Annotated in this window: 51 protein-coding genes and 1 pseudogene; 15 read left to right on the plus strand and 37 right to left on the minus strand. The window is 63.8% G+C overall.

What is annotated here, in order from left to right:
* Positions 1 to 192: 192 nt before the first annotated feature.
* The 5 genes from QTI66_RS31965 to QTI66_RS31985 all read right to left on the minus strand — a co-directional run bounded on the left by QTI66_RS31965 (position 193) and on the right by QTI66_RS31985 (position 6335).
* Complete coding sequence (locus QTI66_RS31965; RefSeq protein ID WP_286564395.1) at positions 193 to 1524, minus strand: hypothetical protein; 1332 nt, start codon at positions 1522 to 1524, stop codon at positions 193 to 195.
* Positions 1525 to 2184: 660 nt separating this feature from the next.
* Positions 2185 to 2973, minus strand: a complete 789-nt coding sequence (locus QTI66_RS31970; protein WP_286564396.1) for a hypothetical protein — start codon at positions 2971 to 2973, stop codon at positions 2185 to 2187.
* 201 nt (positions 2974 to 3174) lie between these two features.
* A complete protein-coding gene (locus QTI66_RS31975; RefSeq protein ID WP_286564397.1) occupies positions 3175 to 4236 on the minus strand; it encodes a competence protein CoiA family protein in 1062 nt (353 codons plus the stop codon).
* Positions 4237 to 4634: 398 nt separating this feature from the next.
* Positions 4635 to 4985: a hypothetical protein gene (locus QTI66_RS31980; RefSeq protein ID WP_286564398.1), complete on the minus strand. Its 351-nt coding sequence runs from the start codon at positions 4983 to 4985 to the stop codon at positions 4635 to 4637.
* A 1047-nt stretch (positions 4986 to 6032) separates the two neighbouring features.
* Complete coding sequence (locus QTI66_RS31985) at positions 6033 to 6335, minus strand: hypothetical protein (protein WP_286564399.1); 303 nt, start codon at positions 6333 to 6335, stop codon at positions 6033 to 6035.
* A 294-nt stretch (positions 6336 to 6629) separates the two neighbouring features.
* Between QTI66_RS31985 and QTI66_RS31990 the strand changes: the two genes are divergently transcribed.
* A complete protein-coding gene (locus QTI66_RS31990) occupies positions 6630 to 7313 on the plus strand; it encodes a hypothetical protein (RefSeq protein ID WP_286564400.1) in 684 nt (227 codons plus the stop codon).
* Between the two features lie 285 nt (positions 7314 to 7598).
* Here QTI66_RS31990 and QTI66_RS31995 read toward each other — a convergent pair whose 3' ends face one another.
* Positions 7599 to 8630: a hypothetical protein gene (locus tag QTI66_RS31995; protein WP_286564401.1), complete on the minus strand. Its 1032-nt coding sequence runs from the start codon at positions 8628 to 8630 to the stop codon at positions 7599 to 7601.
* Between the two features lie 556 nt (positions 8631 to 9186).
* Here QTI66_RS31995 and QTI66_RS32000 point away from each other — a divergent pair.
* Positions 9187 to 9549 (plus strand): hypothetical protein, encoded by a 363-nt coding sequence (locus QTI66_RS32000; RefSeq protein WP_286564402.1) that lies wholly within the window; start codon positions 9187 to 9189, stop codon positions 9547 to 9549.
* Between the two features lie 622 nt (positions 9550 to 10171).
* On the opposite strand, the gene QTI66_RS32005 is transcribed toward QTI66_RS32000, so the two are convergent.
* Positions 10172 to 11401, minus strand: coding sequence for an IS110 family RNA-guided transposase (locus QTI66_RS32005; protein WP_286564403.1), 1230 nt, complete (start codon positions 11399 to 11401; stop codon positions 10172 to 10174).
* Between the two features lie 606 nt (positions 11402 to 12007).
* Here QTI66_RS32005 and QTI66_RS32010 point away from each other — a divergent pair.
* Entirely contained in the window at positions 12008 to 13042 is a 1035-nt protein-coding gene (locus tag QTI66_RS32010) for a tyrosine-type recombinase/integrase (protein ID WP_286564404.1), read from the plus strand.
* A 103-nt stretch (positions 13043 to 13145) separates the two neighbouring features.
* Here QTI66_RS32010 and QTI66_RS32015 read toward each other — a convergent pair whose 3' ends face one another.
* The 12 genes from QTI66_RS32015 to QTI66_RS32070 all read right to left on the minus strand — a co-directional run bounded on the left by QTI66_RS32015 (position 13146) and on the right by QTI66_RS32070 (position 23760).
* Positions 13146 to 13676, minus strand: coding sequence for a single-stranded DNA-binding protein (locus tag QTI66_RS32015; RefSeq protein ID WP_286564405.1), 531 nt, complete (start codon positions 13674 to 13676; stop codon positions 13146 to 13148).
* Positions 13677 to 13750: 74 nt separating this feature from the next.
* Positions 13751 to 14818 carry a P-type DNA transfer ATPase VirB11 gene (virB11, locus tag QTI66_RS32020; protein ID WP_286564406.1) on the minus strand — a complete coding sequence of 356 codons (1068 nt, stop codon included), beginning with the start codon at positions 14816 to 14818 and terminating at the stop codon, positions 13751 to 13753.
* 9 nt (positions 14819 to 14827) lie between these two features.
* On the minus strand, positions 14828 to 16072 hold the full coding sequence (locus QTI66_RS32025; RefSeq protein WP_286564407.1) for a TrbI/VirB10 family protein: 1245 nt from the start codon (positions 16070 to 16072) through the stop codon (positions 14828 to 14830).
* Entirely contained in the window at positions 16072 to 16902 is an 831-nt protein-coding gene (locus QTI66_RS32030) for a TrbG/VirB9 family P-type conjugative transfer protein (RefSeq protein ID WP_353506248.1), read from the minus strand. Before QTI66_RS32030 ends, QTI66_RS32025 begins: the two co-directional genes overlap by 1 nt.
* Positions 16899 to 17723, minus strand: a complete 825-nt coding sequence (locus tag QTI66_RS32035) for a VirB8 family type IV secretion system protein (protein ID WP_286564408.1) — start codon at positions 17721 to 17723, stop codon at positions 16899 to 16901. Before QTI66_RS32035 ends, QTI66_RS32030 begins: the two co-directional genes overlap by 4 nt.
* 150 nt (positions 17724 to 17873) lie before the next feature.
* The gene (locus QTI66_RS32040; RefSeq protein WP_286564409.1) at positions 17874 to 18827 is read right to left on the minus strand and encodes a TrbL/VirB6 family protein; all 954 of its coding nucleotides are present in this window, start codon (positions 18825 to 18827) and stop codon (positions 17874 to 17876) included.
* A gap of 28 nt (positions 18828 to 18855) precedes the next feature.
* Positions 18856 to 19116 (minus strand): hypothetical protein, encoded by a 261-nt coding sequence (locus QTI66_RS32045; protein ID WP_286564410.1) that lies wholly within the window; start codon positions 19114 to 19116, stop codon positions 18856 to 18858.
* A 4-nt stretch (positions 19117 to 19120) separates the two neighbouring features.
* Positions 19121 to 19858, minus strand: coding sequence for a P-type DNA transfer protein VirB5 (virB5, locus tag QTI66_RS32050; RefSeq protein WP_286564489.1), 738 nt, complete (start codon positions 19856 to 19858; stop codon positions 19121 to 19123).
* Entirely contained in the window at positions 19858 to 22380 is a 2523-nt protein-coding gene (locus QTI66_RS32055) for a VirB4 family type IV secretion/conjugal transfer ATPase (protein WP_286564412.1), read from the minus strand. The genes virB5 and QTI66_RS32055 overlap by 1 nt, the downstream gene beginning before the upstream one ends.
* Positions 22380 to 22715 (minus strand): hypothetical protein, encoded by a 336-nt coding sequence (locus QTI66_RS32060; RefSeq protein WP_286564413.1) that lies wholly within the window; start codon positions 22713 to 22715, stop codon positions 22380 to 22382. Before QTI66_RS32060 ends, QTI66_RS32055 begins: the two co-directional genes overlap by 1 nt.
* 7 nt (positions 22716 to 22722) lie before the next feature.
* A complete protein-coding gene (locus QTI66_RS32065; RefSeq protein WP_286564415.1) occupies positions 22723 to 23097 on the minus strand; it encodes a hypothetical protein in 375 nt (124 codons plus the stop codon).
* Positions 23098 to 23139: 42 nt separating this feature from the next.
* The gene (locus QTI66_RS32070; protein WP_286564417.1) at positions 23140 to 23760 is read right to left on the minus strand and encodes a lytic transglycosylase domain-containing protein; all 621 of its coding nucleotides are present in this window, start codon (positions 23758 to 23760) and stop codon (positions 23140 to 23142) included.
* Between the two features lie 201 nt (positions 23761 to 23961).
* On the opposite strand from QTI66_RS32070, the gene QTI66_RS32075 reads away from it, so the two are divergent.
* A complete protein-coding gene (locus QTI66_RS32075; protein ID WP_286564418.1) occupies positions 23962 to 24852 on the plus strand; it encodes a helix-turn-helix domain-containing protein in 891 nt (296 codons plus the stop codon).
* A gap of 7 nt (positions 24853 to 24859) precedes the next feature.
* Here QTI66_RS32075 and QTI66_RS32080 read toward each other — a convergent pair whose 3' ends face one another.
* The 9 genes from QTI66_RS32080 to QTI66_RS32120 form a co-directional block, all read right to left on the minus strand.
* A complete protein-coding gene (locus QTI66_RS32080; RefSeq protein ID WP_286564420.1) occupies positions 24860 to 25564 on the minus strand; it encodes an SDR family oxidoreductase in 705 nt (234 codons plus the stop codon).
* Complete coding sequence (locus tag QTI66_RS32085) at positions 25561 to 25905, minus strand: dihydroneopterin aldolase (protein ID WP_286564421.1); 345 nt, start codon at positions 25903 to 25905, stop codon at positions 25561 to 25563. Before QTI66_RS32085 ends, QTI66_RS32080 begins: the two co-directional genes overlap by 4 nt.
* Positions 25906 to 25967: 62 nt before the next feature.
* Complete coding sequence (locus tag QTI66_RS32090; protein ID WP_286564423.1) at positions 25968 to 27434, minus strand: sensor histidine kinase; 1467 nt, start codon at positions 27432 to 27434, stop codon at positions 25968 to 25970.
* A complete protein-coding gene (locus QTI66_RS32095; RefSeq protein ID WP_286564424.1) occupies positions 27431 to 27964 on the minus strand; it encodes a putative pterin-binding protein in 534 nt (177 codons plus the stop codon). The genes QTI66_RS32090 and QTI66_RS32095 overlap by 4 nt, the downstream gene beginning before the upstream one ends.
* Positions 27961 to 28317 (minus strand): response regulator, encoded by a 357-nt coding sequence (locus tag QTI66_RS32100; RefSeq protein ID WP_286564425.1) that lies wholly within the window; start codon positions 28315 to 28317, stop codon positions 27961 to 27963. Before QTI66_RS32100 ends, QTI66_RS32095 begins: the two co-directional genes overlap by 4 nt.
* Positions 28318 to 28421: 104 nt before the next feature.
* On the minus strand, positions 28422 to 29159 hold the full coding sequence (locus QTI66_RS32105; RefSeq protein ID WP_286564427.1) for a histidine kinase: 738 nt from the start codon (positions 29157 to 29159) through the stop codon (positions 28422 to 28424).
* Positions 29149 to 32154, minus strand: a complete 3006-nt coding sequence (gene mobF / locus QTI66_RS32110) for a MobF family relaxase (RefSeq protein ID WP_286564429.1) — start codon at positions 32152 to 32154, stop codon at positions 29149 to 29151. The genes QTI66_RS32105 and mobF overlap by 11 nt, the downstream gene beginning before the upstream one ends.
* 14 nt (positions 32155 to 32168) lie before the next feature.
* On the minus strand, positions 32169 to 33764 hold the full coding sequence (locus tag QTI66_RS32115; RefSeq protein ID WP_286564430.1) for a type IV secretion system DNA-binding domain-containing protein: 1596 nt from the start codon (positions 33762 to 33764) through the stop codon (positions 32169 to 32171).
* Positions 33765 to 33852: 88 nt separating this feature from the next.
* Positions 33853 to 34179: a hypothetical protein gene (locus tag QTI66_RS32120; RefSeq protein WP_286564431.1), complete on the minus strand. Its 327-nt coding sequence runs from the start codon at positions 34177 to 34179 to the stop codon at positions 33853 to 33855.
* Positions 34180 to 34606: 427 nt separating this feature from the next.
* Between QTI66_RS32120 and QTI66_RS32125 the strand changes: the two genes are divergently transcribed.
* The 3 genes from QTI66_RS32125 to QTI66_RS32135 are packed head-to-tail and all read left to right on the plus strand — an operon-like array spanning position 34607 to position 36470.
* Positions 34607 to 35188 carry a hypothetical protein gene (locus QTI66_RS32125; RefSeq protein ID WP_286564432.1) on the plus strand — a complete coding sequence of 194 codons (582 nt, stop codon included), beginning with the start codon at positions 34607 to 34609 and terminating at the stop codon, positions 35186 to 35188.
* Positions 35185 to 35991, plus strand: a complete 807-nt coding sequence (gene stbB, locus QTI66_RS32130; protein WP_286564433.1) for a StbB family protein — start codon at positions 35185 to 35187, stop codon at positions 35989 to 35991. The genes QTI66_RS32125 and stbB overlap by 4 nt, the downstream gene beginning before the upstream one ends.
* Complete coding sequence (locus tag QTI66_RS32135) at positions 35988 to 36470, plus strand: hypothetical protein (protein ID WP_286564434.1); 483 nt, start codon at positions 35988 to 35990, stop codon at positions 36468 to 36470. Before stbB ends, QTI66_RS32135 begins: the two co-directional genes overlap by 4 nt.
* 1024 nt (positions 36471 to 37494) lie before the next feature.
* Here QTI66_RS32135 and QTI66_RS32140 read toward each other — a convergent pair.
* The 3 genes from QTI66_RS32140 to QTI66_RS32150 all read right to left on the minus strand — a co-directional run bounded on the left by QTI66_RS32140 (position 37495) and on the right by QTI66_RS32150 (position 41024).
* A complete protein-coding gene (locus tag QTI66_RS32140; protein WP_286564435.1) occupies positions 37495 to 37884 on the minus strand; it encodes a DUF2958 domain-containing protein in 390 nt (129 codons plus the stop codon).
* A gap of 301 nt (positions 37885 to 38185) precedes the next feature.
* Positions 38186 to 38710 carry an adenine nucleotide alpha hydrolase family protein gene (locus QTI66_RS32145; protein WP_286564437.1) on the minus strand — a complete coding sequence of 175 codons (525 nt, stop codon included), beginning with the start codon at positions 38708 to 38710 and terminating at the stop codon, positions 38186 to 38188.
* A 130-nt stretch (positions 38711 to 38840) separates the two neighbouring features.
* Positions 38841 to 41024 carry a ParB/RepB/Spo0J family partition protein gene (locus QTI66_RS32150; protein WP_286564438.1) on the minus strand — a complete coding sequence of 728 codons (2184 nt, stop codon included), beginning with the start codon at positions 41022 to 41024 and terminating at the stop codon, positions 38841 to 38843.
* A 629-nt stretch (positions 41025 to 41653) separates the two neighbouring features.
* Between QTI66_RS32150 and QTI66_RS32155 the strand changes: the two genes are divergently transcribed.
* Entirely contained in the window at positions 41654 to 43246 is a 1593-nt protein-coding gene (locus QTI66_RS32155; RefSeq protein WP_286564439.1) for a zeta toxin family protein, read from the plus strand.
* Positions 43247 to 43339: 93 nt separating this feature from the next.
* On the opposite strand, the gene QTI66_RS32160 is transcribed toward QTI66_RS32155, so the two are convergent.
* Entirely contained in the window at positions 43340 to 44308 is a 969-nt protein-coding gene (locus QTI66_RS32160; protein WP_444815077.1) for an ArdC family protein, read from the minus strand.
* 854 nt (positions 44309 to 45162) lie between these two features.
* Here QTI66_RS32160 and QTI66_RS32165 point away from each other — a divergent pair.
* Entirely contained in the window at positions 45163 to 45372 is a 210-nt protein-coding gene (locus QTI66_RS32165) for a hypothetical protein (protein WP_286564440.1), read from the plus strand.
* 186 nt (positions 45373 to 45558) lie between these two features.
* On the opposite strand, the gene QTI66_RS32170 is transcribed toward QTI66_RS32165, so the two are convergent.
* Positions 45559 to 46368 (minus strand): DUF932 domain-containing protein, encoded by an 810-nt coding sequence (locus QTI66_RS32170; protein ID WP_286564441.1) that lies wholly within the window; start codon positions 46366 to 46368, stop codon positions 45559 to 45561.
* Between QTI66_RS32170 and QTI66_RS32175 the strand changes: the two genes are divergently transcribed.
* On the plus strand, positions 46367 to 46522 hold the full coding sequence (locus QTI66_RS32175) for a hypothetical protein (protein ID WP_286564442.1): 156 nt from the start codon (positions 46367 to 46369) through the stop codon (positions 46520 to 46522). The two genes, QTI66_RS32170 and QTI66_RS32175, sit on opposite strands and share 2 nt — an antisense overlap.
* A 613-nt stretch (positions 46523 to 47135) precedes the next feature.
* On the opposite strand, the gene QTI66_RS32180 is transcribed toward QTI66_RS32175, so the two are convergent.
* Together QTI66_RS32180 and radC are read right to left on the minus strand one after the other, a co-directional pair.
* On the minus strand, positions 47136 to 47501 hold the full coding sequence (locus QTI66_RS32180) for a DUF2958 domain-containing protein (RefSeq protein WP_286564443.1): 366 nt from the start codon (positions 47499 to 47501) through the stop codon (positions 47136 to 47138).
* 302 nt (positions 47502 to 47803) lie between these two features.
* Positions 47804 to 48235, minus strand: a pseudogene (gene radC, locus QTI66_RS32185) (RadC family protein); the annotation flags it as partial.
* A 618-nt stretch (positions 48236 to 48853) separates the two neighbouring features.
* Here radC and QTI66_RS32190 point away from each other — a divergent pair.
* Both QTI66_RS32190 and dinG read left to right on the plus strand, forming a co-directional pair.
* Positions 48854 to 49099 carry a hypothetical protein gene (locus QTI66_RS32190; RefSeq protein ID WP_286564444.1) on the plus strand — a complete coding sequence of 82 codons (246 nt, stop codon included), beginning with the start codon at positions 48854 to 48856 and terminating at the stop codon, positions 49097 to 49099.
* A 385-nt stretch (positions 49100 to 49484) separates the two neighbouring features.
* Complete coding sequence (dinG, locus tag QTI66_RS32195; RefSeq protein ID WP_286564445.1) at positions 49485 to 51752, plus strand: ATP-dependent DNA helicase DinG; 2268 nt, start codon at positions 49485 to 49487, stop codon at positions 51750 to 51752.
* Between the two features lie 141 nt (positions 51753 to 51893).
* Here the strand turns inward: dinG and QTI66_RS32200 are convergent, their stop codons facing one another.
* On the minus strand, positions 51894 to 52394 hold the full coding sequence (locus QTI66_RS32200; protein WP_353506249.1) for a helix-turn-helix domain-containing protein: 501 nt from the start codon (positions 52392 to 52394) through the stop codon (positions 51894 to 51896).
* Positions 52395 to 52709: 315 nt separating this feature from the next.
* On the opposite strand from QTI66_RS32200, the gene QTI66_RS32205 reads away from it, so the two are divergent.
* The 3 genes from QTI66_RS32205 to QTI66_RS32215 all read left to right on the plus strand — a co-directional run bounded on the left by QTI66_RS32205 (position 52710) and on the right by QTI66_RS32215 (position 55098).
* A complete protein-coding gene (locus QTI66_RS32205; RefSeq protein WP_286564446.1) occupies positions 52710 to 53612 on the plus strand; it encodes a hypothetical protein in 903 nt (300 codons plus the stop codon).
* Positions 53613 to 54092: 480 nt separating this feature from the next.
* Positions 54093 to 54767, plus strand: coding sequence for a hypothetical protein (locus QTI66_RS32210; protein ID WP_286564447.1), 675 nt, complete (start codon positions 54093 to 54095; stop codon positions 54765 to 54767).
* 37 nt (positions 54768 to 54804) lie between these two features.
* Complete coding sequence (locus QTI66_RS32215; RefSeq protein ID WP_286564448.1) at positions 54805 to 55098, plus strand: hypothetical protein; 294 nt, start codon at positions 54805 to 54807, stop codon at positions 55096 to 55098.
* 959 nt (positions 55099 to 56057) lie between these two features.
* Here the strand turns inward: QTI66_RS32215 and QTI66_RS32220 are convergent.
* The gene (locus tag QTI66_RS32220; RefSeq protein WP_286564449.1) at positions 56058 to 56489 is read right to left on the minus strand and encodes a hypothetical protein; all 432 of its coding nucleotides are present in this window, start codon (positions 56487 to 56489) and stop codon (positions 56058 to 56060) included.
* Positions 56490 to 56732 lie beyond the last annotated feature (243 nt).

Raw genomic sequence — 56732 nt, forward strand, 5'->3', positions numbered from 1 at the left:
ACTGTTCACTGCGTGCATCGCTGCCTTGGGTTGATGGTTGATCGTCATACCTACCTCGTTGCTCACTGATCTCTCGGGGGTAGGTGTAGCAGGTCATATTGGCACAGGGGGCCCAGTGGGGCAGCATTGGGCAAGCCTGCATGCCCCGATGAGTACGGCTGCAATATGTGCAATCGCACTCGCAGCTACTTTTTATAGAGGACGACTAACTAAGCCGGCGATGATGACGAACAAGGTCCACGCGCAAAACTTCGCGAACTGCCGAAACTCAGTGCGCAAGTTGGCAAGGTCCTTAGCAAGCAACTCCACGGCAGAGGCATCCGCAGGTCCGGTTTTCCGATCCAGGTCGTCGAAACTGTCGGTAAGCGGCGTTGGATCGAACGAGGGATAAATGGCTTGCATGAACTGGCAGCGCGCGCGGTAAAGCGCAAATTGATGACCGACCAGCATTCCTTCCAGTTCTTCTCGACTGTCCTTCTTGGACAGCACACTCGCGTTAAATAGGGCAGCAAAAGCGAATCGTGGACACCCGAGGTCGTGTGGCTGCCTTTCCCTTGCTTTGGCTGCCAACATCTGCTTTGGATCCATGTTGCCATGGGCATAGTGGGAGCATCGTATCGCGAGGTCTGGGTCATCAACCGGTCCAATGAAGTGCTGCTTTCCGTTCTCATACACCTTCCCGAAAAGTGCGCCGATGATGCAGCGATACTCTTCAACGAAGGTCAGATCGGTGTAGATCCCCTCTTGGTCCTCTCCTTCTTTGGAAAACATTCGGGTCACTCGTACCGACTTGAGCCGGTTGAGCAGGTCGCGAACCCTTTGTTCTTCGGCATACGCGTAGAACCTGAACGGATTTACCGCAACGAGCAACTGGTGCATCACATGAATCCACTCTGAATTCAAGGGAGTGGTCGCAGCGAGCTCAAAAACTCCTTTTTGAACATCCATGCGGATCATGTCTGGGCCGTCCATGCTGTCGTTGTCGAGGCTCAGGTTCGGATTCGTCGCTGAGTAATGGACGAGCCTAAGCAACCGGTCGTAGGGGATGTCCTCGAAGGGGGGGGTGCGAAGGTAGACGTCCCCCAGCAACGCTCGTCGACCCGGATTTCTCATCAATGTCGAAATCTCGTCGTCATCCCCCTCAAGCGCCAGGCGCCTTGCCTCTCGTGCATCGAGCCCTGCAAGTTTGCCGAAATAGCTTGCTTCGCTTGCTGCGGTGTTGGCGATGACCGAAAGCCGCAGCGCCTTGTCATACTCCGTGTCGTCGGAACCGGCTTTACCCTTTGCATATAGGTCTTCAAGGAGCTTTCCAGAACAAGCGTTCTTTGCCAAGGCCAGATTGATCAGGCGGTCCTGACGGGCAGCAAGAGCCTGTTCAAGCTCCTCGTGCCCCCCAATCAAGCCCGGACGGTTTGTGGTGAAAAACGTTCCGTATTCGTCCAACGCTTGAGCCACAACATCACACGACGCAAAGCGAAGCCGAGCAACGGTAAGTGGCGAATGAGTACTGAAGTCCCAGCTCATGTTCTCGTACTCCATTTCGCAAGCACTTCGGCTTCTGCACGAGTATTGCGGTGTTGGGGATCAGAAAGCGGGGGGCGAGCCTGCATAGTCAATCTCCAAAGGCCCAGCATAGGCCGGCCCCGCCTTCGAGCGCAATCCCGAACAATGACAGTGCCGGCGGGGGCTCGCGGCGATAGCCTCACAGCGCATCGGTGAAGATCGTATTGAGCACGCGGGGATTCACATCTAGATAGTCGTCCGTGTGGATCGGCATGCTCTGGGAGCCGCTGGACCAATTCGATGCCGTGCCCTTGCGCAACCAGACGCGTGGCGAAAGTGCGGCGGACCGAATGGCTTGAGCAATCGCTGAGTCCGGCATCGTGATACAGCCGCGATATGTGGGCCTGCAAGCTGTCGCACGCCAAGTAGGTTCCTCCTGTCCATCTGCCATGTGTCGGCGCTTGCCAGACAACTCGAACGCGGAGCCCTTGTGCGTGAGGATCAGGGCGGTTTCGGGACTTAGGCGATACCGCCTCCGATCCAACTCCGTGCCATGACCCTTCGCCCATCCATACTCGAAGTAGCGGTCAAGAGCTTCCAGCATCCGCTTGTGCGTGAGGGACACGCAGCGCTGGCCGTTGCCTTGCGCGCGATGGGCAAACGGCTGGAGCTAAGGCTGGCCTAGCGCGCTTGCTCCCCGCGTCTCCTTGGGAAAAGGCTATCCAGCAACTCGTCTGGATCTTCGTCGTCACCCACTATAGGCGGCAGGATGATCGTGTCGCGGCTCGGTGAGTAGCGCGCACCCCGCGCGATGAGGACTTCCAGGACGTGCCTGTCGGCGCCACGCGCGACAAACCTCTCAAGGACCTCCGGCGTGACATCGACCCCATCTGGTTGGCTGAAGACCTGCGCCGCCTTTTGGTCGGGCGTCATGGTTTTGTCCATGAAGTCCCGAAGCAGGTCGAGCGGGTAGCCTGCAATGGCCCTGTGGCCGATGCCCGTCGTCCTTGTCTGGACTTCAAAGAACGGGCCCCTCAGGTCGAATGGGCCATCCCAGTCGATGTGGAAGTGTGTTGGGGTCTCCCTGATGCCGGGCTCAAATGCCTCCCGGTGCCATGACAAGCACAGGGCCATCCGGCTGTTCAGCTCGAGTAGCCAAGCGTCGCCATCGGTCGTCGAAAAGATCACCAGCGGAACGCCCTTTAGGGCGTTCGTGTTGGCCAAGAACACCGACCGCCCGGATTGGGCGTGCTGGACCACCTTGGCGCACTGTTCCAGCAGTTCTTCGCGCAACGATTTGCGGGATGCGGCTGCTGCGCAGAGCGTGACGTGGTGCCAGTGCTCGTACCCGGCTTGCCGGGCAACGAGATTGAGCAGGTCGGCATGCTTGCCGCCGCCCTTGCGTTGGAGCTTCTTGGCTTGTTTCTTGAGCGCCTCGATTTTTTGAGGCGACGTGGGGATATAGCGCATGGCAGATTCCTGTTCTGCATGCGAACGCATGGTGCTCACTGCCACGGTCCGCACGCAAACGGGAACCTGGTGGATGGGGGTTCTACAGCCGTCCCGCGAGGGTTTGCTTCAAGTGAGCAGCAGGCGTCGGTGTTGCGCCGCCGTAAAGGATACAACAAGAAACATTCGTGGTTGAACTGGAACACCTCAAACTTTGGCCGATCATGCCGGCCAGCGGATGGCCAATAGTTCCGTCCAGTTGCTGGCCGATCTGACGGAGCGGGATAGGGGGCTCAGATACCCCATCGCTTGGTTCAAATCAGCCAGCACGTACACGCCCAACTCCAGATCGGCCTGGCCGATGCGGGCAGGAATGGATTCGTCCCAGCCGTCCTCCAAGATGGGCCACGGCGCCATCACATGGCGCCCGTCCTTGTGCATGAACAACACCCACGCCGAGCCGTCCATGAGGCCGTAGAACATGAAAGCGCGGCGAGGCTTGCGCCACTGCGCCCACGGCGACTCGTCGAATTCAACAGGCGGCGGCGGTGGCGGTGGGGGCGTCGGCGCCGGCGGTGGCAGCCAACCGCCCATGCGGCGCAGCGCCGCCACTTCTGCTTGCACGCGCGCTTGAGCTTGGGCGGACTGGGTGAGCAACTGCAGCACCTCGGCCCGCTTGGCTTCCACATCGGGCAGCCGCAGCCACTGGAAAGTCCCCGCGTGCGCGATGTAGTGCTTGGCGGCCGCGAGATCGCGCAGGTGCGACGTATCTGGGGGCAGGGGCACCTGAACGACGAGACCGCCTTGCAAAGGCTCGATGGCATCCAGCGATGCGCGGCTCAGCCCTCCCACTTCGACGAAGACCCGTACATGGGTGCCGGACGCCAAGGCCAGCAGGCCGGCCGGCGCATGCTGTGCGGGCTTGGCTTCCCAGCGCTGCGCCGTGGCGGTGCCGGGGTCATGTTCAAAGGTCTCCTGCAGCACCGGCAGCGGGGGCCGTGTCGAAACGCGCACGCGCATCGTTGGCAGTCGCAACTGCGGCATGTCCTGCAGCACCTCGATGGCGAGGCGGCGCAACAGGTTCACGGCCCCGGCGAAGCAGTCGGGGCGCTCTTGGCTGGCCTCGTGCGCGAAATGCGGCCGCCTGACATCGCCGCGCCGGGCGACCAAGGGCGCCCCGCACGCTTCGCAGAAGCAGCCGCATGCTGCGCCTCGCGGCACATCGCCCACGAATCGGATCACGCCGTTCGCATCGACGCCGGCGAAGATTGAGAGTGAATCCATGGCCGTCGATTCTGCTTGCGCTCGGGCTCAGGCGCCCACGCGCCCACGCCCGGCGAACCAACCTCTTTGAATGCCAGTCGGCGGCAGTACCAATGCCGACGAGCCATGCGTATCGGCCAAGGCTATCGACGCAACTCCGCGCATGGACAAGATGAACGGCCAGTCGCGCGAGGGAAAAGACGTACAGACCGCGGAGGTGAACGCCAGGAAGGGGCAGAACGCCAAAAGTGATTTCTGGGGGTGCGCCCAATATCCTGGATGCAGGGGGAGACGCCCGATTGCATTGTCCTTCTTGGCAAGTTGTCGTGGTCCCCAACCCTCTGCCATGGCGCGCGTTCCAAAGCGAAGCGTCTGCGCCCGCGCTTGCTTGCGAAGCGAGATCGCAGGCCTGCGATCTCCTAGATCGACGTGAAAACCGCCCCATTGGCCGCCGGTTGCGCCTCGGCGTTTTCGTAAGCACGAATGACACCCCGGAGCCACTCGCACTCGCGCTCGAGCGATGAGACCCAAGCGCGCGCCTGCCGGGCTTCGTTGAAGGCCTGCTCGTGCAGGGCCGACATGCCCCAGCGGCTCTCGAACCACAGCGCGAACTGGACCGCGCGCGGCGCGTGGCCGACGGCGATGTAGCGCTGCAGGGTGCGCAGGCTCACGCCCAGGTGGCGCGCGATGTTCTTGCGCGGCTCGACCTGGTCGGCCAACAAAAAGGCCAGCGGCGGCAGCCGCGCCCCCGACGGACAAAGTAATCCCATGGCAACCTCCTGAGGCAGAACTTCCTGATGCAGCGGTGGCCACCGCGCCGCGGCCGCACGCGGCGGTGTCAACTTGTCGCGCGGCTGGGGAGCCCTGCCCTCCCCTCGCCCTGAAGGGCCTGGCTTTTTCAGGCGGGAGGGGATGAAATGAACATAACCCCCAACCATTCGACAGACAGGAAATCGACAACCAAGGCACCAAGGTCAGTCGTTTGTGAAAGGCTGCATCCGCGCGTCGCGTTCTGGTGGTCAGGGCCCGGTGCGGACTTCTCCAAGCCCACCGGGAACGGCAGGTCTCCCGCATCAAGCGGACGCAGCCTCGATGTCGGCATTCGCTGCAGTCCCGCGGCTCGATCCGGGCCAGGAGCGGCCTCTCGGCCGCGTCGCGCGATTCGCACCGCGAGCAGCCGTTCTCAAGGGCTGCGTGGCCGCTAAGACCTTCGCGCGGTCGACACGCTGATCAGTTTCTCGGATTGAAGCGAAGTTTGCGGAACCTCGACGCCTACGCGGCGTTCGCGGGAAGCCTGAGATGATTCTTGAGTTCGACAAAGTCGCCATCCACCTTGGCGGCCGAGAGATATTGTCTCCAACGAACCTGACGCGTCTGGCCTGCACGTACTTTGGTTTCGTGGATGAGCCGAGGCCTGTCCGCCGGGACGAACGCCGTCGGCAGACGCATGTCGGGGCGCACGTCAGCTATCAGGACGCACAATATCGACATCGAAGAGCCACCCCCTGACCGATTGCGTGAAACGATCGAGTCGTGGGATGTGCTGACCCGGCTATTACCAGGCCCGTCTGGGCGACTGGACATTTCCTTCTCGCAACTGCGCGCCGTGGGCATCACGGTTCATGGCACGCCGCTGACGCTCCGGGCGCTGGAGCTCATGGCTGCGGACGGAAACGACCACCAACATGCTTGCGTTCCCCAAGAGCGAGCAAGCAGCAGTACGGCCGCCGAGCACCTGGCGCAGGTTCCTGCGCTGGCTCATCGTGCAAGAAACGGCGGGACCCGCTGCTGCCGACCTTCCGCGAGGTGTGACACCCCTACTCGTCTTCGCCCACTTCCCGGAAGCTGCAGCGCGTCGGCGTGAGGCTCAGGATGAGGCGCTGCATAGAAGCCATGGAAGCGATCTTCTGGCCAACCTGCATTGCCTCCTCTCGCGACGAGAGGTTCTTGATGTGGGCTTGCTCGTAGACCACCCGTCTCTCGCCATCTGGTGAGCGCAGGCCGCCCACCCAGTGGATGCCGCCTACCTCGCCAACCTGGATCTCCACCCACTCGTGCAGCTCGTGTGGGAGCTCGAAGGACAGGTCATAGGGGAAGGTGGATGCGGTGGGGTCTTGCATGCGCGGGATTATGGATGGCTAGCCTGCCTCTCCCCAGGAAGTTGATTGCTTCTTCCGTCTGGGCCCTTCAGCACGAGCCGGTCGCGCACTCCTTCCTGGAGCTTGGGAGGCAAGAATTCAGTAACCAGCAAGAACGGCGGCAATCCGTCTGTCTGGTTTTTGACATTCCTGGGGTGCGAGCCCGTGATTCTGTCCCTTCCCGGGATTTTTGAGCGACTGGACGGCCGGTGACGAACGGCCGGTGGCGCGCTACGCTTGGAACTGTTGGCAACCTGGCCGCAATAGGAGGGACTCATGTCCGTCAAAGCGTTCCGTGCGTTGGTGGCAGCGCTCCTTCTGGCTCATAGTACTCAGGGCGGTGCTGCGGAGCCAGCTGCAGGTGGGGCGCCCGCTGACGCAACCGCCTCGGCGGCAGGCCAGCCCAACAGGCACACGGTGATGTGTGTTGCCGAGGGGGCCAAGCCACCGGACGGTTTTGCGCCGGTGCTCGTCATGTCGACCGCGGGCGGACCCGCGCCGAACTTGTGTCAATGCAAGAGCGACTCTCCCTTCGTCAACATGACGCTGAGCACCATCACTGGGATGGGAGCCTACAAGGTGCTGAAGTTCACCCACGAGACAACAACGGCCGACATCAAGAGGATCATGGCGATGTACGAGGTGCCACCCAGAACAATCGCAAAGACAGCGCCGCGCATCAAGACCTTTTTGACGAGCAAGGCAGTGAGGCGGCTATCTGTGGGTGGCGTTGCTCTCAGTGCGGTCGTTTTTGTCGAAGAGGCGACGATGGGTTACGTGAAATCTCAGATCGAACAGACGCGAGCCAACCTGCATTGGGCCCCGACCATGCCGCCTGAGCTGGCTGTCAAAGAGGCGCGCGGTTGCGGCGCCCTGGATCGGTTCATCGAGCTCGAGTTTCCCCGGACCATCGAGGTCGAAATGGTGCCAGCCGCGCCGGAACCGTCGCCAAGGAGATGAAGGTGCGGTTGGCGCGCAAAGAAGTCGACATCTGGTTGCGCTGAACCCTCCTGCCATTCAATCCTTTGGGGATGCCATTTCCCCGTGTCGCGAGCAGAATCCACCGACCACGGCTGCTGCTGCGCGTGCTCCATTGCAGCCCGCGGAGTTCTTCCACAGGCATTTCAGGGCGCCCGCGCGCCAGGTCGGGCAGGCAGAAGGCCGGAGCGCCAAGTTTCAGACGACTTTTGGAACGTTGCTCATGGTGGCTCCTAGGTGCACTCTACTGCTCTGGTAAGCCCGTGGCTAGCTCCCGGCCGCGCTCGCGGAAGGGTCGATCCGGCGAAAGAAGGGCAAGTCGGGGTCGTCATCCACGGAGTACACGCAGCCTGGGAGCGGGACTGATCGATCGACGGTCGTTGCGCGCGTGAGCCTGGAGTAAAAGGCCTTGCACAGATCCTCCAGCTGGGGGACGGTGATCTTCCATCGTTCATCACCCGTGTTGCAAAGGTATTGGCCGATGACGCTCGCAGTGACCAAGCCTTGGTAGTGCACGCTCCAGCTGCCCCTGTTGCTCTCGCGCTCGCTCAGCGTCTGCAGCGCCTCGAGGTGCTTGGATTCTCGAAGCGTGCTCAACAGGGGTTCGCTGGAAATTCGCGTCCCGTCCGGGTATTGATTGAAGACCGCGCCGAGTTCATTGATCTTTATCTTCTGCAGGTCATTGTCCAGGTGTGCGGAGGTGTATTTCTGAGGGAGTTTGTCGCGGTGCCTTTCCAGGGCATCGTGCGCCCGAGCGAACAGCGATTCAGCTCTCTCGTAGGCCTTCGTGGACTTTCCGCCTGGAGTTTCGGCTTCCTCCATGTTGCGGATCTTCTTCCACTCTTGCGCTTGGCCCTCGTAAATGCCGCCTGCGTCAAGCGCAATCCACCCGCGTACGTTCAATACGAGCGCCGAATCGAAAGAGCCGATGGGAATCAGTCCGCTCACAGCCTCCAGTGCGGTCCCCAATGCATCGAGTGCTAAGAGTTTGGGCTCTTCGGTGAGGGCTTCCAGTTTGAAAAGGGCGCCAGCCAGGCGTCGCGGGAGCTCTGGCCAGTGCGCGTAGCGAGCCGCGTAGATGAAGCCCCGGATTTGCTGAGCCTTGAAGGTGCTGATCGGCTCTATCAGCGCCTTCTTCAGTGTCACCACACTCGCGCCGAACAGATCTGCGAGTTTCGGGAGGCTCACGTCCTCCGGATTGCCTTCGCCGGGGTCGTCATGCTCGCTCAGCGACCAAAGGTATTCGCGGAAATCGGCACTGATGTCCGTCGTCCTTTCCTTTTTCTCGTTCCCTTCCATCGGACCGCCCCTCCGTTTTTGAGGAACCCGCGATGGTCCTCCAAACAGGGATCGTGTGCAAACAATCTCGCCGTCATTTGATGCGTCAAATGACGAACTCATCGGCGGACGTGCTTTTTCGACCAATCGGATCCAGCTCCTTTCAATAACGGGAAGCCTGCGGCAGCGCGGGCGAAGCCGCCCAACCCGGGCAATTCAACCCTCACTGAAAGCAAGCATGAAACACTTCATCGCCCTGTCTTTTGCGGTCAGCATTGGGACCGCCTTCGCAGCCCAGTCAATGAACGGCCCGATCGGCACCGGAGCCGGACGTGCTCCAATGGAGCGCTCTGCGCCGACGCGCGTTGCGCCGATCGTCCGGCCTGCACCACCGCCAGCGATGGCCGCGCCCCGGGCAGCCGCACCGCCTGTGGCGCCCCGCCCGCCTGCGCCCGTTCAGATGTCGCGCCCACCCATCGTGAGCGCTATCCCGCCTGCTCCGCGCTTGGAGCCGGCGCGCAAGGAGCCGAGCCCGGCCAAGTCGGCCAGCCCCGCCCCGGCCTTGGCGGCCAAGCCCTTGGAATTACCCGCGGCCCCACCGCCGGCAACCGCCCAGCAGCCGGGCGCCACCTTCAAGGCAGAAGCCGAACTCAAGCAGGGCAAACTGTCCACGACGGGCGACTACAGCGACGCCAAGCGCGGGGTCCGAGTGAACGTGGTCACCGACAACGATCAGCGCATGACGCACCTCGAGGCGGATGTGTCGGTGGCCAGGAAGGACCGCACAGTGATCGATGCCGGGATCACGCAGGACAACGGGAAGACATCTCGGGCGAGCGCTGGCGTGCGCCGTCCGAACGGCGACCAGGGTGGCGTCGTGGTGTACCCGCAGTCCAACGGGGGCACCGATTTCGGAGCCTGGTGGCTCTGGCAGTTCTGAGCATTCCCTGGCAGCACCAGCGGCCGGCAAGAAAAGCCTTGCTGGCCGCTGAGCAGATGATCGGCCGCACTGCGCGGCGTGGCCATCCGCTTCGAGCGAGCTGGGGTAACTCGCTATGTTTGGGGCTGTGGTTGACCGGCCTCAAATCGCTCCAGGAAGTCCCCTGCGATCTTTGGGGTAACGGGCTGGGCATTGGCCACATTCGGCTGAAATTCCATTGAGGCGCCAGCAACAACGTACAGAGCAACTACGGCCATCCGTGGGCTCCGAACACCTGGCGATGGACCTGGGCCTCAGGACTTGAGTGACGGCTCAGGGCACGGAGCCGACGGACAGGTGCACGCCTCATGACTGCTTAACGTGGAAGACACCCTGCCTCGGACGCACCAAACCCTAGCCTGATGCCGGCCAGGGCTGTCCGTCTGCGCGGTCGAAGTTCAGGTCGCGGCGGCGGGATGTGGCATAAATCCGTGCTTGCGGAGCATCTTGAGCCATCGCGGCGCATTGCGAGCCACGCTCAGCGCCTCGTAGTCCACGCTCTTAACGTGGAAGACACCCTGCCTCGGACGCACCAAACCCTAGCCTGATGCCGGCCAGGGCTGTCCGTCTGCGCGGTCGAAGTTCAGGTCGCGGCGGCGGGATGTGGCATAAATCCGTGCTTGCGGAGCATCTTGAGCCATCGCGGCGCATTGCGAGCCACGCTCAGCGCCTCGTAGTCCACGCTCTTGTCTTGGTAGTGAGTGCCGCTGGCGAGCATGGCGTAGACGATCCGCAGCATCTTGTGCGCCAGGGCGATGACGGATTTCTTGTGCCCCTTGCGGATGTTCAATGCGTCGAACTTGGCCTTGAGCGCGCAGCGCGTTCGCGCCGCCGCCTGCGCAAACTCGCACAGCAGCCGACGCACCCAGGCATTGCCTTTGCGGATGCGCCCACTCTTGCGCTTGCCCGCACTCTCGTTGTTGCCCGGACAGATACCCACCCAGGAGGCCAGCCTCTCGGCGCTGCCGAACATCTCCATGTCCGAGCCGATCTCCACCAGCAGCATCGCCGCCCCGATGCGGTCGATGCCCGGGATGGTTTGCAGCAAGTTCAGCTGCGCCGTCCACGGCTGCAGGCCTTGCAGCAGGTAGGCATCCATGCGCGCGATGCGCGCCTCAATCTGTTCAAGGTGCTGCATGATCTCGTCCAACACGAAGCAGTGCGCACCGCTCAGACATTCCGGACTCAGCGCCTCGAACAACTCCTCCCGGCTGGCCCGCAGTCGCCCCTTGCGGTCCAGGATCTCGTGCATGGGCTTGCCCTGGATCAGCAGCTTGACCATCGCCCGCGCAGACTGGCCGTGGATGTCTTGCACCAGCACGCTCAGGCGAACCCCAGCATCCACCAGCACCTTGTGCAAGCGGTTCTTCTCCGCCGCCAGCATGCCCACGAGCTTCTGGCGTTGGCGGGCCACCAGGCGCAGTTGGCGCAACTCGGCACAGGGGATGAACGACGCGCGCAGCAGGCCCGAGCGTGCCAATGTGGCCAACCACTGCGCGTCGCACAGATCGGTCTTGCGACCCGGTACCGTTTTGACATGCCGGGCGTTGACGACCCAGGCGACGATGCCCACCTTCTCCAGCGCTGCGAACGGGCTCTTCCAGTACACGCCCGTGCTCTCCATGACCAGCACTTCTGGCGCCATCTCCAGCGCCCACTGCGCCAAGGCCCGGCGATCCCGCTTGAAGGCCCCGAACTCGGTCTTGCTGACCTGCGCTGTGCCGTCGTCCTGTTCAACGATGGCGCACGCGGTGATCTTGCCTTGGTGAACGTCCAGCGCGATCACGCGCTTGTGCATCGGGGTGAGATCCATACTGGCCTCCTGCTGCGGTTTGAGTCACACTCGACAACGTGCGAGCCAGGGCAGGTGCCACCGACCAACGGCCTGCCGGGCAAGCCCGGCGGCTCTCTTTAACGTGGGCTGTCAGGCATGAACCTCGCGTCATTGACGCCAAGCCACGCCCGCAGGCAATCAGGGGTACGAGTGGTCAGCAGCGGGTCAACTTAGCGATCGCGGTTGGAGCCATCAAAAATTTGACCGACCTCTACCTGTTCTGGCCCGCACGCCTCACAGTGTCTTCCATCATCCGGGGTGCGCCTCGGATTCATCAAACTTAGCGACCGGTTCCGGACGAGGATTGCTCTACCCCTCAACTTCCGTTCCTGGCCGCGAGTACCAGTTCGCGGCCGTGCCTGGCAGCTGACCTTCGGCGTGACCGCCCCGTCAGCCCAAACTCTATCGGCGAGTATGGTGAACTGGAAAGAGCATTGCGTGTCGCGCGGTAGAGGCGTCACCGGGCGAATACATAGGGCGTCATTGCCGGAGGCAAACTATTACGCTAACGGCGCACGCATTACTTCTTAAACTCACTGGAGCCGGTGCTTGCCAAAATAGCGTCTCGCCGTTAGCGTATTCGCAATGCCACCTCTCTCGCTCTCCCTTTTCGACGATGCCCCCACGGCCGAGCGCCACCGCCACGCTTTTGAGTGCTGGCTCGATGACCAGCGTGCGACAGGGTCCTTGCGCCAACCCGCGTCCGTCCAGGTCTACCGGGACATGTGGGGTGCGTTCACGGCCTGGTGCCTCGGGCAGTCGCCAGTCGTCACCCTGGCATCGCTCGACCTGCGGGATCTGCAGGCCTTTCAAGCCGCGCGCTTTGGCCGCAAGAGTTTGGATCTTTCCCTTTCGCCGCGGCACGCTCTGAAGCTGGTGCGCCTGATCGATCGGGTCCTGCGCCACCACGCCGCAGACGCGAATGAGCCGCCGAACACGGCTGCCTTCGACTGGCTCGCATCACATCCCGAAGTGCGCTATGCGGAGTCCGCGAACGCCGACCCCCTGCCCGAGTTTCTGTCGGTGGCCGAAGCCAGGCAGCTGATCACCTTTGTGTCGAATGCGCGACCTCGCCCCGGCCTTTCCGCTGCGAAGAGAGACCGCCATGCCGCATTGAGCTGGCAGGAACTTCGCAATCGCACGGCGGTGGCGTTGCAACTGGGTGGAGGGTTGACGCCGGGGGACGTGCGCGCCCTGACATTGGCCTCGCCCGTTTCTCGCGGCGGCCGTTTGAAGGACAGGCCGTGGAAGGTCGTCGTGCCCGGCGATGGCAATTCGCTGGCCCGGGAGTCGCCGATCGCGCCTTGGGCTGGTGAGCTGCTTCAGCACTGGCTGCAGGTGCGTGCAAGTGCACGGATCGCCGGGGACTTCCTGTTTCCATCCACCCGGACTGGAAAGCCTTGGGGCAAGGAGTCACAGTACAAGTGTGCCAAGGCGGTGCTGGAAGATGCGGGCTTGGACAGCCGCGAAGGCGGTTCGTTCCGCCTGCGTCACACCTTTGCGCTGCGCCAGCTGCGCCGTGGCTTCGAGCCGCAAGAGGTGGCGCGCTGGCTGGGCGTGGAGCCGGAGGTGATGGACAGGTACACGCGCATCGTGGCCACCCCTGTCGACGTCATTTAAGAAGAAGTTTTGCGTTGGGGTCGCCAGCTTCGCCAACTCCGGTGCTCTCGAGTTGACCCCCACGGACAAACGAACGACTGGACGACTTCGGATTGCAGCCTGTTCAGGCGGCGACGCGGTGGCGCGTGGTGCGTTCGTCCAGCTTTCCCTTGGGCTCGTCATCATCACCTGCCAAGCCAGTTCGCACAACATTCAGCATCTCGGCCAGATCGTCCATTGAGACATCGCTAATCAGGCCAAGTGCCACATCCTTCATCAGGCGCTCGATGGAAGCCATGCTCTTTGTGGCGATCAGAACCGGATCCATTCGAGGCGCCTTGCGCAGCATCTTCATTTCGTCGATGCGCACCTCGCTGCGGCTTTGGTCCATGCCATCCTTGTCGGTCCACCACGTCGTCCGCTGTCGACCTTCGACATACACCTCGCTGCCCTTCGTCAGGAACTCCATGGCAATCTCCGCGAGGCGGTCATAGCAAACGAGATGGTGCCATTCGGTATGCTCGATCAACTCGCCTGAGGCCTTGTCGGTCCAATACTCATTGGTGGCCAGGCTGAAATTCGCATAGGTGCCCTTGCCGCTTTGACCCCCAACAGGATCACGGCCCAGCCGGCCGATCAGTTGAGTTCTATTCATTGCTGTTCTCCTTCGCCGAATTGAGGGCCCAGTTACGCAGTCCTCACACTTGCGCTGATGAAGAGCTCCGCCTATCAAACGACCGACAGCGCATACATCGGGTCGTAGTAGATCGCCGGAACGTGCCGGCCCAGTTCCCTGTCGAACACCAGCTGGACAACCACATGTACGAGCGTGTGCAGCAACCGCATGATTTCGTCGAGCGCCAGGCTGCGACCTTCGTCCGACGCCTTGATCAGCAATGCGATGCGGATGAAGGCTTCTTGCGACGAATTCGCGTGGACGGTCGTGATGCCACCCGGGTGGCCCGAGTTGAGGACGTTCTGGATGTAGTAGAAGGTCTCGTCGCCGCGCAGTTCGGCCAGCAGCACCCGGTTGGGGGTCTTGCGCATCACCGCTTGCAGCACCTGCTTGGCCGTCGCGCCGACGACGCGCTCGCCGGCGTGAGAGTCACGCCGGTAGAAAAGCGCCTGGGAGTTCGGATGGTGTGGCAGCGGCATCTCCGGCGTGTCCTCCACCGTGATCAGTCGCTCCCAGTGCGGAATCAATTCGATCAATGCGCGAACGAACGAAGTCTTGCCGCTGCCCGTCGCGCCCGACACGATGAAGTTCTGATGCCTTTGCACCGCGCGTTCGAGAAAGGCTGGCCATTCCCCGGCCTGCGCCAACTCCCACAGCTCGACGTGCACAGGCTCGAGCCGGGCGAGAAGCCTGTGGCGCTCGTCCGCAGAGATTGCTGGCGAATAGACGTGTCGGGTGCGCTGGAAATACCGCTGCGCCACGAAATGGCCGAGCTCGAAGGACTGGCTCGTGTGCTTGCGCAGGTTCAGATAGATCATGCCGCGCGGCGCGGTCGGCGGCATTGTCATCTCGATGCGCTCGCCGCCGGGCAAGTAGGCTGACAGGATCGGGTCCGCCTCATCGAAGGGCTTTTGCGAGATATTTGCCAAAAAGTTGCCCAAGGCTTGCAGGTATTCGAAGCTGACTGCGGGGGCCTCTGCGCGCTCCCACACGCCACCCTTCCACAGCTGCACGGCGCCCGGCGCGTTCACCGCGATTTCGCCCACACAGGGATCGGCCAGCCAACCTTCGAAGGCGCGCAGATGGGCCAGGATCGAAACGTACTTGTCAGGTGCACCCATGGTAAGGCCTCAGTTGATCGCCCCGGCTGGGCGCAGTTCGTAGACCGTCGAGAAGTCCACGTCGCGGGCCACGAAAATCTTGATGATTTCCCCCTGATTCTTGTAAAGGCTCGGCTTCAGCTGGCTGCCCTGCTTGAGCATTTCCTCGACGATCGAGTTCGTCGCGTTGTCCGTGTTGCTGAGCTGGGAGAGCATGCTCTGCGTTCCGATGTTGTACGTCGTGCCGTAAGGGCTCCTGCTGGCTCTCTGCGCGCGAGCATCGTCACGGGCGATGTAGATCTGCTTGGCGTCCTGGAGCAAGGAGAAGAAGATGGCCCCGGCAAAGCGTTCGACCCACTTGTTGTCGACGTACCCCGATGTGCCAGCCCGGCCGATCGCGTCGGTGCCGGGCGAATTGAGTTGGACCGACACGAAGTTTGGCGTCACGGCCCGCGACCAGAGCGTGAAGATCGTCTTTTGCCCCGCCTGCAAGCCTTGGGTGTATTCGCCTTCCATGGTGGTGCCGGCCTCCATGAGCACGACCTTGCCGTCCATCGACATGACCGGGGCGCTCAGGATGCACTTCAGGAATCCAGGCTGATCTGTGAGGATGGCCGTCAGCAAGGTGCAATCTGGCAGCGTCCCCTTGGCAAGCGTCATCGATGGATTCCGGTTGACCGTTGCGCTGGTGCCCGGCGTGTTCGTGGCGCCAAGGGAACTGGTCAGTGCATTGGTGCCAGCCTGCGGCGTCGAGACGCCGGGCAGACCGACGTTTGCCACCGCCGCGCCGAGTTGCGCCGTGGCCGGCGCGTTCTGCTGCGCCCCTGCCAGATTGACAGCGCTCTTGCGGCGACGCTCACGAACGCGCTCTTCCTCCGACATGCCAGTCTGCCCGGCGGGCTGCGCGGCCTCGGTCTTCTTTTCCGGTTCGGGGCAATTCAGGCCAACGGGCAAGCGCAAACCGCCCGGGCACTCGACATAGGACGGCGAGGCTGGAACCGAAGTCGGCGGACCGAGCGCCAAGGGCACCTTGACCTCGGGCGCCGACAGCGGGCGCGTGTCGCTTGGCGGCTCCGTCCTGGACGGCGCCAGTGTTCCGAAGAGCCCGAAGTAGTTGTTTCTGCTCGCGATTCCGAACAGGATCAGCAACGCCGCCACGCTGGCGGTCGCAACCAGGATCAGTTTCTGGCCAGGTGCCACAGCGCGCTTGCGCTCGACCAGGCCCTCACGCTCCACCTCCGCCACGGGCGCTTCCTGCTTCTGTTCGAACATCATCACTCTCCCGGTTCACGGATGGCCCGCTGCACCTTGCCGCTTGCCGTCCCTGTTGGTGCCGACTGGATCGGCAGGGTCGGCGAACGGTTGGTGATGCCGGCAACGAGCGCGCCGCGGCGCAGGAGCACGCGCGAGACAACGCGATGCAAGACCATGGTGTCGTCCTCGACGTGATAGTCGACCAGGGTCTCGGTGCCGTCTGGCTCGATGATGAAAGCTGCTGGCATCGGGTGGGCCGCCGAGAACAGCATGAAGGTCTGCCGGCCGTTGTCGTGCATGGAAAGGGGCTGCAGTTCCAGCGGCCCGACGATCCAGTAGTCGTAGTTCAAAGCACCCTCAATTGCCGACGCCTTGAGGTCCGCCTTCATCCGAATGCGCTCGGCCTCCTTCCTTGCAAGCGCGCGCGCTTCGGGGGTCGAAGCATCGCCCTCCGGGTACTGCAGGCGGACCCAGTAGGCGACGTTGCGGGCGGTCCTGCTCGTTGTCTTGAGCTGGAAAAGGTAGCTGCGCCGGTTTGTGAAGAGTGTCAGGTTGGTGTCGGCCTTGACGTCCTTGGGCTTGAGCACGAACAGGTTGCCGTTGATCGCCGCATGCCACGCATCGCGGTCGCCCATTGCAAAGTCCTTGATCTCTTCGCTCTTGCTGAGCTCAATGGTGGTCACCACGCCTTCGGCCGCCGCGATCCGGATGACGTTGTCGCCTGTGTAGCGAACCGTCTGAATTCGAGCGTCGTTGGCTGAAGGGACGGTGCCAACCTCGGCATGGCCTACGGTTGCGCTTGCTGCAAGGGCAATGCGCATAACCCAGGACAAGGACCCCCGGGATTTCATCGCACCACTGCCTGCGGCACTCCGACATTGGCTGGAGTGATCGCCGTCGCCGGCACGGGGGTGGGTATAGGCGCGGGGATGGAATCCCCCTGCCCCGCTGAGCCCATTGCTGGGCTGCCCAGCACCTGCGGTACGCCCTCCTGGTCCCGCCGATAGTTCACGGCGCAGAACCCGAACGCATTGACGTGCAGGTCGCGGATCTGAGACGGAACGTTGGCCTGCTCGTAGCGCACCGTGAGCGTCGAGATGTACTTGGTGCGCACCGGTGGCGCGACCCCGCGTGTCACGGTCTTGTCGAAGCGCACTTGCGCGACGCGCAGGTCGTCTTGGTCGGTCGGCAGGAACGTGATGCTCTGGATCTCGACGCGTTCCGAATCGGTCGGGCTCATGGTCTTCACCGGTGACTGCGCATTGATCTCCGGGTTGAAGTAGCTTTCCCAGTCGGTGCGTACCGGCCCGCAAGACATCAGGTACGCCGTCTTGTAGTTCGCCTCGGCCTCGCCGCGTGTGAAGCCCTCGCGTGCGAGCACATAGCGCGCCACATCCGAGAGAATGATCTTCTGATCGCGGTCCCGTCCGATATTCACGATCTCGCCGGGCGCTTGCACGTCGTAGGCGCCGGTGGCGTTGTCGACGCGAATGATGGCCGGCACAAACTGCTTCAAAGGCAAGAGGACAGTCACGCTCAGCACGCAAAGCCCGCACAGGATGCCGCACGCCCAGGCGATCAGAGCGTTGCGTGATGCGCGCCGCTCGAGATCCAGACGCGATTGGGTGTCCCAATCAAGCGCCTTGGCGAAGTAGGTCTCCTTCCCGGTCACCTGGCTGCCGCCTTTGTGAGGTGGGAGGGATTGATGGGCCGCTCTTCGCCGGCGGGCCAGCCGGGTGGTGGTTTGGGGCCACTGCAGGCGACAACGGCAAACGCCAGCAAAGAGATCAAGGCTCGAAGCATTGAAGTCATCACTCGCCCCCTACTTTCCTCTCGACCTACTGAAGAGCGACTTGGCATGCGTGAGGTTCGTCAACCCTGCGCCAAAAGATCCTCCGCTGCCTCCCGTCATGGAAGCGCTGATAACCGGAATCTGCAGGAACATGAAAAACATGGCCATCGCGATCAAGATGATTGGGATGCAGACTGCAGCAACGTTCAGACCGGCGCCTCCGACACCGATCAGGTTTGAAACCATTGCGAGCACCCCGCCACCGCTGCCAGTGCTTCCGAGCTGGGTGTTCAACTTGCCAACATAGGAGTTGATGATCCCGATGAACATGAAGATGAACAGGGTGGTGAACACGTGATAGAAGACGAAGTAGAGAGCGGTGTTCAGCCAGGAATGGAAGTAATTCCTTGTCTGCGGCAGCACAAGGGCGAGCACAAAGAAGGGGCCGACAGCAAGTACAAGGCTCAGGCCAAGTTTCGAGAAGACAACCGCAAAGAGCGCGACCGCCAGAAGTAAGTAGGCGGCAACGATGACGAGCACTCCCATCAGGAACAGCGCGATCGCCGGTCCGATCGCCAAGTCCTTGACCAGTCGAGTCCCTGCCGTAAACATCGCCGAGACCAGGTCAACGATCTTTTCGTTGACCTGACCCAACAGATCCGGTGCGCTGGTCGCGGAACTGCTGAGCGCCGTTGTCAGCTCAGTTGGCAAATTGAAGATCGGTTTTGCGACCCAGCTGAGGTAACCGTTACCCATGATGTAGAGCACGACCATGAATCCGACAAACTTCAAGAGCCAGTCAGTGATCGGCACGACCACTTTGCCCTCGATGATCAGGTAGCACCAGATCAGCATGCAGATACCAAGGAGCACCCACGCAATGGGTATCACGTAACCGGAGATTCCAGCAGCGGCACCCTCGTAGAACCCGCTGAGCGCTCTGTCGAACTTGGAATAGATGTCTCCGATGATGTTGTCGGCCATGACCTACTGCCCCTTCCCCGCCGTGTGGCTAGAACCGGATACTGATGGGCTTGCGCAGGTCGCGGACATCGTCCTGCACCTTGCAAACTGCGAGACGCTGGCCGTTCTTTTCTACTTCGGCGCTGCACGCGTCGTTGAGTTCGGTCAAGGGTGCGAGGTTGCCCTTGTCGGCCTCCGCCGCAATCGTCTTCGCATCGAACTTTGGCGATGCGGCGACTTCCTGCTTTGAGCAGGCGGCGGATACAAGAACAAAAGCGCTCAGAGTGAGGACGAGTGTGAAAGGTTTCATGACATCAGAACCTGATTCCGCCAGCCGACCCGCGGGCCATGCCGGCATTGAAGTTGTCGATGGCTGATTGCTGCTGCAGACGGCGGTCGGCCTCTTCCATCGCCTGGATCGTCGACAGCTTGATCTGCTCGTTCTGCATCCGCACGGTTTCTACCTGAATACGGGCCTGAACTTCCGAAATGGCTTTCTGATCGGTCGACGCGTTGATCGAGCCCACGAACGTCTGCAAGTTGCGAATGTTTTCCGAGGCCTTGCGGTAGCCCATGTCGCCAATCTGCTTCTGCAACGCGAGTTGCCGCCACTGCTGCGTGCATGCGGACCGCATGGCGGCGTCGCTGTTCAGTTCGGCGCACGATTTCAACTGGTTCGCTCGCACGATGTCGTTCAAGGATCCCGATATTCCCGAAAACGACCCACTGCCGCTCCTGAGGCGCTGTGCGGCCTGGACATAGTCTTGCGGCAGGTACTGAGTCAACAGGTCGTTGTTCATCAAATTGCCGAGGTTGCGCGAGCCCTGAAGCGTCCCGTAGACCTGCCTCATCTGGTCGAGTTGCCTGCTCATTGCATTCAGTTGCTCGGCCCATTTGGCGATCGTCTGGATCTGGTTCATCGTTGCCGGAATGTCGCTGGTGACCGTCACTGGCACCTGCGCGTGGGCGCCACATGCGACGCCGATGAGGCCCGCAGCGACCGAGACCCCGAAATGAAACTCCGAGCGCGTCATCGTTTGAGTAAGCTTCATCACACTCTCCTTTGCAGAAAGACGGGTAACCACTGGCGGGGATCGGGGCCGCATTCATTGATCGCGGCGTGCATGACCTCCACGTTGTCGAGGCTTGCGGACAGCACAGACAGCATGTCTTCCATGCCGCTCAGGTCCATCTTCGCCATCACCGATTCGGCGCCCTTCTTGAGAAGGAACTGGCCTGAGTTCTCCGGCGTGTGCTTGATCAAATGAAACTCGCGTGGCGTCAGCTTCAGGCCATCGATGTAGTCCGCCTGCTCGGCCTCGCCGTTGGGCAGCAGCAGCTGCGTCGGAAACTGCGACAGCAGCGTACTGCCCAGCGGCGAACGGCTGATGTCGCTGGGCTCCTGCGTGTCAAGGCCGATGACCCCGTCTTCCTTGCGAATGGTCTTGCCCTTGTTCTCGATGAAGGCCTGCATCAGCGGATCCTTCAGTGCGCGCCACGCTTCGGCAATGTCGATGATGTACGGCGCGCCGGAGGCGTTCTGCGCGATCTTGTGCGTCAGGTAGCGCAGGATCGGCGTGCGGGCCTCCTCGATGTCGAGGAAGTTCGTCATGTCGAAGCCGAAGGTGTGCGCGCCGTCGAGGTCGAATCGATCTTCGGCGTTGTCGAGCACCCATGCAAAGGCGCCGCCATCGCACCAACGCCCGAGTGCTTGGTACAGGCTGTTCTCCCGATGGGTCGGCAGCGCATCGCGTACCCGCGCATACCGGCGGTGTTTTGGCTCGAGCTCGTAGACCTGACGGATGCTGCGCAGCAGATCCTCCTCGTCCTTGTGCGTCATGGCGTACTTGCCGTCGAACTGCGCGTTCCAGGACATGATGCTCAGGATCACTGAGATGTTCTCGGCCGTCGGCGCCATCGAAAACGGGTTCATCCCCGTCGGCTCGCCGCCGGCGATGCGGAAGTAGCGCCCGCCCATCGCCCGGATACAGATTTCTTCGCCGGAGTCCTTGTCGAAGCTGAAGATCTTCAGTCGCTTGCCGCTCGCCATCGACTGCTTGCGGGCGAGCAGGCGCAACGCCAGCTTCAGCACCGTCTTGCCGCCGCCCGAGCGCCCGATGATCTTGTAGTTGCCGAGTTCCTTGCGGTGGACTCTGGATGCAGGCCCTTCCGTGTGGCCGTTGGCTGCGTCGTCGTCGTCGGCCAGGTAACCCCGCGCGGGCTCCTCGTCGTAGTCCAGTCGGATGCCTTGCTCCAGCAACCTGTTGCGGCTCACGTGGAAGTTAAAAAAGTAGGGAACGCCGGCCGCCGTCTTCATGAGCGCGATCGGCGCACCCCACTGGCTGCCGCTGGCATTGCCACGGGCATGGTTGTGCATTGGAAAGAACTTGGAGAAGTTCTTGCTGCTGATCGGCATCGCGCGGATGCGCCCGTACTTGAAGTTGCCGGGAAGCGTGCTGAAGTAGGTGCATATGAGTGCTCCGCCCCGCTCGCGCGAGGTGTTCATGCTCTTCTGATCGAGCACTGTGACGGCGGCATTGACGTTCTGGTTCAGCTCCTTGATTGCGTCGCCGTAGACGACCAGGATCAGCTCGTGCTCGAACATCGAGAACTTGCCGGCCTGCAGTTGGGTACGCGCGGCGGCAACCTCCTTCAATTGCTCCTCGTTGTCGCTGGTGGACTTGATCTTGTTGTACTGGGTCTTGAGCAGCGCGTCGGCCTTGTCGAAGGCCATGACAGTCACCGACTGACTCAATACGAATTCGAATGAGGATGACAGGAGGCCGTCGAAGACCTTGGAATCCAGTTGCTCGGCGCGATACGGAGCGACGAGCGTGAGCACCGCGGCGAAGCGCGATCCCGATGCGCCCTCGATCTCAACCGTTTCCGCGCCGAAGTTCAGCGCAGAGGCCTGCAGGTTCTGGCTGAGCTCGTAGGCGCCAAGCCGGATATGCCGATCGGTGTTGTTCAGCACGCGGCAGTAGAACGCGGCAGTGCGCGAGCACAATGCCCCCTGGCTCCCATACGTGCCAAGCATCCTCGGGTGATAGCGTTTGAGGCTGGCCATCAGCTGCCCCGACAGCTTCGAAAGCTCATCGCGCGCACGCAAGCGCAGCTCCGTCATCCCCTCACTGGCCCGCTTGGATAATCGAATGCCCGCTCGGTCCGCCTTGTTAGCAGCCAAGCGATAGACCGGTGAAACGAACAGCCGATTGATGAAGTGCTGCTCGCCATCGAACTTGCGCGCGTACTGCCGGGCAAATTCAGTGCTGAGGTCGTTGTCGTAGGAGATGCTTGAAAGGTCGTAGCGAACGCGGCGCCGCTCGACATGTGCCCACAACGCCACGTTCGGACTGCGCGCGATATTGTTGATCGCGGAGAACCATTGTTGGTTGAGGTTGTCGAGTTCCTTGTGGCCGATCGTCTCGAAGGACAAGCCCTGTACCTCGATCGTCTGTGTCAGGTCACCCTCATAGGTGATGACCGTGTCCTCATCGATCTGCTGCGAATACGGCAGGCAACTGGCGACGCTGCGCTCGGCCTTGGTGTTGGGCACCTTGGGGACTGCCGACATCACTTCACCTCGCGTCGGCTCGTGTGCGGACTGAAGCTCACGACGCCATCGCCGTGCCCGTTCTTGTTCTGCGCGAACCAGCGGTGGCGATAGCTGGCCACGAGGTCGCGCACCCAGAACGGATTGTCGTTGGTCTTGAGCACGAGGACCATGTGCAGCGGCAGCAGGAACAGCGTCCAGAAGCCGAAGACGCGCACACACAGCAGCAGCACCATGCATTCGGCTCCGAAGACGGGCAGCGGCACATAGGCCTGCAGCACCGGCGCCTGAGTCCCACGGTAAATCACCGCGCGCTCCAGCGCTGGCTCCTCATGGCGGTCGTTGGTATCGCTCATCCCGCCCTCAGAGGTTTGAGATGCCCGAAGCCGAGCCGCCCACCATGTCCTTGACGAACTGGATGATCGCCACGACGCCGAAGGCCAACGCAGTGCCGACCAGCGCCTGGAAGAACATCTTCTTCGGATCGTCGCGCCCAAACCAGTTGCCAGTCACCCAGTTCAGAAGTGTGAGCACGCACGCGATGGCACCGCACACGCCGACGACGCCGTAGATAACGTTGAAGATGTTGACACCGGCTTGTCTAAGGCTTTGTGCCATCGCTGGCTGCATTGCGAACGCCAACGCGGCAAGGCCCCCTGCCAGCCGTGCCACCGTGACGGCTCTTCGAAATCGGAAGGTGTCAATGCGGGACAGTGCGGCGATGACTTGCTCTTTCATGGAACCTCCGCTGATAGGCGTGCTGTACAAACTGAAGAGCAGCTAAAGGCCGGCCTGCTTCGTCCTCTCGAAGATGTCGAGGGATTCGCCCGGGCGTTTGGCCTTGCCGTTTTCCGCCGCGCTGCCCTCTGTTGCCGCTGGCAATAGCGGCGACGCCTTCGAAGCCTTGGTGACGGGCACTCCCGTGCCAAGGTGCACTTGCTGCGGTGCGCTGCTCATGTAAACAAAGATCCTGTTCGCGTATTCGTCGCTCACCGCGCGCTCGACGCCACCCGAGTTGTAGCCCCGAAGGGCCGCCCAGATGGCCGCTACGCCGGAATAGCCGGACGCAGACGCGCGGTGATAGAAGTTCCAGAGAATCTTCTGACCCACGGCAAGGTTCTGGCATGCATCGAATGCTTGTTCCCAGGTCATGCCGTAAAGCGCGACGTTGCTTATGTGGATCTGGGCCAGGCCGACAGAAAACTTCCGACCGGCTGCGGTCAACTCCTTGGCGGTCGCGATCGCCTCGCCAAGCGTGGCAGGTTGCTTGACCGTGCCTTGACCCTTATCCATGCCGATCGCCAGCGGCCGGCCGGCGGACTCGTTGCGCACCAGCGCCTGCATCAGAACAGGCGACACTTCAGGGGCGCATCGCTCGATGAGGTCCGCTGATAGGAACATGATGACCTTTCCGTGCCTGATCACGACATGTATTGCGAAACCGAATACTTTGCGCTTATTGATTCTCTTCAGTCTAGAAACGATCTACACTTTTTATCCAAAAGACGAATGCGCAGTGTCGTTTTGTAGTGTTTTACGAGACTTTGCTCTTGAACGCGCTACGACACAATCGCACTTACAAATGGAGATAGGTTCGCGCCGATGAACACACCCCAGGCCCCCGAGGAAGAACCGCTATCGCTGGCGGCGCACATGGTTCGCGCGTTACTGGAGCGCCACGGCATCGCCAAGAACCGTCAGGCAGCGTTCGTGGGCGATTTCTTCAAGCTGTCTCGTGCGGCCGCACACCAGCGTGTCAATCGCAGCGCCGCCTGGACACTGGAGGAGTTGTCTTCCCTTGCACAGCACTTTGAAGAGACGCTTTCGGATGTGGTGGCAGCGCATGCCACAGCGCTTGCCAAGCCGGCCACTCTGCGCATGGGCGGGGCCAGCATCGCCTGCCGTATCTGGCTAGCCGAGGGATCAACCGATGACGCGAAGCGCGCGGCAGACTCCTACGTGGCACTCGAGAAGGATGGGGCGTATGTGGTGATGCCCACCACCGCGATCCCGACCCAAGCGGGGAGGCACATTGCCCGGCTAGAACTGGTGCTAGAGCATTCGGCCGGCGAGACGATGCGCATTGCCGTGCTCGACGATGAAGACGATGTGGCGCAAGCGCTATGCGATCAGTTGCGCACTGCGGGCTTGGAAGCCGTCCCGTATTCGACATCTCAGGACCTGCAAGAGGCGATATCCATCAAGCCCTACGATGGCTATGTCGTTGACTGGCTGCTTGCCGAAGGCAACGCGGCGCCGCTCCTTGCCGCTCTTCGCGCCCAATCGCGGCCCGCGGCCGTGGTGCTCCTGTCGGGCAAGATGCGCAACGGCTCCGCCGACCCTCTGGATGTGGCCTCCGCAGCCACGACCTATCGAGTTCAGGTCATCGAAAAGCCCACACACTTACCGCTTCTGCTTTCCGCTTTGGAAAACGACGGCCTGCGCAAAGTCCGCGCCTTCAAGGGCCAAGCCTCAAGGCCCCAGACAGCTTAGAGCGAGCCTAGTCACGCAGCCAGCGGCTTCGGCCGCCATCGATGGCAAGCACCTGCCCTGTCACATAGTGGGCATCCAACAGCATCCACTTCACGGCAGACGCGAGGTCTTCGAAGCGGCCAAGGTTACCCAGCGGGATGGAGCGCTTGATGGCATCGGCACGCCCTTCATCCGTCCAGGTTTCGGGTAGAGGTAACGCACCCGGTGCGACCACATTGCATCGCACGCGCGGCGCCCACTCCATTGCGAGCGTGACGATCAAAGACTGCAGGGCCGCCTTGGCCACCGTGTACCAGAGATAGCCTGTGGCCGGACGATCCACGTGGATATCCGATACAGCCACCACGGAGCATAAGCTCGGCTCTAGCACCTTCAGGATGCTAGCGTGGGCGGTCAGATGCACGGCCATGTCGTCCGCTTGCCGTTGGCTGTCCCCCAACTCGCTATGCAGGTAAACGCTGGCATTGCACACGCAGTATTCCGGCGCCAGTTCGGTGATCCACGCCGGCATCTCGACCGCTTGGCTCAGGTCGGCCTCCCAAGTGCGGACTGAACCACGTTTGCGCTCGTCAAGTTCGGCGCGCAAGGAGGCCGCCCGGGCGCTAGAGCGTGGCGAGTGATGGATTACTACATCCAATCCGGCACTGTGCAGAGCACGAACGATGGCCTCACCGCCGCGCGCCGTGCCGCCAGTGACCAGCACCCAGCTCATCGGGTCAGCGTCAGGCGTGGCACGTCCGCCCAGGGATGGTGCTTGGTGACGCTCACGCGCGCAGAGGTTACATGCGAGAGGTCCCGAATTCGATTGCGGATGGTGGTGGTCACTTGCTCCAGAAGATCCCAGCGGCGCTCACCAAAGACCTGATGCACGATCTGGCGCAGCTTGCCGTAGTCAAGGGTCTCGCTGATCTTGCCTCCGTGTGCGGCGGCATCCGAGTGCCGATCATCGACTTCCACGAGCAGGCTAACAGTCAGAGCTTGCTCCCTGCCTTGTTCGCTAGGAGCGATTCCGATCTCGGTACGCACCTCAATTTGCATTTCAATAGTTGCCATGGTTTTCAGAGAGTAGGTGCCCGGCAGGAACGCCGAACTATGAAATCTTGCCGAGGCTATTTTTATCCAGAGAGAGCGCTCCCGCTCACCTGAGAGCTATTTGGCGGGGAAAGCGGAAACCGCACGAAAAAGGTAGCACCGCCAGCCTGCTCTTGCGAGTTATTGATCACCCCCACCTTCCAGTCAATGGAATCGGCCAATAGCCGCACCACCGCCAAGCCCAGTCCGCTGCCCTTGGAGCGCCCCTGCCCGCGCCGGCCGCGCACGAAGGGCTCCCAGATGGCCGCGTAGTCCGAATCCGCGATTCCTGGCCCGTGATCCCTCACGCGCACAACCGCCATCGCAGTGTCCTGCGGGGTGTCCACCGCCCTGTCTTGCTCCAATTCCGCTGATACAGCGATTGCAGCTCCGTCACCGTATTTGATGGCGTTTGACAGGAAGTTGTTGATGATCTGGTGCAGGCGAATCGGATCGCCCTCCACCTGAAGGTCGGGCGGCAGTGGCGAGTCGAGCACCAATTGCTGGCCAGGCTGGATGGAGGCTCGGTGCTCATCCACGATGCGTTGGAGCATGGGGACCAGTGCAAAGCGCTCGCGCCGAGCCCCGTAGGTGCCGCTGACCAACCGCGTGTACTGGGCAATATCGTCCAATTGGCCCGAAATGAGGTTGATGTTTCGCTCCAGGCTCCCAACGGCGCGCTGGCCCACTTCTGCAGTACTCGTGTCCGCCAGCACCTCTACGTCCGCGAGCATGGTCTGCAAGGGAGTGCGAAGCTCATGCGAGACCATGCCCAGCAGGGCTGCGCGTGCCTGCGCGCTGCGCTGCGCCTCCGCACGAGCCTCTGCCTCCTTGCGAAAAGCCACGACTTCTTTGCGAAGGCTATACACATGCCCCACGAGACCAACTCCGAGCAGGAACAGCAGGACGAGCCCGACTTCCTGATAGGCGAAGGTCGCCCGGCGCTGTGCCTCGAAGGCCGCTTCAAAGCTCACCAGTTCGGCCACGCGCAGGTCATTGGCCATACTGACCACTTTCTGGCTGAGCGGCTCGACCTGCGCCTCGAACTGGCGATACCCCTGCACGGAAGCCAGCGCACTCTCCACCACGTCGTCCAGCCCACTGTTGAGCTCCGTCAACGGCCCGATCGAACTCCGGAACCCTTCTACCGCATCCAGATAGGGACGAAGTTCTGGCGAGTCCATCAGGATTGCGTACTTCGCATGAAGAACGTCTCGCAACACCAGAGCGTCGCGCCGATGAACCGCTCTCGCCTCGGGCTGCTCGGACAGGTGGTAGCGGGCAATCTCCAACTGCAGCGCCTGCAGTCCCAACTGGTATTGCGCTCCGGCGAAGTAGTACCCCTCCGTCGGCCATGAATCCACTGCGGGGTAGCTTGAGCGGGACGTGATGTGCAGCCATGTCGTACCGACCAGCGCCAAAAGCATCAGCAGCACTCCAAGGGGACGTCCAGAGCGCAGGATCCACCGGGCGAGCGGATGGTGCGCGCGCGGCTCGATCTGCCTGCTCATTTGACGACGATCTTGCAGACCATCCAGACGAACTGAGCTTGGCCTTTGATGGCGGTGAGCTCAGGGTACTGGTCACGCGGATAGACCAGAAAAACCGGTCCGCGCGTAGCGACCTCCAGCCGCTGGCCGTTCTGCGTATGAGCCATGACAGGCCGATACTTGACCAAATCGCCCGTGGAAATGGTGATCTCGTAGGCGTCGATCGCATAAAAGCGCATCTCCTTGGCCGTTGCCGGGACCCCGGCCGCTTGCAGCACCGTGGACAACTCCGGACCGACGAATTCGCTACGGGGTGTCCAGGCCGTTGCCGTCGTGAGCGTGACTGTCTTGAGCTTCAGCAGGTCCTTCTCCGAGAAGAGGAAAGAGCCTCGCGGAGAGTTGGACTTCACCGCTCCGGCGATTTCCAGGAGTGCGTCTGTGGGACAGGAGTTGGGCGCGGCCGTTGCAAGGCTGGGCATGGTCAAGGCAGCCGCCGTCAGAAGCCCGATGGCAGCAGTTGTTCGGCCGGGGAAACGTGTGAACTGGGTCATGGCGTGCCTCCTTCATGTGCAATCAAGATGTCGCGCGCGAGCAGGCGCATTGAGTATGGCTTCGCGCGATAGAAGAGCCGGTGCGCGGTGATCGTCTGAGCCAACACCGGATCGATCGGAACTCCGCTCAAGGCGAGGTTCCCGGAAAGAAGGAAGATGGGCGTGTTGTGATTGGCCGGATCGCCGCGTAACTGGATCACGACGTCCAACGCCGTGGCGTCGCCCAGCAGCCAATCCAGCACGTAGGCATCGAAACGGGTCTTGCTGACCGCTTCGGCGAGCTCACCCTGTCCGATAAACCCCTGCACTTCCAACCCTCTCATACCCAGTACCGTCGCGATGGCATCCACCATGGCCTCATCGTCGTCCAGTACCGCTACACGGAGCACCCTGTCGCACTCCGTCGCTTCGGAACTGAGCTTGGATGACGGATCGGGTGCCCTGGTCATCTTGCCTCTCACCCTGTCGCCCGCGTCCGGCATTGGCCGTCGTCGATGCGCGCAGGCACTGTCAGGATCACTGCGCCAATGCCGAGATCGAGATGGCCACCCAAAGCGCCGGCCATTGCCCGTACCGGAAGGAGTCGATCCTCGAATCTCGCAGTCCACGCGACGACACGGGCGCATCGCACCTCGAATCTCAGGGCCGCGACGCCAGCCAGCGTCTCAAGGATAGAGATCGTGGGCGCGCCGGAGCCGGGAAGCTTGGCGAAAGCGTGCACAAGGCGAAGCAGCATGCTGCGCAAGACATGCGCATCTGCGACGGCAACGATGGACGCGGCACGTGCCGCCACCGTTAGCGCGAGGCCCATGCGAGCGGCCAGTTCTTCGACTTCCCGCAGCAGGTCGCCCACCTCGAAGACAACTGCCCGTTCACCAAGGTCACCAAGGTCACCAGGATCGCGCGACTGGATCAGAAGCAGCGTTGCGAGATCTCCCAAGTCTGTCTCCAAGGCGAGCGCAGATCGCTGCATACGGTTCACGGCGCGACGCGGCGCTGCCTGCAAGTCCTCTGCATCGAGCACGTCCAGCGATGACAGCATCGACTGCAACGGCGATCGCAGTTCATGCACCAAGGCGCGAAGCGCGACTTGCACCTCGACACGCTCCGGCCGCCTCTCGTTCGATTTCGCCTCGTTGTTTGTCGTCTTGCGTGTTTCGCCCATATGTCCTTTCCCGTGTTCCTCATCGTCCACGCATTGCAGCGCTGCGCGTGGCCGCCTGCATCCCGGCGGCCCGGTTATTCCCGACCTTGCGGAGCGATTGCGCCAGCATCGCCTGGCTGGTCCGAGCCACGCGCGCTTGCAGCACCGCGCTCTCGATCTTCGCGTCACGCAACTCCAGCGCCGCGTACTTCTTTGGCTCGCGGCTCATGGCCGCGCCCAGCTTCGAAGCATCATCGGTGAAAAGCGTGATGTCATGCCGGGGCCGCGAAATGGCGACATAGAAGACCGCGCGGTTGCTGGTAAGGCTTTTGGTATTCGCTTCAACCAACACCCGGTTCTTCGTGAGGCCCTGCGCCGAATGAATCGTGCTGGCATATCCGTGCTGCAGGTGTAGCGGTTGCGCTCGATCGAGCTTGATGTTTCCCGTACCGGCGTTGAGTGTCACGAACTGCCTGTCGAGCGCCGCTACTTCGTACCGCTCGCCGTTGAAGATGCCCAAGCTCTTGCTGTTCGCGGAAATCCGGACCCAGTCGCCGGGGGCGAGGTCCACCGTCTCGCGTTCATACAAGCGAAGCATGTAGTTCTTCGCAGGATCGAATGTCACCTGCTGGCCACTCGCACGCTGGACCGTCAGACAGTTCGTCTGCACGTCGTGCGCCACGACCGTGAGCTGTTCATCCTTGACGAGCTGCTGACCATAGGTGCGCTGCGGCACCACGATCTGGCCCGACTCGTAGCTCTGCGCGGACCGTAGCTCCGCGCGCGTCATGTCTACGTTGTTGAGCACCGCTACCTGATCACCGTTAGGCAGGGCCAGGCCCTCGCGCACCCGCGCGTTAATGGCGCGCCGCGCGTCATTGGTGCCGGCCACGATCAACGTCTCGTGGCGCTCTTCCAAGGGCAGCGAGACATAGGTACGTGCAAGCCGCTCGTAGCGCAGCTGATCCGACCGCACCTCGACCACGTTGGGCTGCAACACCTGGACCGCCTTGGGAACCTCGTTGTTGGCTGCGTGAACTACCGCCGCCTTGATGACCTCGCTTTTCTGTCGCTTGATCTCGGTGAGGAAGGCCTTGGTCATCCCCGCGTCCTGCAGCTGCTCGAAGGGCTTGCCCGCCTCTACCGCATGAGTCTGCTTGCGGTCGCCGCTCAGCACGAGACGCGCGCCCTGTCGCTCGATGATCGACATGAGCTTTTCGAGTTGGTGGGCCGGCACCACCCCGGCTTCGTCAAGGAACACGATGGACTTGCGATCCAGGGCGTTCTGCTGCTTCCCACTTTCGAGGAAAGACGCCAGCGTCCGAGACTCCATGCCGAGGGTCGCCAGCGCCTCGTTCTGCGAGGCGTATGGTGCTAGTCCAATCACGCGATAACCCTGCCCGGCCGATACGCGGGCCGTCTTCGCCTTGATCCCCTCCACCGCCTTGGCCAGCATGTGGCTCTTGCCGGTTCCGGCCAGCCCCTGGATGCCGACGAATCGATCTGTCGCCGTGAGCACCATGCGCACCGCATCGCGCTGGCCGGCATTGAGGTCTCCGGCCGCGAGCATGACATCCACCTTGTCCGGCGTCACGACGGGCCCAACGCGACCACGGCCAGACTTCTCGATGCCCAAGATGCGGATCTCACTGCGTCTGGCATCCGGCGTTGCGAAGCGCGGCTCCGCAGGCACCAGTGCACCGCGCTCGATAGCGGCATCCACCGATGCCTCGGCCTGAGCCTGCGACTGCCCGCGGGTGGTCATGGTCAGAGCGGTCCAAGAGGCGCGAGTGAGCTTCTCGAAGTCGTCATGCCCCTTGAACTGGTTGGCCTTGGGATCGCGCGCGAGTTCGCCGGCACTGATGTTGAGGGACCGGGCCGTCTGGTAGAGCGGTAGCTCGGTCAGCAAGCGCCCATCGATCTTGGCGGCCTCCAACGCAAGTCGAACTTCCTGAGTGGTACTACGGATCGCAGCGCGCCCGTAAGCAACCTCCAGCAGTTCCGCCCGGGAAAAGATGCCCTGGCGCTCCGCGAGGTGCGCGATGGCGAAGTTGATCGCATCATCCGCCGCACGGCGCGACGTGACTGGATCCGTTGAAGGCGCGTCCCCTCCGGCGAACGAGCGTCCTGATGAGCGCTTGGGCCGCGGGCCGGCATGCATATGCCCCTGCGCCTGCAAATCCAATCCCGCCTCGCGCGCCGTATGCCGCCAATGCTCGCGCAGCCACGCCCGGTCGCTCTCCGTCTTCTTGCGCCGACTGGCGAGCGTCACCACCTGCTTCTGCGCGGTCGTCGCAGTCTCCCGAGCCTGGCCGCGCGCAGCCAGCAGGGTCTCGATCTCGCGGCTGCGCTGGCTGAAGTGGCGGATCACGGCGTCCGAGACGTGGGCCAGCTCCCAGCCGCCCTTGCGCGTCTCTCGCAACTCGAAGCCCAGCTTTGTGAGTTCCTCGGCCAAGGTCGCGCGATAGAAGGCTCCCACCATCTTGACGTTGCGCAGCATGTCTTCGTTGGACAGGGCCCGCCACTGGCCATCCGAGCGCCGCGTCATATTCATCACGATGGCATGGGTGTGAAGCTGCGGGTCTTGGGCTCGGGACAGTTCGTGCCGGAAGGTCGCTGCCACCAGGTTGCCGGTGCGCTCGCGGAATGAGAGGCCATTTACCTTCTTGCGCGTGGCCGCGAACTCCTGGATCAATTCAAGGCTCTTCTTCACGGCCGCGTCGTGCGCGGCCACGATGCGCGGGTCTTCCTGAACGAGCGCCTGGATGCTCACGGATTTGGGCGCGCTGAACGTGAAGTCGATACCCTTGCGGTCGTGACTACCGCGCGTGCGATTCGAGCGCAGCCGCGTGCCGTCAGGCAATTCACCTTCCAGAAGATTCTGAAAGGTGAGCCGCTCAACGGCATGGGTTCCCTGCAAACCCAACTCCGCCACCCCCGCGCCGATCCAGTCGCCGCGATGCCCTTCCTTGCCGTAGTAATCGTCCGAGGACTCGAAGTAGTGACCGGCCCGGGTGGCATCGGCGATGAATTTGAATGACAGCATGACTCCGTCTTCCTTCAAGGATCTGTGGGCAATGCCTGGTCTGCATGCGCCGTCGCGGAACTTGCGCAGGTCTGGGCCGCATGACCCATTGCAGCGCTGACGCCTGCGGAAAAGAGCAGGTTCGCCTGCTGTGGCCGGTCATTGAAGCCTTCGGCCATGACCATGGGTTCCACCACCATCGGACGCTTCCTGTACTTCAGAGACACCCGCGCGATCGGATAGTGACCCGCGAGCTTCACGTAGCCGGTGAGGTTGCGCAGCAGGTGGAATTCGGCCGGCGAAACCAGTCGTTCCGTGTCCTGCCGATGCGACAGCGTGCCCTTGCCGCCGGCCGTGCCCATCGACACGCTGGGTGCTCGGCGCAACACCGTGTGCTCCCCGAGTCCGCGTGAGAACTCCTCCGCCGTGTAGGTGTCCAATTCGCCGATGCCGCACAGGAACGAGCTTCGAAAGCAGTTGCGCAACGTGAGCGCATCGTCCTTACCGTAAATGTGGTTGAGCTGCGCCAACGACTGGACGCCCGCCATGATGCGCAGCCCCTTCTTGCGACCCTTCGTTGCGGCGTCGATAAGGTAGTTGAGCTTTTCCAGGGAATCGAGCTCGTCGCACACCAAGTGCATACGTCGGTCGGCATCCTCGGCCATGGACAGGACACTCGCGCAGGTGACGTCGGTCCAGCAGGAGATGAGCGGCTTCAACGCCTGCAGCATGTCCTCGCGCCAAGTGATCCAGAGGCTTCCGCGACCGTTGTCCAGCCAGTCCCGGAAGGAGAAGTCACCCGATGGCAGGTACTTGTGCGGTGTGATGTATTGGGTGAGAACGGTCCTGATGCTGGCCAGAGTTTCCGGCGCACCGTGGAAGCAACCCGCTGCGGGCGTGCCGGCCAAGAGGGCCTTGAGGTCGTCGTTGCTCGCGGTGGTAAGCCAGTGCACAAGGCGCTCGGTGGTCCCAGCGCCTTGGCGCAGCAGGACGGTGAGGGTCTCACTCACGATGGTGCGCCCCATGCTGTTCCAAGTCTCCTGCTCAGTGGACGGGCTGCGCGGGATCAGGCTGATTGCGTACTGCTCGCAGTCAAAGCTGGTGCGGATCTCGTTGAAGATGCTCCATCCTTGGCTGCGGCGATCGAACGGATTCAGAATGACGTCGCCCGGCTGGCAGAAATAGCGCATCGACGCCCCGTCTGGATCGACGCAAATGATCCGGTCGTGGCGTTGAACGGCGCTTGCCACGTAGTCGCTGATGCAGACGCTTTTGCCCGTCCCCGTGGAGCCGCCCACGAAGAACTGGGTGTTCTCGACCTCACGGGGAATCGGAATGCCGGCGAAGCGAAGCTGCGCCTTGCCACCGCGTTTGCGGGTTGAGCTGGCCAACAGCCCTTGGCTCACCATGCGGGGTCCGCGCAGGCGGCTTACAAACACCGAACCACCGAAATGATTGGCGTAGCGCTTGATGCATACGATGAAGATGGCGATGCCCAGCACGAGGCCCAACGCGGGACCGATCCAGAGCAGCGGCAGGAACGGGGTCTGCTTTGCGGCGTACCACAGGCCCTTGGCAAATAGCGACGACGGCAGCCGGTAGTACAGGGCCACGTTGGCGATCCAGCCCACCGCGATGGCGACCATCACGCCAAGGGCCAGCCACGAGCGCAGCGTGTTGTCGGGGGTGCGGTGATTGACGTGCATGGCCGCCCTCAACTCACCGGTCCTTGAGATACCGCTCGATAGAGGCGATTTCCAGCACTTGGTCGGCTTGCGCTCGAATGCTGTCGCCCACCGACTTACGCACCATGACGTACAGCCCACACAGAATGCCGAGCATCATGTCGGTGGTTTGCGATACATCCATCCCGGCGCCACGCTCGGAGTGCAGTTCGCGCAGACGCTCGACACCCGCACCGATGCGGTCCATGTCGCGGCGGATGTCCTGCAGCACGTCCACCTGCAGGCGCACCGCGTCAAAGTAGACGCGCTTGATGTGCGTCCCCAAGGCTGTGTCGTCCGAAGCGGCAAACGAGCGCTCCAAGCACGCGGCCTCCTCGTCGTTGAACCGGATCGGTACATATCGGCCCATGTGTTACGCCTCCAGGCCCACGGCCCCTCTGAAGGGCCATCTCGAAGTAACACTCGCCGATCCCCCTGTAACACAGCGGAATCCAGCATCCATGCGGGTTTGCCGGCACTTTGTAAGTGCGTATGGTGTATGCCCCCTTAGGCGGGTCGAGACGCCCTTGATCAACCCCCAAATGACATGTGGAAGGGCAGCGACTGCTCGGTTGACCCGCAGGGTCGACCGAGCGCGTGACGGCAGGCCGAAGGCACTTTGTAGCCAAGCTGTAGGAAACTTGTAGCTTGGCGGCGCTCGAACGATGATCTTGCAAGGCAACACAATAGTTGAGATGTAGTCACCTTGTAGCTCATTGAGACACTTTTTCAAGACATCTTCAACTCTCATGAGCCAGAATGTACGCGTCGTTTGCTACTTTGACCATACTTCCTTTGCCGCCATGGGTACCCTTGAGCTGCTGCGCAGTCGCACGGCCGATCTGGTCGCAGAAAGTCTGCGCAGCGATGCGGCCGTCATCTCGCGCCTGACGGACTTGATTCAGGAGGCGGTGCGACTCGGGCATTCGCACCGCTCGATCCACGAGGCAATTCACGCCGGAGGGTTGGCCACCACGTGGACCAACTACCGGATCTCTCTGGGCCGGGCGCGCGCACGGAAAGCGGTGCCGACTGCCCAGCCGAACCCCGTCGACGCCGCAGCCGAGCGGCCTGTCGTCCGCCCGATGACGGGCAGTGCGGATCGAAAAGAAGCGATGCATCCGGAAAACTCGGCTGCGCGAGAGGGCGACGTTTCGAACGCGCAAACCTTCGTAACAGCGCCTACGTCTTCCACGACCGAAGTCCTCGAGGCGCTGCAGCGCGCCCGCCGCACCGCCGCCGCGAAGGACTACGGCCGCATAGCGCGCGAACAACTTCGCCAGCGAACCCGTCAGCCCCTGCCCGACACACCCACCAAGGATTCATCATGAAGATCTGCGTCCTGAACCTCTCCGGCAATGTCGGCAAGAGCACCCTGGCGGTTCACCTGCTGGCGGCCTGCACGACAGCCGCGCGCATCGTGAGCGTGGAATCCATCAATTCCAGTGCGGCCTCACAGGTCCAGGGCTTGGACGTGGAGGAACTGAGCGCGAGCTGCTTCAAGGAGATCTTTCGCGAGATCATGATGGGCGAGGAGGTCATCGTGGATGTGGGCGCCTCGAACGTGGCCGCCTTCATGAGCGAGATGAAGCGTTTCAGGAGCGCGGTCGGGGAGTTCGACCTGGTGCTGGTGCCCACCGTGCCGGCCGACAAGCAGCAGCGCGACACCATCGCAACCGTCGACTGGCTGCATTCGCTCGGCTTGGACGAGCACAAGGTGCGGGTCGTCTTCAACCAGTACGCCACCGATGCGTCGGAGCCGATGGAGGTCGTCTTCGCGCAGGTGGTCGGCTACGGCAGGACGGATGGCCGGGGCAAGGCCGTTTTTGAGCCCTATGCGGTGGTCGATCGGAACGAAGCCTACGAGATGGCCGAGGAATGCGGCCGCACGGTGCGCGAGCTGGCGGAAGACACGACCGACTGGAAGGCAGCGCGCTTGGAGGCCAAGTGCGCCGGCGACATGGAAGCGCTGGAGCGCGCCATGGCCGGCCAGATGGCGCACGACTTGGCGGTGACCGCCCAGCAGAACCTCGCGCGCGTGCATGCGCTGCTGTTGCCGCAGCGCGCAGCGTGCCCGGACGCGCGCGACAGCGCGAGGGCATCCGAAGCGATTGCGGCCAGGAAGCGTGCATGAATGCGGTGAGCGCCCAGCACGCGGCGCTACGCATCCTGCTGGAAGATGTCGATCCGCTGGTCCAGCGCGCCGAGGAAGCGGCGCAGACGCTGACGAAGGTGCGCGAGGAACTTGACAGCGACCTGGAGGCGCTGGGCCGCTTGGTGCAGCAGTCGCTCGATGCCCAGCCGGCCATGCTGGAAGCGGGCCGCAAGCTGAGCGCGTCGGCAGCGCGGATCGAGACGGCGATGCAGGGCGGCGCCCTGCCACCGCAGGCGAACAAGGCGGCCAGGGGCGTGGCGGGACGCAGGCCCGCGAGCCTTTGGAGCGCCTGCGCGATCAGCGCTGCGGTGACGGCGGCGCTGGTAACGGGCGTTGTCTGGATTGGCATGCGGGATGTGCTGGAGCAGGCCCGCGTCGGGCGCGCGCTGATGTCGGCATGGCCCGCGCTGGATGCCGCGACGCGAACCAAGGTGCACGAACTGCTCGGCAAGTCGTGATCGGCAATTCCTGACCGTGCCGGCTCGCGCCGTCTGCGGGCGCAGGGCGTTGGGCAGCCAGCGCGATCCTCCCACGCCATGTCGAGGCCAAGGTCCTGCGCAATGGCGTCGCTCTGGCCATGGGTGCGCTCGTCGACGGATACGGCATTGATGCTGTGGGCCGTGCAGCCGGTCCGCCGGCACCGCGGGCGCACCGTCGCCGACAAGGTGAAGGACTCAGGCCGACGGCACCCCGGACCAGCACGCACGGTCGCTATTCGAGAACCGCCGCGCGGCGAGCGCCCTCACCTTCCGCAGGCAGGCCTGGTCGATGGGTGTCCAAGGCCGAAGGCCTGCGTCAGGGATCCGGAAGGCGGCCGCAGGCCGTCCCCGCAGGGGATGAGCGCGGATGCGCGAACCTGCAGGAGCCCGGCCCCGGCGCAGCCGGGGAGACGCCCAGAGGACAGTGCCTCACACGCCGATACTCCGTTTGCGGTGCGTCGCAATGGCGTTGCCTTGGCTGTGGGAACGATGGCGTCCATCGCCACTTTCGTCGACGCCGCCTGTCCCTACGAAAGTGGCAATGGAAATCATTGCACGTGCCAGATGCGCCGAGGCGCCGAGGGACAGGACGCCGACAGTGGCCTGCGGGTGCGCAGCGGCTGTGCTGCCGCTGCTGACGGCGGCGCAGGATCGATTCAGGCCCGGATCACCACCATGGCTGCGCGCACCTGTGCGCCGACGCTGGCGAACCTTTCCTCAGGCATGGCTCGTACGCGCGCAGGACCGCCAGATACGCGGGGCACCCCGCGAGTGGTCCGACGGAAGCGACGCGCACGAAAAAACGCGAACGGAAGGCGACACGCACCGGAGAGGACACGCGCCAGGACGGCAGGCCTGGCGGTGCACGCCGGCGCATGCACCGGCGCTGATCAATGATGGGGAGTGCCCACGCCCGAGCGGGATCTGCAGGCGAATCGCTGCGGGGCAAAGGAATGAGCAGAGGCCGCCGGTCGGCGGCGACCTCTCGATGCCCGGTGCGGGCTCAGGTCACGATGTGCCCGGCACGTCGCGCATCGCGCGCGTACTCGCTCAGGGACTTTGCTGAATGGAAGCCACGATCCTGTCGCACGGACTGTTCACCGCCAACGCGCAGTTCTTCCAGTTCGTCGAGGTTGATGAAGCCCATCTCCGGGAAGCCCAGGTCCGCGAGGCCGAAGGCAATCCCCGGTGTGCGTGGATCGATAGAAGAAAGCAGCCACGTCGCGCGCATGCCGGGCACGTAGAGCTTCACGATCGGAGGAGGATCGTAGAGTTCGCCGCGCTCCTCGTGCAGCCGCGCCATCAGGCCATTGGCCCGCAGCAGGTCGAACTGCTCGTCGGTCAGGAAGGAGAACTCGGACGAACTCAGGAAAGCGATGGAAGTGGTAGCCATGTGAAGCTCCTGGACGGTTGAGGGCGGGATTGCCCGGGACCGTGTCGGGTCACGCGGCAGCGCAGCGGTCAAGGCTCGAAGACGGCCGCAGGCCGCAAGCACGCTGCGCGTGCGCAGGACTTGACGGCGAGAACCGCGTGGCACGATGAAGGTCACAGCAAGCCAGCCCACCCCTACCCAACCAACCCGCACCAAGCCAGCACGATGCGAAGCGAGACGGCGAGAAGCCCGCCCGAGGCGGCCGTCAGGACGCGAGGCGGACGAAGGCCGTGGCACGCGCGCCAAATCCACCGCCAGGGGGTCACGCTGGCCGCGCTGGGTCAGGTTGGCGATGTCGTGCGGTGACCGCCCGGCGCGTCGATCCGTCGCGTCCGTCGCGCGCGAAGCGAAGCACGGGGCGATGGGCCGCAAGGAGGCTGCCCTTGGCCCGGCGCGGGGACGGACTGCCGCCCTGCAGGTGAAGGCGCCACTTGATGGAGCAGGACTTCAAGCCGAACGCGAGCGACGGCAGGGTTTCGTTGGCCAGGCAGTTGCCTTGCAGGTCGTCGTAGGGCGTGCCGGGCTGCGTGCGCTTGCGGCACAGTTCGACGCTTGGCCAGCCCCACGCGCACAGCACGCGCTCGATGCGCGTGAGGTGCGCCAGGGTCGGCGGCTTTTCCCCGCCGGTATCGGCGAAGGTGATGGCGTCGGGCCGCATGCCGGCGAGGCGCAGGGCGACGAGCATGGCCGTGGAGTCGACGCCGGCACCGAAGCACACGACGAGAAGGCGGTTCGTCAGGGCGGCGCGCAGCGCGGCGCGCTGACCGGGGGTCAGCAGGAGGGTCATGGTGATCTCCGTGGAAAGGAAGGAGGGAAGGAAGAGAAGGAAGACGGGGGCGTGCAAGGGCTGAGGCCGATGCGGGAGGGAAGGCGGCGATCGCTGCACTTCCCTCCCCGGCCCTCAAGCCCGCCAGCGATCAGTCCTCGCTGCCTTGCCGCGCAGGCCCGTCCATGCCCTCCTGCCCAGCGCCCGGCCCTTCGTCCTCGTTGTGGTCTTCGTTGTCGTCCTCGTCCTCGGGGCCGGCCTCGTCGGCCTCGGCGCCCGGCGTCGCGGTCGCGTGGGGTCGCAGCGGCGCGGGCAACCAACGCAAGCCTTGGAGTTTGCTCGCGCAGTACGCGATGGCTTCCGGCTTCTTCATGCCGCCCACGGCCTTTGTGGAATCGATACCGGTCGCTTCCTGTACGGCTTCCAGCGCCTTGGCCTTGCTCACGCTGGCGAGGTAGTTCGCGGCACTCGGTGTCCACCAATCGGCCATGTCGACGCCGAGGGCCTCGGCGATCGCATCGCTCTGGTCGCGCGAGCGTTCTCGCCCAGCCACCGCGTCGATGCTGCGCGCGGTGCAGTAGGCCAGCAGATCAAGCAGCGTCTCGCGGTCCTGGGCAAGCAGCCAGCTGAACATCGCCTCCGGATTGCCCGGCAGCGGGTCGCCCCACTGCGTCTCAGCCTGCCCGAGAAGGGCGCCCGCAGGAGAGCTCTCGTAGCCGGTGGCGTTCTGCGCGAGGCTGTAGTCGCTGGTCGGGTGCACATGCACCTTCACCACATCGTTGCCACGGCTGTACTGGCCGAAGACGGTCTCGGCCATCCGGTGAACGAGCGTGACAAGCGCAACATGCGGGTTCTGCGTCAATGCGGCCTGAAGGGCGGCCGTGCGATGCGCGGTCAGGTCGCGCATGAGCTTCTCGCTGAACTCGGGTCGCTTCTTCGTGTCCTGCGCTCCCTCGCCATCGCCGTCTTCGCCATCCACTCCAGCAACGCCGCTCGCGGAAGAACCGCCAGTGACCTTGCCCGCACCACCGCCTGCACTGGTCCCTGCGCCCTTCCCCGCCTTCCTGTCCTCTGGCCGGATCAATCCACGATGGACGGTCACCTGACCGGCATGATCGAGCCGCAGCAATGCGCCCGTGCGCGCCATCTGTTCGGGCGTCCACACCCACAAAGCCGCGCGGACGGTGTCGAGCTTGTCGTCCAGTTCATCCAGGGCAGCGGACAGGCGCTGTTCCTGGGCCTCGTACGCATCGCAGTCGCGATCGCCTTGCTCCTCGTTCATGTCATAGGCCTCGGCCAGACGGGCACCTTCTGCTTGCATGATGTCGATGGCTTGTGCCTCCTCAGGTGTCGGCTCGCGCTCGGCCTGTGCCTCACGGCCGTAGCTGCGCAGCGCGAGGTTGTCGCCTTCGGTGAGGCAGTCCACCCATCCCCACCCTTCGGCGCGAACTTCCTCGGCCAGACTGCGCATCTTCTCCATCGCGAGGGTCTGCAAGAGGACCGGATCATCCAGGTAGACACTCGACGGATCGTCCCCATCGGCAAAGAGATCGCGGCGCACCGCCCCGCCACGCGCCTCATAGACGTCGATACCTACGAAACGTGCGAGACGGCTGTCACCCCCGCAGGACTGTTCGGTGAGCATGCGCCGGATCGTCCATGCATCGCGGTCATAGCCCGGAAGGCCATCCCAGACAGCCTCCTGCGCCGCGTGGTCCTCGGTCAGCGCCAATGCCTGCAACTGATCCGGCTCGATCTCGTCGGCGCGGTACATCGCGAGGAAGCGAGGGGCCAACCGGGCGAGTTTCAGGCGGCGATCGACCGTCAGCACGCTCACGCCGAAGCGGCCCGCGACCTGCGCTACGCTGAGACCGTCGTCCACGAACTTGCGGAAGGCCTCCATCTCGTCGGCGGGATGCATGGCCTCGCGGCCGGAGTTTTCGGCGAGCGACACCTCGGCGGCGCGGGCATCCTCGTAGAGCTTGCATTCCACGGGTTGTGATGCGCTCCACTTGCCATCGGCCACGAGCTTGCGCATGGCACGCAGGCGCCGCCCACCGGCCACCACGGCGAAACACCCGTCTGCCTGCCCAATCACCGCGAGGCGCTGCAGCAATCCCTGCGACTCGATGAGCGCGGCGAGTTCGGCGATGCCGTCCTCGTTGAACACCCGCCGCACGTTGGCATGGCTGAGCACGAGTTGGTCCAGCGGCACCAGCATGTCGCGGGCGGCGGGCTCGGTCACTGCAACGTCGGCGCTGGTGCTTGCAGGAGCCTTGGGAGCCTTCTTCCCTGTCGGCTTCGTGGCGTTGTTGAGCTTCGCAGCCTTGGGCATCTTCGGGGCCCTGGCTCCGTTGAGCTTGCGCGGCGTCGTGCCTGTGGCAGCGACCTGGGCAGCAGCAGTGGCATTGGCAACAGCAGTCATTTCGGATTCCTTTGCAGTTGAAATTGAAGGAGATGCCGGGCTTCTAGATCTCGAGCCCTTCAATGAAGGGTTGGGGTTCGCATCGGCCTCCTGCCCGCAGCTGGCCGCCGTTCTCCTGAGTCTTTCGCCCGGTGGACGGGCAGCGACGGCGGGGACCGGGGAGCAAGGGGGGAAGGTTTGTAAAGCGCAGCTTTATGAATACCCCCTTGCAGGCGAAGCCGGTCCCCGGGCGCCGCGGGCGCAGAGTCACCGGACAAGGCGAAAGACACAGGAGAACGGCAGCACCGCACGAGGCCGACGCGCACCCCGACCGCCGCGCGGCGAGCGCCTCCACCTGCCGCAGGCAGGTCTGGCCAGGGGAGGTTCAAGGGACGAAGTCCCGCGCGCCAGGGATGCGCAAGGCTGGCGCAGCCAGTCCCCGAAGGGGATGAGCGCGAAGGCGCGAACCTGGAGCAGCCCGACAGCGGCGAAGCCGGTGGGGCGCCCTGCTACGTGGGAAAGTCGATCCAGGCGCCGTCCGGCGCTATAAACAGGTCGACATGGAACACCGTCCGATCATCCGCTTTCGCATTGATCGAGAGATCGCCAGGCGTGCCCAGCAGATGGCCCGGGCACGAGGCATGGAGCTGCCCGATGTCATGCGCATGATGGTCACCAGGGCGGTGCGAGACGACGACTTCCCGATCGATCTTGCCGATGACAAACCGGACCCGCAGGAGCACAAGCACCTCCACGCCTTCGAGCCGCGGTACTGGGGCCCGTTCAGGAACACGCTCGATGCAGAGCTTGCCATCGCCCTGCTTCGCCAGTCCCTTGCAAATGCAAGTGCAAGAGCGAGCACGCGATGGGACCAGGCGCGCAGCACGGGAGCGGAACAAGAAGAGAAGCAATTCGCCCTGGTGCGCGAGGAGGCGCTGCGCCTTTTGGCCGACTTTGACGTCCTGGACATGCGCGTCACCGGGGGCATCCTGGCGCGAAACGCCGATACGCGAGCGGTGGCGAGCGAATCGCTTTGCGCCACCGGCTTCGCGCAGGGGTCAAGAGCGCGTCGTTCGGTTGCCGGACAAGAGAGTTTCGTCGCGCGGTGTTGCATCCCCGACGTTGTGGCGTTCGCAGCATCCTCCCCGCAGCCCGCCGCCATGGTGGTGCTGGGCCAGCCTGGCGCGGGCGTATCGGTCGCAGCGGCGTTGCTGGGTCGCGAGATGCGACGCACAACAGGACCCGCGGTCACGGTCTCGAAGGAGTGGATTCGCGCGTATGGCGCCGGTCTCGGCGCAGCCAACGTGCGGCGCTGGCTGGGCCGGACGGTCGATGCCGCGCGTGAGCGGCGGCTTCACCTGATTCTTGAGGACGAGATGGATGATCCACCGCGAACGCATCGCCTGGTGACCCGGCTGCGGCAGGATGGCTATGTTGTCCAGGTCGTTGGCGTGTGCGTCCGTCCGCAAACGAGCCGTCTCTTGATGCTCGCGGCACGCGACGCCCTTTGGCGCCAACATGGATTGGAGGCGGAATTCGTCACCTCGGCCCAGCACGACAAGGCCCTCGCCGATCTGCGCGCGATGCTGGAAGAGTTCGAGAAGAAGGGCCATGTGGACGGCTTGCGAGTCATCGCGCGCGACGCCCGCCAACTCTTCGAGAACCGGATGGCCGGGGATGATTGGCTTCGGACCCCCAGGGCCGTCGCCATCCTGGACAAGGAGCAGTCACGCGCCTTGTCCGACAAAGACGCTGTGCAAGGGGCGATGTGCTGGGAAACGCTGTCTCATGCGCTCGCGCACGATCCCGCGGTGCCGCGCGAGGTGGCCAGCCAGGTGCTTGCGTGGCGAGGCGACGCGGTGCGACAGTGCGAAGCGAGCGAGGCCCGCGGTCGTTTGCTGCAATGGGCTCATGAGGGCGCTGCGTTTCGCAAGATGGATCGGTTTGCGTTCGAGGCGGCCTTTCCGCACCACGCGCGCGCAGCCGCGATGATGGGCGAGGCGGTGATCGAGGCCGAGAAGCACGACGAGCGCGAAGCGGCACGCTTTCTGGACAGCGCCCGCGAGAACATCGCCCAGCGCATCGAACGCGGCGACATGGCGCGAATCGCCGCCCGATTCGACGCGCCGCAGCCTTTGGCGAAGCGCCAATGATGATCGCAGGCGAAGGTGCATCTGCGGGCCGGAGGCGCCCGCCCACAGTGGGGGATGTGCTTCGCAGCGACGCGAGGCCAACGGCCCTGGACCTCAAGTGTCCTCCTGAGACGCCGATGCGTCCTCCATCTCGGGCAATGCCAGCGACAAGAGGAACTCATACGCTTCGCCCGCCAGCCGGGCGGCGGTAAAGATTGCGGTGCGATCGTTGCGCAGCACCTGCAGCCACGAATCGAGATAGGCCGCGTGCCCTTCGATCGTGGCGTCGACCAGGCCGCAGTGGCCCAGCAGGAAGGCGCTGCCGAGCTCGGCGACCAGTTCCTCAAACGCGTAGGCGGCGTCGCCAAAGCGCTGGCCGAAGGCCCGATGCAGGCGCTCGGGATGCCCGCTCCAGTGCACGAGCTCATGCAGGATGGTTGCATAGTGGGCCTGCGCACTGGTGAAGCGGCGAGGCCATGGCATGCGGATTTCGTCGAGGGCCATCACGTACATCGCCTGCTCGAAGCCATGGCGAATTTGCGCGTTGGCGCCTGCCACGATGCGCATGGCCATCTCTGTCGGCGAATACGCAGGCGCCGGCGGGTAGCAGTGTTCGTCAATGAACTCCACGGGCAGGCCGGCGATCTGTGCGACGTTGAAGACCCAGAACGGCGTGCACAGCAGGAAGCTTCGCCCGGCAGTGCCGCCTGCACCGGCCTCGTCGCCCTGATCGCGCTGATCGCCCTCATTGCCCTGGTTGGCGTCCCGGCCCGCAATGCCTTGCGACGCGTCCGTTGTCTCCGCCGATGCCTTGCCCGCCCTGCGCTCGAAGTGTGCGCATAACACGGCGCGCTCGCCCTTCCTCACCTGCGCACCGAGGCTGGCGGCCTGCTTGTAGGTCAGCCAGACGTTGGAGGAATAGCCCGCTTCGATCGCTGCGTCCCACAGCAGCAGCACGTTGGCGCCGTGGTACGGGGCGCCGGTCTTGCCGTTGCGCGGCATGCCGCGCGAGGCGGCCCGGGTCCAGCGCTCGCGGAACACGTTCCCGCCTTTCTCGAGCATCGCGATGATCCGGTCGGTCACGGATTGGCGGACATCGATGCGGCCGCCGCTACGCGGCGCTGCATGGCTCAGTTCAACAGCACCTGCTTTGGGTGAGTCCTCGGGGGGTACGGGGGGAACGCCCGTGGCTGTCGGGTCCGGATGATCCGCAGGGCGCTGACGGGTGGAATGAAGTGTGCGCATGGCTGGGCCTTTCTGCGGTGTGGACCGCGGGGGTTGAACATCTGCTTTCGGAGCCGCCTCGACGCATGAAGAGCGAGCGAAAAGGGCCGCTGTCCAGGGACCGCCCGCAAGCCGCAGCTGAGGCGAAAGCCGAGGACCGGGTGAGGACGGTGGCGAAGCCCGAAGCCCTGGACAGCGGCCCGTGCGAGCTATGCGTCGGTCAAGAGGTGGCTCTGAAAGCAGATGCGTCCGCGGCGCACCCCGGACCACCCATGCGGGCACCCCGCCCGGCTGCGCTGCGGCCGCAGGCCGCTCCAACGTCATTCCTCTGCAATGCAGAGGAACACAGCAATCATTCGAAGCGACCGGCCGCCGCGCCCGCGGGTACGCGCAGCGGCCTGATTGCAGACAGCGTGCGCAGCGCGCCACGAGGGGACACGTCCAATGCCGCCGGCAGAGCCGGCGGCGGGGCCCTCACGCCTGGCTGCGCCCGGCCATGCGCGCCTCCTTCGCATAGACGGTGGAGCGCGTTGCGACGTGATCCTGGCCACCTTCAGGCAAGGGCTCGCCTGCGTTTCCGGGAGACGGGATCTGAATGTTGAATAGTTGCGTTCCTGTGGAACTTCGGCGGTCGGCATACAGCGAAAGGCCGAAGCAGGGGCATCCCTCGGGAAGTAGAGTTGCAATGAACAGAAAGAGGTGAGGAAGTACCGATGTCATTCGTCAAATTCACAGCCTTCATCGGCCCCAAGAGCAATGAGAGGCAGATCCGGTTGCGCGCAGATCACATTACTGCGCTGCATGAAGTTGCCGACTCGACCAAGACGGGTCCTTTCACGGTCGTCCACATGCTGGGTGGTGGCGAGAAGTGGAATGTGAAAGGCAGCGCCGCCGAGGTTGAGGAGAAGATAGCGAAAGCTTAGAAACGCACGCCAGTGACCCCTCCACGTTGGCCAGCGCAAGCATGGCCTTGCTGGTGGAGTGCCGCGCGGGAGCCGTACGCGCAGCCGATCAACTTGGACGCCGCGAGGCGCATCGAGTTGCGGCAGTTCACAATGCAGCGCCCCGGACGGAGTAAAGGGCCGGAGCGAGGCTCCGGCCCGGCCGCGTCAGCGGCCGATGCGCTGGAGCGCGAGGGCCCACAGGCCCGTGTTCAAGCGCACGTTTTCGCGGATGGCCCGCACCCCGCGGGTGTGCATCATCCGGCCCGTTGCGCTGCGCCCGCACAGGCCGCCGCGCATCACGTGTTCCTGCAGGGCATTGAAGGTGCGCCAGACGTCGTCGCCGACGTCCGCCATGCGGCGGCGCTCCAGCAGTTGCACGGGCTGGACCGGCGGCTGCACGGGGGCCGGATAGCGCAGTGCGAGGGCGTCGCGGGCGAAGTCCAGCTGCTCGGCCTGGGTGAGTGTCGTGCCGCGCATGGCCTGGACGGCGTCGCCGACGCGGTTGAATTCGCGGGTGATGCGTTGGGCGGCCTCGAGAACGTTGGCCACGACGTTGCCGCGGTGGCTCACGTGGATGAGGCCGAAGTCGCCGATGGCGGTGAGCATGCCGTTCGTGCAGACGGGGCGGAACAGGCCTGCGCGCAGCTGGTAGGCGCTGCGTCCGTCGTGCGAGTTGATCAGGACGATCTCGCCGAGGACGTCGTCCAGCGACAGCGACTGCACGACCGGCTGGAAGCGCAGCAGGTGGCGAGCGAAGGAGGAGGTGTGGCCGTTGCGCGCGCGGGTCTGCACGGCCAGCGTCGGCTCGAAGCCGGCGTCCATCAGGGCGGTGACGATGTCGCGCGTGCTGATGAAGACGTACCTGGGTCCGGTGTGGTCGGCGGCCCGGTCGGCGAAGACGGCTGGGGCGCTGTGCTCGAGTTGTTCCAGCGTGAGGGATGTCCGGGCGGCGAAGGCGATGGGAGATGAGGTCATGGGGAGCTCCTGGAATGGCACAGGCGGGATTGCCTGCGTCACCCTTGGCTCACGCGGCAGCGCAGCGCTCAAGGCCGCCGCAGGCGCGCCGGAGGCGCCGGGCACGCGACAGCGTGCGCAGGGCCTTGAACGCGAGAACCGCGTGATAGCGTGACGGGGCACAGGCAAGCCCACCCTCCCCTTCTCATGCCGGTGCGAGGCCGAAGGCGAGCCGGACCGGCATCCGGTGCCCCAGGCACAGCATGGGCCGCGGCCGCGCGGCCCCAGGACGCTGCGCTGATACACCGTCGTTCTGGTGCGCCAAGCTGGCGCGCGCCGACCTTGACCCGTGACGGCGAGCACAGCGGGCGACGCTGCAGGCCGCCTCGACGCATGAAGAGCGAGCGAAAAGGGCCGCTGTCCAGGGACCGCCCGCAAGCCGCAGCTGAGGCGAAAGCCGAGGACCGGGTGAGGACGGTGGCGCAGCCCGAAGCCCTGGACAGCGGCCCGTGCGAGCCATGCGTCGAGAAGAGGCGGCTCTGAAGGCAGATGTGGCGCGCCACACGCCGCTGATGGCCGTGAGGCACACCACCCCGCCGGCGCTGCGGCCGCAGGCCGCTCCAACGTCATTCCTCTGCAATGCAGAGGCACACAAGCAATCAGTCGAAGCGACCGGCTGCCGCGCGCGCGGGTACGCGCAGCGGTCTGATCGAAGACGGCGTGCACAGCGCGCCTCGTAGGAGCAGGGCGAAAAAAGAATGCCGCCGGCAGAGCCGGCGGCGGCGCCCTCACGCCTGGATACGCCCGGCCATCCGGGCTTCCTTCGCATAGGCGCTCAGCGTCTGCGTGGCCCGGAAGTGCAGGTCCTGTTCGATCGGCAGGTTCATCATCCCGCGCACGACGCCAAGCCCTGCCAGGCTGACCTTGCCCAGTTCCGGGAAACCCACGCCGAGGTCGCAGAGGCCGAAGGCCACCTGCGCATGGGGGTCGATCTCAGTGAGCAGCCAGGTCGCCCCTGCATCGGGCGTGAAGAGCTTGACCACTGGCAAGGGATCGAAGTCTTCGTCCTTTGCCTGGCATGCCAGTGCCATCCGGCCGTTGGCCAGCAGCATCTCGAACTGCTCGTCGGTGATGAAGGGAAAGTGGGAGGTCATGGCGTTCTCCTTGAACGGTAGCGGGCGGGATTGCCCGTGACCGTGGACGGCACGCCGCAGCGCAAGCGGTCAAGGCTCGAAGACGGCCGCAGGCCGCCAGCACCGCAGGTGCGCAGGCCTTGACGGCGAGCACGGTGTGGCACGCTGAAGGGAACAGCAAGCACGCCTCCTGTGCTCTCCCCTCCCCTCCCCCGCCCAAGCCTCCTCCAGGGCATCCACCCTCCCACGCGAGGCGGACACGCGCGCGGATCGAACGAAGCGCGCCACTTCGCAACGGAAAAAGGGGCCGAAGCCCCCGCGGGTCACAGGAGGCCGCATTGCGCGAACGACAGCGACTTGCTGCCCGCGACGATGACATGGTCCAGCACCCGCACGTCCATCATGGCAAGCGCGTCGGTCAGGGTTTGGGTCATCAGTTTGTCTGAAGGAGACGGTTGGACGTGACCCGTTGGATGGTTATGGCTTATGACTATAGCGGCGGCGTTGTGGTGAAGAGCCCGCTTGAGCACCTCCCGCGGATAGACACTCGTCTGCGTCAGGGTGCCGCGGAACAGTTCCTCGAACGCAATGAGCGCGTTCCTCGCATCGAGGTACATGACGGCGAAACTTTCGTGGGGCTGCCCGGCGAAATGAAGCTTCAGGAAGTCGGAGACAGCCGTCGGCGACTCAAATACCGAACGGCTCGTCAGTTCCTCGACGAGAAGTTCCTGCGCAAGTGCGAGGCCCGTCACAAGGCGATGAAAGTTCGGCAAGGATGACTGGCGTGCAAACCAGGTCAGCTTCATCAGCGACCGGCCATTGGCCTCGTACAGTGCGTCGGCATCGGCGCCAAAGAAGGGACGCAGCGCTTCGACGATGCGTTGCTGGCGAACGGTCAGCTCGCAAGAAGATGAGGATGCGGTCATGATGAACTCCTGTGAAGCGACACAGGCGGGATTGCCTGCGTGGCCCCGAGCACCACGCCGCAGCGCAGCGCTCAAGGCCGCCGCAGGCGCGCGGCACGCGCCGAGCACGCGCAAGCGCGCACAGGGCCTTGAACGCGAGAACGGTGAGGTAGCGTCAAGCCACACAGGCAAGCCCTCCCCGCCCTTCGCAGGGAACCCGGATGCCTTTGTTTTCATGCGATACCGCGCACCCCTTCCATGTATCTTGCTGTCCCTGAACCCGCGTCAGGTCTGCGCGTGTGGTCACATCGTGGCTCCCAGGGATGGCCGGCGCGGGCGCTGACTTGAAGCGCCGGTCGGCTTGCTGCCGCGGATGACCTGTGCACAGGCCAGTGCAGAGTCAGTGCAGATGGTCAGCGCAGATGCACGCGGCGACGCGCGAAGGCGCCGTCGCTGCACAATCTGCGCATGAGCCACCTTCGTCATATCTCCGTCTTTGTCGACGAGCCGGACCCGGGGCACTTCTATTGGGTTCTCCACGAGTCCACCGAAGACGCAAGCGTCTGGATCGACATCGAGTCGAGCGCGAATGCGTTCACGTCGTGGGCGGCGGCATTTGAGGCCGGCACCGTGGAGCTTTATCGCTTGGCAAATGACGAGCGCACGGGCCCGCGTGCATCAGGCGAGGACGAAGACGCGGCGCCAGTGGGCTGAGGACGCTCACGCGGAGTCTCTGATGAATTGCGTGCACGAGCCCGGTCACCAAGGCGGACCGTATCACCTGGACAAGCGCACCGCGTGCGACCGAAACCTGAGACGTCAGTCAGTGGCTCGACCGCACTGTGCAAAGGCGCTGCCGTTCCAGCGTCTCAACCCGGTGTCAGTGTTCGCAGCAGCGGTCCGATGGGCCCCGCCGGCGAACTCATCGACCAGTGCGCAGTCCGGGGAATGACACGACCAGCTTTTCGCGGTGGACTCAGGCGTGGGCGCGGCTGCCAGTCCAATGCCGTAGAGCCGCATTCCTGCGCGACACCCTGACCCCGGCACCGTGCATCCAGCGTGAAGTTCCGATTCGGGATGCGCATCGATAATCGTCAGCATGAGTTCTTCCGCGCCGAGGCGCACGCGTCGATCAGAAACAGCGCCCGACGTTCTGGAGGCCGCACCCGGTATCGCGCGCGAGTTGCTCGACAAGGCGCGCGAGCGGCTGGAATTCCTTTACGGTGAGGTGGCCAGGACCTGGCCCGGCTTCATCGCCCGCCCCGGGCAGCACCAGATGATGCATGCGGCCCTGCTGACCTTCCTGAATGCCGGCCCACCCATGGACGACAGCGCCCGCACGGGCAATCACCTGGCACTGCTCGAAGCGGGCACCGGAACGGGCAAGACCGTGGCGTACTGCCTGGCGGCGATCGTGGCCTCGGAGCTGTTGGACAAGACCGTCATCGTGTCCACCGCCACGGTCGCGCTGCAGGAACAGCTGTTCCACAAGGACCTGCCGCGGCTGGCAAAGGTCATTCCGGACCTGCGCTTTGAACTTCTCAAGGGCCGGGGCCGCTATGTCTGCGAGAGCCGCCTGGAAGGCGCGCTCAACGATGTCGCCCAGGAGGGCCTCTGGGACGATGAGTTGCAGGGTTCGTTCACCGGCGCGAGTTGGCAGGGCCGGAACGACCCGCGCGATGCCGCCCAGGCCATGCGCTGGTACAAGAAGGTGGCCAGCTCGCTTCGCAGCGGCAAATGGGACGGCGACCTGGACAGCCTGGCGCAGCAGCCTGACGCCCAGAACTGGCGAAGGGTTCAGGCGAGCGGCAGCGCGTGCAATGGCGGCCAATGCGAGCACTTCAGGAACTGCGCATTCTTCAAGGCACGCCGCCGCGCGGCGGCCGCGACGATCCAGGTGGCCAATCACGCACTGATCCTGGCGACGCTGCAGACCGACAGCGCGCTCATCGATCCGGCCAATACGCTGTTTGTGTTCGACGAGGCGCACCACCTCCCAGGCATTGCCGCCGAGCAGTTCGCCTACCGTGCCCGGCTCGACGCCAGCGTCAGCTTGCTTGCAAGTTTGCGCGCGCTGGCCCATCGTCACAGCCGGGGCATGCCCGCCTCCACCCGTCCCGATCTGACGGCCTTCGGGCAAGCCATCACCGAATGCACGGACAAGCTCGGCATCCTTGAAAGCTGGTGGACCCGCAACAAGCTGGTGGGTGCCGAAAAGCCGGTTCATCGCTTTGTGGAGGGCCGCATTCCCGAGGAACTGGTTCCGGAATGCGAGCAGTTGGGCGCCCTCGTCGCCTCGATCGCGACGGTGGTGGAGAACATCGCCAACGCATTGAAGGAGCCCGACGAATCGCGATCTCCGACCGAGCGCGATGAGCAGGCCCGCGTTGGCGTGGAACTGGGGGTGTATCTGTCCAGGCTGGAATCCCTGCGGCAACTGTTCATCGCCTGGGCGACGCATGAGGGGGTTGCCTGGGCCAAGTGGCTGGAATTCGCGCCGGCCATCGCAGCCACGGGGGCCATGCCGGCAGGCGACCACGTCGATGCATGGCTGTGCGCCAGTCCGATGACGGCCGCCCAGCTGCTGTCGCGCGGCTTGTGGAAGAACGTGAGCGCGGCCGTCTGCACCTCCGCCACCTTGACCGCCTGCGGTCGCTTCGACTTCTTTGATCGCATGAGCGGCATGAACCGCTTTCCCGAGCGGCGGGCCCTGGTGGTCGCGTCCCCGTTCGACTACGCCAGACAGGGCGAGCTGCGCATTGCACCCATGAGCAGCTCGCCCAAGAGCCCCGAATTTTCGCAGGAGCTGTGCCGCCTGCTGCCGACGCTGCTGCGCGAGCACCCGCATGGTCAGCTGGTGCTGTTCACCTCCAGGCGCCAGATGCTGGCCTGCCACGCGGCGCTGCCCAAAGACATGAGCGCGCTCGTGCAGATGCAGGGTGAACGCTCGCGCACCGAGCTGCTCGCCGAGCACGGTCGTCGCGTCGCACGCGGCCAGCGCAGCATCCTCTTCGGATTGCAATCCTTCGGCGAAGGCATCGACCTGCCTGGTCGGCTGTGTGAGCACGTCGTCATCGACAAGCTCCCCTTTACCCCACCCAATTCGCCGGTCGAGGAAGCGTTGGCGGAATGGTTGATCGGTCAGGGACGTGACCCGTTCGCCGAGATCGCGGTCCCGCGCGCGGCGATGAAGCTGGCCCAATGGGCCGGCCGCGGCGTGCGCACCGTGACCGACCATGCCGTGATCACCGTGTGCGATACGCGCCTGGTGACGATGCGCTACGGACGCGAGATCCTGGCCGGGCTACCACCGTTTCCCGTGGTGCGCCCGGTGCCGGGAGTGCCGACCACGACCGGCTCTGGTTGAGGTATTGGCGCTGGCGCCAAGCCGGGTAGCGTCATCGACAGATGAGGGCCATTCCGGTGAGCGTCATTTCGAGTTCAGGAGAGGCAACTCGCTGCGCCTGCCTCGGGGCAGCGCCTGAGCGCGACTGCCTTGGCGCTGCGCCTACTCCGAAGAACCGGTCTCCAGACGTTCAAGGACGGCCTTGTGACTCAATTCCTTGAGAGCAGCCAACTGTTGGATCTGCTGTGCGTTGGGCCTGGATCTGCCCTGCTCCCAATTGAAAATGGTTTGCCCGCCGAGACCGATGAGCTTGCCGTATACCGCCGCGGACAGGCCCAGCTTGCTGCGGTGTGCGGCGAGTCGGCTCGCACTGAACCGGCGCGCGATCCCCTTGTCGTCGGAAAGCTCAGGTGTGCCGGGCTGCACGAGCCGCTTGGGCTTGGCCACACGCCGCAATTCCTTGCGCAGTGCCTCGATCTCACGGCGCAACGCGGCGATCGAAGCGCGATGCTGGGTGCTGGCTTGCTTGACCGAGGCGATCTCGGAGCGCGCTTCCTTGCGAGCGACGCGCACGATCTCGGCCTTGAGGATGGATGCAATGTTTGGCATGGCCGGATTGTGACCGACAGGGTGAACTGACCTGAACCAGTGCGGCCTTTGCATTCATCTCGAAGTCCTCCAACGTCGCAAGATCTCGCTGCCAACATAAAGCCGTCAACGCGAACGATGCAGCGGTGGCTCAGTGCCCGGCGGTCGAGGTCCAACCTTCGCTACGCAGGCGCAACAGCGCCATGCGCGCCGGACATTCACCATGACGCTTCGAGTCTCAACGGCGTCACCCGTGAAGCCGTGCGTCATAGGGAAGCGGCCGACGCAATGAACAGCAGTTGCTTGTCGGTCGGCTTGTCCCGGGGCGCGACGCTTGGCGCCACAATGGAGGTTGGTTGTCCCCAAGCCGCCTTAACCTACCTGGATCGGATGCAACTCGACATCTTCGAACACAGCCACGACGTGATGCTCAGAAACGACGCGGTACACGCGCTTGAGCGGCGCGACACGTCCGCTTCTCGAGCGGCTTGCGAACGACTTGCCCAGGAATATCCGGCCGATGAATCTCTGACAGCGCTGCGCGTACTGGTGGGATACATCGAAGCCGCCGAGATCAGCCAACAACAGCCGTTTCGCGACCACGAAAGCTTGCGTGAGGCGCGGCAGATGTTGCAAGAGGCCATCCGTTTCGCCGCCCAACGCACCTTCGGCGAGCCGGGTGCTTCCACGTGGCTCACTGCGGGCTGGCAGGAACTCGCGCGGCGCGCAGGATCGCTCGCGTTCGATGCGCGGCAACCGCACGATCATGCCGCCGCGCTCTGGCTGCGCGTGGGCGCCTGGGAGAACGCCGCTCAATCGGTCGCATCCATTGAATCGTGGCGACGGATACCGACGCCGCTCGCATGGATGGCCGAGGCGCGCTTGAACCTGCTCGGCCTTCGCGCGACCTGGCCGTTGTTGGCGGAATTGGGGTGGTTGTCGCCAACGCTGCTGGAGGGCCTTGCGCAACGCTCGCCGGATCCGCTCTTGCCGCAGTTGATCCGCACCTTCGAGGCGAACTTCAACGCAAATGTCGACGCGCCCCCCGAAAGCGGCGGCGAGACGGACCTGAGCTGGTTTGCGGCATGGGTGCTGATCGATCGCCCCGCTCTTCGTGAGCAGTTGGCGTTGGCGCAGGCCTCACACCATGGCCCGCCGGAGCAGGCGATGCGTCTTCTGGTCGAACTACTCGGCTTGGAGCGCCAGGGCCGCCACGCCGACATCATTGCTCGACGCAAGGTGCTGCGCGATCTTCAGCCCTCGCTATACGCGGCGTACATGAAAAGCCGCTGACGTCGACGCTGGACGCAGGGACTCGGTTGGAACGGCCTGCGTCCAGCCGATGAGTGTTCGCGGTGATCCCTATCCTCACCTGCCATTTCACCGTCGCTATCCGCTTGCCCATGCAAGCCCGGTGAAGAAAAGCACATCCGGGATAGCCTGTTCGCGAGCGTTGATCCGTTGATCCGCAGGCTCACCTGCTTTTTGCGTTGCCGCATCACACGCGACTTCGATCAAAGGAGAAGCGCTTGCCGGTTTTGAACCGGCGCCATTTCGTCAGGATGCCCTTTGCGGCCAAGCAAGCGCGACCGCACCCTACTCCGTCGGACAGGCGCGCGCTACGATTGGATCCTGAAATTGTTGACCAAGAGCCAAAGCTGAGGAACGCCAGTGACGGCGCCCCTCACCCGGGCAAGGATGCGCACCTGGAAGATGAGAGGGGACGTTCCCTACTATGCTCGCCTCCTTTCTCCGACTTCCCGTGCCTGTGTCTTGATTTCCACCTCCATCAAAGTCATTGAACGAATCCCGCTTGCCCGCCCAGCCACGGGCTTGGTCGAATGCATCGTGCAGGAGGCCGCTTTCCAGGAGCTGGTGAGCTTGCAGCGATTGATCCACGAACTCTTCATCGCGCCCGACGTGGCGCGTCTGGACCGGGCGTGGAATTGGCCGCGGTACCTGACGGCCTCGTACCTGCTCAACGACCTTCATGGCCGACTGACCGAGGCTTTCCAGATCGTCGTCTCGTCTCCGACCGGTCGGGCTGTGCCTGTCGGTCTGGCCATGCTGGTCTCCGGCTATCCGCACCCCGGCGAGGCCGGCGAGATGAGCACGTTCGTCTGGTTCCTGACCTCCGCGCCTGCAGCGGCGCTCCGGGCTTTCGGCGTCACTGATCGCTTCGTAGTGATGCCCCTGCTTCTCGACACCGCTGTCCAGGCCAGTCGTTGGCAAGGTTTGCACGGACGCGTGGCACTGCATGCCGACCACCGCGGCACGCCAAAGCAGCAGGATGATCTTGTCAAACGCTATCTGGCCTGTGGTCTGACTCGCCGGAACCACCTGAAAGGCTCCCTGCTCTCACGTTTCAGGAGGATGGACGACAGGTATTTCGCCTATGACATCGCCTCGGCCCATGCTTGCACTCTCAAGTGGGATCCTCTGCGTTGAGCGCTATTGCTGTATAGTTTTCTGGCACGACATTGACATGATGGGTTCTCTCCTTGCACGTCCTGAGTTCCCCGAACTCGAACTTTCTGCTCAGCCTGCTGAGCGGAAGGTGCAAGTGCGTGTACTCGAGAACGTACTGGCGGTCGTCGAGCGTATGCATCTGCAGGGCCGCATCATGCGCTGGTCCGACCTGGTCCGTTTCGCCGAGACGTCGGCGGTCGCCGAAGCCACTTCAGCCCATACAGACAGCCTTCCTGCAGCTCAAGACTTCGGGTCGTTTGAAGAATTGAAGGCTCGCCGCGACGCCACGGGCGTGGTGCGGCTTCGCTGAAGAGGTCGCCGCCGGCCGGTTGTCGCAACGCTACTTGGCTGCACCGCCACACCCCGCAGCCCAATCGCGTCCTGTTGGCGGAAGCGCCTACATAGTTTTGTCTCAGCGTCCCTTGGACGTCAAGGTTTGAAGGCAAGCACGCGCATCGGCTCGGCCAGGGTCTGTTTGGTCTTCCAGCAATCCGCTCCACGCGTCCAGACACGCTGTTCACGGCGGCCTCCAAGGAGCGTGCCTCGCGGTCGTCGGGGTCGCCGGGACGGGCTCTTCGGATCTCGACCGTTTCGACGCCCCTGGCGAGCATCGCCACCCCGTTCCAGGTCTCTTTGCCGCACCAACGATTCGTACCCCAAGGAGCGGATCGCGTTGCAGGCAAATTCCGCGCCTTGCACTTGAGTTCCCGCAGACACACGACGTCGGGTGCCGGGACGTCGAGCCCCGCCCGCAAGGGGTCGATGCGTTCGCGCACATCGTCGACGTTGTAGGTGGCGACGCGAACCGGGCGGCTAGGTCGGTTTGGAAACGCGCGCCGCGAGGTCGGCGATGGGGGCCGTCACGTCCAGCCAGGTCTTGTAGTCCATGAGTAGCAGACGTCGACGCGAGGACGCTGATTTGCGGGATCGGGTGGACCGCCTCGTGCTCTTTCGCGGAGGCGGCGTCAGATCCAGGTCGGCTTGGCGAGGCTTGCGCATGCACCCATCATGCGGCCTGCGCGGCCGAGGGGCGTAGGCCGCAGCCGTTCCTGCACGACTGCCGCGGCTCACGAACGCCCATAAAAAATCCCCGGAACCGAGATCCCGGGGATTGAAATCCACCAGGAGGGTGGAGGAGACAACCGGTGCCCCGGATGGGGCGAAAGACCAGTGTAAAGCGACGTGCAGCCGCAGTGACGCAAACCACGTGCCGGGGTGGGGTTAACGGCGCGTCTTGACGCGGGGCACTCGCGGCGGCCATCTCGTCAACTACATGCGTGCAATTCCGAGGCTTGGCCCGATGAAAGCAATGGTCCAAGCGGTGCTTGCACCATTGCCCTGGCACCACCAACTGGCGCTGCTCGACAAGCTGCCGGACGCCGTGCGAAGCACCGTTCCGTCCAGAAATGAGATGACGCCCGTGCTCGGGCGTATTGCAGCGACGCTGCCTGAAGGGCGGCGCTCAGGAGCGCGCAACAGTGTCCGCAACGCCGGATTTGCGGAGAAGTAGAACCAGCGCGTACTGTCGCTGCCGGCCTGCAGCCCCGCCTCCATCCATGCGCGATCCTGCGGGCCGGGCGTCGCCCCGGCCTGGACCGGCGAGTTCGCTTCTGACGGGGTCAGATGGCCGACCCATTGGCTCAGCTGGTAATGCCTGACCTTGCGCATCGTGGCCTGCACGTCGGGAGTCGTTATCGTCATGGCCACATTGTCTTGCAACCCGTGTGCGCTGTGACGGCACGCACCCTGCCCTCCCTGACCCGGTGCGCTGGCGGCAATTGCTTGCCGCCCACCGTGGCCGTTCGCGCGGGACGCGTTGAGGCGGCTTCAGCGCAGGAGGTCCCTGATTATCTAAAACCTCCGCCCTCTCGATTGAAGCGCCACGGAGCTCGCTTTCTTGGGCGCCGGTTCGACGGAGCATTGCACCGGACGGCGCGATCTGCG

The sequence above is a fragment of the Variovorax brevis genome (assembly GCF_030317105.1).
GTDB classification, from domain to species: domain Bacteria; phylum Pseudomonadota; class Gammaproteobacteria; order Burkholderiales; family Burkholderiaceae_C; genus Variovorax; species Variovorax brevis.

What these genes read in the sequence shown, in the direction of transcription:
- QTI66_RS32100 (WP_286564425.1), bottom strand. Translation starts at nt 28,317, where the DNA reads ATGGTGGATGCCATCGCGACGGTACTGGGTATGAGAGGGTTGGAAGTG.
- QTI66_RS32220 (WP_286564449.1), bottom strand. Translation starts at nt 56,489, where the DNA reads ATGACGATAACGACTCCCGACGTGCAGGCCACGATGCGCAAGGTCAGG.
- QTI66_RS32040 (WP_286564409.1), bottom strand. Translation starts at nt 18,827, where the DNA reads ATGGCCGACAACATCATCGGAGACATCTATTCCAAGTTCGACAGAGCG.
- QTI66_RS32075 (WP_286564418.1), top strand. Translation starts at nt 23,962, where the DNA reads ATGAACACACCCCAGGCCCCCGAGGAAGAACCGCTATCGCTGGCGGCG.
- QTI66_RS32065 (WP_286564415.1), bottom strand. Translation starts at nt 23,097, where the DNA reads ATGAAAGAGCAAGTCATCGCCGCACTGTCCCGCATTGACACCTTCCGA.
- QTI66_RS31965 (WP_286564395.1), bottom strand. Translation starts at nt 1,524, where the DNA reads ATGAGCTGGGACTTCAGTACTCATTCGCCACTTACCGTTGCTCGGCTT.
- QTI66_RS31970 (WP_286564396.1), bottom strand. Translation starts at nt 2,973, where the DNA reads ATGCGCTATATCCCCACGTCGCCTCAAAAAATCGAGGCGCTCAAGAAA.
- QTI66_RS32170 (WP_286564441.1), bottom strand. Translation starts at nt 46,368, where the DNA reads ATGACCTCATCTCCCATCGCCTTCGCCGCCCGGACATCCCTCACGCTG.
- virB5 (WP_286564489.1), bottom strand. Translation starts at nt 19,858, where the DNA reads ATGAAGCTTACTCAAACGATGACGCGCTCGGAGTTTCATTTCGGGGTC.
- QTI66_RS32045 (WP_286564410.1), bottom strand. Translation starts at nt 19,116, where the DNA reads ATGAAACCTTTCACACTCGTCCTCACTCTGAGCGCTTTTGTTCTTGTA.
- QTI66_RS32180 (WP_286564443.1), bottom strand. Translation starts at nt 47,501, where the DNA reads ATGACCTCCCACTTTCCCTTCATCACCGACGAGCAGTTCGAGATGCTG.
- QTI66_RS32010 (WP_286564404.1), top strand. Translation starts at nt 12,008, where the DNA reads ATGCCACCTCTCTCGCTCTCCCTTTTCGACGATGCCCCCACGGCCGAG.
- virB11 (WP_286564406.1), bottom strand. Translation starts at nt 14,818, where the DNA reads ATGGGTGCACCTGACAAGTACGTTTCGATCCTGGCCCATCTGCGCGCC.
- QTI66_RS32090 (WP_286564423.1), bottom strand. Translation starts at nt 27,434, where the DNA reads ATGAGCAGGCAGATCGAGCCGCGCGCGCACCATCCGCTCGCCCGGTGG.
- stbB (WP_286564433.1), top strand. Translation starts at nt 35,185, where the DNA reads ATGAAGATCTGCGTCCTGAACCTCTCCGGCAATGTCGGCAAGAGCACC.
- QTI66_RS31985 (WP_286564399.1), bottom strand. Translation starts at nt 6,335, where the DNA reads ATGCAAGACCCCACCGCATCCACCTTCCCCTATGACCTGTCCTTCGAG.
- QTI66_RS32070 (WP_286564417.1), bottom strand. Translation starts at nt 23,760, where the DNA reads ATGTTCCTATCAGCGGACCTCATCGAGCGATGCGCCCCTGAAGTGTCG.
- QTI66_RS31995 (WP_286564401.1), bottom strand. Translation starts at nt 8,630, where the DNA reads ATGGAAGGGAACGAGAAAAAGGAAAGGACGACGGACATCAGTGCCGAT.
- QTI66_RS31990 (WP_286564400.1), top strand. Translation starts at nt 6,630, where the DNA reads ATGTCCGTCAAAGCGTTCCGTGCGTTGGTGGCAGCGCTCCTTCTGGCT.
- QTI66_RS32060 (WP_286564413.1), bottom strand. Translation starts at nt 22,715, where the DNA reads ATGAGCGATACCAACGACCGCCATGAGGAGCCAGCGCTGGAGCGCGCG.
- QTI66_RS32175 (WP_286564442.1), top strand. Translation starts at nt 46,367, where the DNA reads ATGGGGAGCTCCTGGAATGGCACAGGCGGGATTGCCTGCGTCACCCTT.
- QTI66_RS32125 (WP_286564432.1), top strand. Translation starts at nt 34,607, where the DNA reads ATGAGCCAGAATGTACGCGTCGTTTGCTACTTTGACCATACTTCCTTT.
- QTI66_RS32085 (WP_286564421.1), bottom strand. Translation starts at nt 25,905, where the DNA reads ATGGCAACTATTGAAATGCAAATTGAGGTGCGTACCGAGATCGGAATC.
- QTI66_RS32055 (WP_286564412.1), bottom strand. Translation starts at nt 22,380, where the DNA reads ATGTCGGCAGTCCCCAAGGTGCCCAACACCAAGGCCGAGCGCAGCGTC.
- QTI66_RS32205 (WP_286564446.1), top strand. Translation starts at nt 52,710, where the DNA reads ATGCAACTCGACATCTTCGAACACAGCCACGACGTGATGCTCAGAAAC.
- QTI66_RS32080 (WP_286564420.1), bottom strand. Translation starts at nt 25,564, where the DNA reads ATGAGCTGGGTGCTGGTCACTGGCGGCACGGCGCGCGGCGGTGAGGCC.
- QTI66_RS32030 (WP_353506248.1), bottom strand. Translation starts at nt 16,902, where the DNA reads ATGAAATCCCGGGGGTCCTTGTCCTGGGTTATGCGCATTGCCCTTGCA.
- QTI66_RS32165 (WP_286564440.1), top strand. Translation starts at nt 45,163, where the DNA reads ATGTCATTCGTCAAATTCACAGCCTTCATCGGCCCCAAGAGCAATGAG.
- QTI66_RS32155 (WP_286564439.1), top strand. Translation starts at nt 41,654, where the DNA reads ATGGAACACCGTCCGATCATCCGCTTTCGCATTGATCGAGAGATCGCC.
- mobF (WP_286564429.1), bottom strand. Translation starts at nt 32,154, where the DNA reads ATGCTGTCATTCAAATTCATCGCCGATGCCACCCGGGCCGGTCACTAC.
- QTI66_RS32215 (WP_286564448.1), top strand. Translation starts at nt 54,805, where the DNA reads ATGATGGGTTCTCTCCTTGCACGTCCTGAGTTCCCCGAACTCGAACTT.
- dinG (WP_286564445.1), top strand. Translation starts at nt 49,485, where the DNA reads ATGAGTTCTTCCGCGCCGAGGCGCACGCGTCGATCAGAAACAGCGCCC.
- QTI66_RS32135 (WP_286564434.1), top strand. Translation starts at nt 35,988, where the DNA reads ATGAATGCGGTGAGCGCCCAGCACGCGGCGCTACGCATCCTGCTGGAA.
- QTI66_RS32015 (WP_286564405.1), bottom strand. Translation starts at nt 13,676, where the DNA reads ATGAATAGAACTCAACTGATCGGCCGGCTGGGCCGTGATCCTGTTGGG.
- QTI66_RS31980 (WP_286564398.1), bottom strand. Translation starts at nt 4,985, where the DNA reads ATGGGATTACTTTGTCCGTCGGGGGCGCGGCTGCCGCCGCTGGCCTTT.
- QTI66_RS31975 (WP_286564397.1), bottom strand. Translation starts at nt 4,236, where the DNA reads ATGGATTCACTCTCAATCTTCGCCGGCGTCGATGCGAACGGCGTGATC.
- QTI66_RS32025 (WP_286564407.1), bottom strand. Translation starts at nt 16,072, where the DNA reads ATGATGTTCGAACAGAAGCAGGAAGCGCCCGTGGCGGAGGTGGAGCGT.
- QTI66_RS32095 (WP_286564424.1), bottom strand. Translation starts at nt 27,964, where the DNA reads ATGACCCAGTTCACACGTTTCCCCGGCCGAACAACTGCTGCCATCGGG.
- QTI66_RS32005 (WP_286564403.1), bottom strand. Translation starts at nt 11,401, where the DNA reads ATGGATCTCACCCCGATGCACAAGCGCGTGATCGCGCTGGACGTTCAC.
- QTI66_RS32190 (WP_286564444.1), top strand. Translation starts at nt 48,854, where the DNA reads ATGAGCCACCTTCGTCATATCTCCGTCTTTGTCGACGAGCCGGACCCG.
- QTI66_RS32145 (WP_286564437.1), bottom strand. Translation starts at nt 38,710, where the DNA reads ATGACCCTCCTGCTGACCCCCGGTCAGCGCGCCGCGCTGCGCGCCGCC.
- QTI66_RS32200 (WP_353506249.1), bottom strand. Translation starts at nt 52,394, where the DNA reads ATGCAAAGGCCGCACTGGTTCAGGTCAGTTCACCCTGTCGGTCACAAT.
- QTI66_RS32150 (WP_286564438.1), bottom strand. Translation starts at nt 41,024, where the DNA reads ATGCCCAAGGCTGCGAAGCTCAACAACGCCACGAAGCCGACAGGGAAG.
- QTI66_RS32140 (WP_286564435.1), bottom strand. Translation starts at nt 37,884, where the DNA reads ATGGCTACCACTTCCATCGCTTTCCTGAGTTCGTCCGAGTTCTCCTTC.